Genomic DNA, 57,671 nt, shown 5'->3' with positions numbered 1-57,671 from the left:
GTGCTACCTTGATACCAATATGCAGCATTTGCCGCGTGGCCAGCCGGAAGGATCGAACCCCTATCTTTTAATGAAATACCGATTACTTTACCTTTAAAATTCGTAGCTAACCTCAACTCATCAGTAATGGTAGTAGTTAACATATTTTTTGGCGACATATTCCCTTCTGATGAAGGTGTACTGCCAACTGTAGATACAGTAGAATCTTCTGTACAGTACACGCCTTTTTTAGTTTCAGGATCGTACCAGTCGTTACCAATAATACCATGAATAGCCGGAACTGAACCTGTATATATACAAGTATGGCCACATGCAGTATAAGTTGGTGTATAGGGGATAAATGTGTTTTCAACAGAAAACCCCTCGTTGATTAATCTTTTAAAACCACCGTTGCTATAGCGATTATAGTAGCGGTATAAATAGTCCCAACGCATTTGGTCAACCACTAAACCAACCACCAATTTAGGGCGGGCCACCTCGGCAGGGAATGCTTTAGGCTGTGTTTTGGAAGGTTTTTTAGTCTGGGCTGAGGTGAGTGCGATCGAAAAAATAGAAATGGAAAAGATTAGACAGGATATTTTCTTCATTGTGTTTTAGTTAAAGGGCTAAAGTAATAACTTTTAAGTGAAGATATTTTGAAGTTTATGTAAAGATTTTATATCGCTTCGGCCACTACAAATGTGCTTCCTCCAATAAAAACCAGATCTTTTGGATCGGCAAATTGAATAGCTTTTTCTTTTGCTTCGGCTACCGATGCATAACTGTTTCCATTTAGATTAAATGTTGCCGCCTGTTCTTTAAGTTCATCTGCTGCTAAACCGCGTTCTAAATCTGGTTTGCAGAAGTAATAAGTTGCATTTTTTGGCATCAGGGATAAAACTTTCGAAATATCTTTGTCTTTAACCATGCCAAAAACAACATGTAGCTTTTGATAAGGGGTTTGTGTGATGTTTTTAATCACCTCGGAAATGCCAGCTTCATTATGGCCAGTATCACAGATCACCAAAGGGTTTCTGCTCAAGGTTTGCCAACGTCCCTGTAAACCAGTTTGTTTTTTAACCTGGCTTATTCCTTTATAAATCGCTTCCTGATCGATTTTAATTCCCGTTTTTTCGTTCATCACCGCAACAGTTTCTAATACAGTTAAAATGTTCTTGTGCTGATAAACGCCGGTAAGGTCACTTTGAAGATCCTTGTATTTAATTTCACCATTCTGATAAACAGATAGGGAAAGTTTATTGTTCCCGATTTTAAAATCCTGAGCCCTTAACACCGCATCAGCAAAAACAATTGGAGCACCTACTTCTTTTGCCTTACTGACAAAAACTGGAGCAGATTCTGCTTGTGTTTCGCCGATTACAACAGGAATATTTTTTTTAATGATACCTGCCTTTTCGCCAGCAATTTCGGCTAGCGTATTGCCCAGCATATTCATGTGATCAGGGCTGATATTAGTGATGACCGAAATTTGCGGTGTAATGATATTGGTCGAATCTAACCTTCCGCCTAAGCCTACTTCAATTACGGCCACATCAACCTCATGTTTGGCAAAATGATCGAATGCAAGGGCCACAGTAACTTCGAAAAATGAAGGCTCGGTTTTTTCGATGAGTTTTTGCTGTTCCTTTACAAATGATACCACTTCAGTTTTGCTGATCATTTTTCCATTGATGCGGATGCGTTCGCGGAAATCTTTCAAATGGGGAGAGGTGTACAATCCTGTTTTATATCCCTGATCCTGTAGTACCGAAGCCAGCATGTGTGACGTAGAGCCCTTTCCATTGGTACCTGCTACATGGATACTTTTAAATTTATCCTGTGGATTATCCAAAGCTTCACAAAGGATGATGGTATTGGTTAAATCTTTCTTGAAAGCAGACGCGCCAATGCGGGTAAACATGGGGAGTTTACTATATAAAAAATCAAGCGTTTGTTGGTAGTTCATAATATGCATCAAATATAAGTTGACTAGCGTTATTATGGAACGAAATGAGGAAGATTTCTTCAGAAGTTTTAAAGGACTTTGCGTAGGGAGACCTCTTGTGGGGATGATGTGCAGTCAGATGTTACCATCTGACTGATATCAGGTTAAATTGGTAAAATTGTTTGTCGAAAATTTTGATATAATTGCTAGATAGGAGATAAGTCTTCTGTCAGATAGTAATATTTGACAGCACAATAAATGCATCAAAAAAAAATGGTCTGTGGGATACAGACCAAGGTTATCTTTTTATTTCACTTTAAAGTTGAACATCACAATCCCTGTTTGTACATCGGGAGCTGATTCTAATTTATTTAAACTTGCACCCAATACCGCCTGTTCACATTTCCGCCAAAGTGCTAAATCAGATAAGGTAGTACCTTTTGCACCTGCACGGGCCTGAACCACTTTACCATTTTTATCTACGCGGATTTGAACGGCAATTTTTCCTGCACTTTGTCCATCATCCTGAATTCTAGGGATATCGATGAATTTTCTGCTAGCCAATGATAATTGTACATTGCCATTTCCAGAACCACCTTCTCCATAATTTGATGCCAATGGATCGCCATCTTTATCACCCTGGTTTCCTGGTGTTTTTCCGGTGCCATCTCCCTGCCCTTGGCCGGTATTCTTTTTGCCTTTGTAAAGCGCATTTTGGTTAATCACCGGTTTAGATGGCTTATCTTCAGTTACCGGAGTTGGTGCTGCAGTAGTCGGTTTTGTAGGTTTGGTATTTACGGCAATGGCATCTTCCGTATTTTGCGTTTGAATTTCCTTTTCAGTATTTTCGGTAGAGGTAGTTGGGGTTACTTTTTCTTCCGGCGTTACCTTATCAGGTGCTTTACCATTGGCATTTGGATCTGCTGATGGTTCTTCAATACTGGTATAATCATCGCCCATTCCTTCTGCTGAAGTTCCATAATTTACAACCATACCACCCATACCTACTTCTTCAGGTGGCTGAAACGAGCCAATCACGATAAAAAAGCTGATCAACAATAAAAAGCCCATAATTCCACTTGCTATGGCAATGGCCTTAGGGTAATTATTTTCCTCGTTAGGTATGTTTTGTGCTTTGTAGTTCATTATTTTTTAGGCTCAACGGCTACAACAAGTTTTAATTTCAATTTATTGGCAATATCGTTTACCACAAATCCATCCTGATAAGTCACGTTACGTGATACATATAAAAGAATAGTCATATCTGGTGCCAGTTTCTGGTATGCTTCTAATGTTGGCTGTAATTCTTCTATGCTAACTGGTTTTTTTTCAACGAAATATTTAAGGTTTTCGTCTATCGTAACCGTAACTGCTTTCTTTGCTGTAGATTGCTGTCCGCTCGATGATTGTGGCAACAATAATTTAACCACCGTAGGATTTACCACTGCAGAGGCCAATAGGAAAAACAGCATCAGGAAGAACATAATATCGTTCAACGCTGAAGTATGTACTTCTACCGATCCTTTTGTTCTTTTGCGTAAATTCATTATTTGCCTGGTTCTTCTAGTAAATCAATAAAATCAATTGCATCGGTCTCCATTTTAAGGATGATTTTTTCAACCATAATATTTAAAATGTGATAGAGGACGTAAGCAATAATACCAATAATTAATCCGGTTGCGGAAGTAATCATTTTGGTATATAAGCCGCCAGAGATGGTTCCGATTTCAATCGCACCTTTTATTGATACCTGGTGGAAAATGGTAATTACCCCCACAATTGTACCTACGAAACCAAGCATTGGTGCAATACCTGCAACAATACCCAATATACTGATGTTTTTCTCTAATTTAGAAACTTCTAATTTACCAACATTTTCAATAGCACCTTCAATATCTTTAATCGGGCGACCAATGCGTTTCAAACCTTTTTGCAACATGCGTGAAAGGGGAGAGTTATTGTTCCTTAAAAGCGACGTTGCACCCTCTAAATTTCCGGATTGGATATACGACCTGATCTGACCCATTAGGTTCGATTCGTCTTTGGTTGCTTTCTTAATGGTTAAATAACGTTCAAAGAAAATAACTAAGGCTAACAAAGCTAAAAAAGCCAATGGAACCATTACCCAGCCGCCTTTAAAAAGCAGATCGATGAAATGGAGTTCTGGCTGTGGTTGTGCTACTGCTTGGTTAACCGCATTTGCTGTGTCTTGTAATGCTTGTGTGGTGTCCTGAATTAATAAAGTTATCATTATGGTTGTGTGTTGTTAGATTTTTGTTGTACGAAATATCCTTTTCCCTTTAGTTTTTTCTGTAAAATATCTTTCTGTTCTTTAGCTTCCTTTTCAGTTGTGAAACTCGCTATACTTACCTTTTTTAAACGGCCGGGTACTTTTGCGATTTCGGCATTTAAACCGATTTTTTCCATTTGCTTAATAAACACAAGTGCTTTTTTCTCTGATTGAAAAGATGCTGCAATAACGTAAAACGTAGAAGGACCAGTGTTTGGTACAATTTTATTTTCTTTTGGTGCTTCTACAGTAGGCTTTGCATCCACTTTTTTAAACGTATCTGCTTTTTTCTGAACCTGATTGGCTTTTAAAATGCTATCTGTTTTGGCTATAGAATCCTGTTTTGCTTTTAGGGTATCAACAACAACCTTCGGTGAATCGACAATTACTTGTGCGGGCTTTACAGCTTCAGTTGTTTCACCTGTAAATAATTCTGGTTTAACCAAATAGGTTATCGCTGCAATAACAACTAAAGCTAATACTGCAATTGCAATCATCAACCAGGTAGACATACCTTGTCGTGTTTCGTCTCCATGTTCAATCGGATCGTGACCAAAACGATTAGGATGCTCTGCATGTTGCTCTTTTATAAAGGCCGGAGCCTCAATTACAGGTTCTTCTTTTTTCGCTTCGTATTCTAAATTGATGTATGTTTTAGGTTCCTCTGTTTCCGACCTAAGTGAGAAACGGCTCGAAGGCTCATTTTGTGGGACAACTGTTTCTGGTACTTCTACGGTATTGATTTCTTCAGATGCTGAGGTATTTTCTGTAGCAATTACTTCACCTTGTGCATCTTCAGATTCAGGCGTTTCAATAGCAGGTTGTTCAGTGGCGATATCTTCTATTTCCGACTCCGGCACTTCTACTACTATTTCTTGTGTTTCATCAGATTCAGGTGTTTCAATTGCCTGATGTTCGGCGGCGACATTTTCTATTTCCGACTCTGGCGTATGGCCAAAACGGTTAGGATGCTCTTCGTGCTGTTCTTTGATAAACTCAGGCGCTTCGGTAATTTCTGCTGAAGCGTTTTCAGTATGCTTTAAAGTATTTTTAAAATCGTCTTTAACTTCATCCAATTCTACATTTTCGATTACCGGAGCCTGGTACGATTTATTCTCAAATGGTGATGGTACCACTGGTGCTTCAGCAATTTCGTCGTAAACTTCTTCCTCTTGTTTAGGTGAATCAGTTTTTGTTTCCTCAATTACGCTTTCTGCCAATGATGGAAGTCCATAAAATTCAGAACCATAGTTCATATTTTTAACCGGTTCGAAACCTAATCCTTGTTCGGTAAAAAATAAGCGGCCAGTGTTTTGAAGTTCGGCCTCATGGTCTAATTCTAGTTTTTGATTTACTTCTTCAACAAACTGGGCAATGTGATTGCGGGCATCATCATTGTTGACGTTTGTTTTAGTTGAAATAAAGTTGGCTAAAGCTTCTTCTTCGGTTACTTCGGCCGAAAACTGCAGCGTATATCCAGGAGGCAAAAACGTTTGTTTTTCCTTATCGTATCTTCCTGGGTATTTCTTTTTATAAAAGGTGCCCAAGCCGGTAATACCAACTTCTTTGCGTTGCTGCAAGAGTTCTAATAGGTATGATAAGATATCCATTCGGGTAAAATTAAGCGTTTAAAATTAAAAATTATATTCTACCTTCAAATAGTGTCTATGGGTGCTATTACACATCCTATTCCAAAAAGGGGACAAAAACGAATACAGTTTTGTTATTTTAATCATGAAAAAAATCACAGTTTTCTAAACCTATATCTGTATCCGTGCAAAGATAACGGTTACAAAGATAGAAATGGTATGCTAGTAAGCAAATCGCTAAATCGATATAATATAGATTTGAAGTTAAAGCTTAAGCTATAGAAACGTTTTACTATAGAAAAGCGTATGTAGAAACGAAGTGGGAATGTTTTAAAATGGACGGTGAAGACACCGTCCATTAAGTTTTCTTAGTGGACGGTGTTTCCTACCACAAGAATTTAACTGTTATGGAGAAAACCTATGGACAAGGAACGGTGGTAGACCAATCAGTACTCTCCATGTTAAGCAAGCTTGCGGTGTGGCCATGCCCTGTTGCATCAGCAATGGTAGTTCCTGTGCCTTCGTCGAATTTCCAATAGGCCTCTAAGTTGCTACTGGTTGCACTTACACTGCATTTATTGGCTGAAATTGTCGACTGTGCCAATGCCGATTTCCAAACCCGCATTTCATCAAATTGACCGTTAAAACCCCTGTTGGCATCCCAGCTTCTCGAAATCTGAAATGTACCGTTAGCAGCGATAGTGCCGGTAGCGCTCATGCTTGCATCTAAAGTGCCATTGATGTAGATTTTCATTGTTGTGCCATCGTATGTTGCCGCAATATGATACCAGGTATTGGCGCTTAGCGCTGTAGCGGAATTTAGCTTTTTAGGTGTTGCACCACCCGTATTTAAAACGAACTGTACCTTATTGTTGGCTAGAGAAGCATCACCCAGACGGAGCAAAGCTACGTTTGCATCGCTCACTTCTATGCCCATGATGGTCGAGATATTTGGAGCAGTAGCTTTAAAAGCAGTTGGTTTAACCCATGCTTCGTAAGTTAAACTGGTACCTGCAAGATTGAAAGTATTCGAATTTAGGTATTCATTTGTGCCATCGAAAACCAATGAACGGTTTCCAGCCGGTGGTGGTGTACCTCCATTGCCATCGATACAATTTGCTTTTACAGCAGTTGCAGCGCCATAGAGTACATTAGACATAGCCGATAATTTTGTCTGCGAATTATTTGCAACATTATATACCATCGCACTGGCCAAACCATTATTTTTTACATAAGTGGCCACCGCTGCCTGATCGCTATTACCTAAATCTGTACCTAAACCCAATTTACTTTTGGGTACACCAGCATTAATGTAAGGCTGTAAACGGCCAGCATAATTTGTAGAGAAGTAAGTTTGCTCAAATACATAATCTAAAATATCACCCAGTTTTTGGTTGTTATAAGTAGACGTAAAATAATTGGCCTGATTAAATGCAGCCATAGTGATGAGCTTATCGGCACCCATACGCGCTCTAAGTGCTGCTGCTGCAAGCACCAACGAACCATCATTTGCAGTACAGGCAGAATACTCATCATCAATGTCAATTCCATCTAAACCATACTGCTGTACGGCATTGGCACATTGAATGGCAAAGGCATCGGCCTGGGCATAGGTGGTAAAACAACCCCAGCCTGCATTCTGGTGGTTTCCAAGTACATCGAGCACTACTTTTATGCCTAATGATTTAAGATAAGCTACCTTGCCAGAATTTAAAGTTTCTTGTACCTGCGGATTGAAGTACAGGGTAGGTGTGCCATTTACCGAATTAATATTAGCTGCGAAAATAACAGAAACGCCAAATAGCTGACTTGCTGAAGTTCCGTAGGTATAACAGCCTGGATTTACAAAATTGTTGCTGTTTACCTCAACGTAGGCGGTCATGAATGGAGCAGCTAAGGCTAGGGCAGAGGCATTGGTAGCTGCTCTGGCAGTGCCTTTGGTGTTTAATTGGTTGTCTTCTTTTTCAGAATTGGCTTTTTTACAAGCATACAACAGGGCGAAAGCTGTTAACAGCAGTACGCCGAAAACGGTTAGTTTTCTCATAGGTTTAAAAATTTTGGTTAGAAATTGGTTTGATATAAAAAAAGGTAGGACAACTTTCGTTATCCTACCTGGTGGTATTTGTGTGTTAGAAGTTCGCTTTATTCACGTCCCACCATAATCTGGTACCGCCATTGTCTGGTCCGCCTAAAAGGCCAACTGCTTTAACAACTTCGGCACTGTTACCGTTTCCATATTCAGTTGATGGGAATGGCAATCTTCTGATCTGGGTTTGGGTATTGATCGTTCCACCACTGTTATTATTGGCTACTGTAAATAACTTAGGGTAACCTGTACGTCTGTATTCAGACCAGGCTTCCTGTCCGTCAGGGAAAATAGCCAACCATTTTTGTGTAATAATGCGCTCTAATTTTTGTTCATTGGTAGAAGTAGGGTCCCATTTTACGGTTATTGTACTTACAGCTGCAGCATTATTCGCCGCATTTTTCGGATCTATATAAGCAGTAGATGTACTGGTTGCATCTGATAAATAACTTCCTGCAGCTACACTCCATTGCTGTAATGATGTGGTAATTCCGGTCTCATAGTTAATTTGTACATCCCCTGCACCTGTCCAGCCACGTAATGCAGCCTCAGCTTTTAAAAACCAAACTTCAGCAGCGGTCATTAAAATTTGTGGTGCTTTTTGTCCGATAGGTGATTTGACATTATCAGTAGAGTTTAAGGTAGAATAGGTTTTATAACCTGCTTTGCCCAAACCGTTAAACGAGGTATTCGCTCCAGATCTGATTCCTACATATTGGCCTGTAAATAAAGGATCGGTAGCAGGTCTGGCGTAAATAGGTAAGCGTGGATCGTTATAACCCACCAAATACGTTTGTAAAGCTGCACCTAACGCATTGTCGCCATCATAGGCAACAGTTACCACCCATAAGTCGTTGTCTCTTGTACCCGACTGTGCCACAGCCGCATTATCTGCTGCAGTTGTTAATAAACCTCCAGGTGCACTTAAAGCTTTTTCAGCCTGAAGTTTTGCTGTAGCCGCATCGGCCTTTACAATACGCGTAGCTAAACGCAAACGCAAAGAGTTGGCCAATTTTAACCATTTCACCGGATCACCTGCATAGATTAAATCGCCTTTATCATAAAAAGCCGTTTTGCCAGGATTAGCTGCAATATAAGTTTGTAAGTTATTAGCTGCTGTATCGATTTGTTTAAAAAAAGCATTATAAACCGTTTTCTGATCTTCATAAGCTGTAGATACCAAAGAAGAACCAGCTGTAGTATATGGAATAGGGCCAAATTTATCGGTTACCCTACTCATGGCCATTACCTGAACCAAAAGGGCAATTCCCCAGGCTTCCGGCGATTTAGTTTTTACTTCGCTCTGCCCAATTTTAGAAATCGGAGCCATTACATAGTTATATTGGTCGTTAAAACCACTACTGTTCCAGCCATCGTTAAGCGAATAGCTCATGTTGTTAATTCCTCCAAAAGGGTTCGGGGCCATCATGTAACCACTAAAAGCATCAGCACTTAGGTTTTGTGCAATCTGATAGTTATGGAAAATTTCCTGCTCAATTGGGCCAATTGCCGATTTCAAAAGCGCGGTAGTCTGCTCAGGTGAAAGTGCAGTTGGGTTGGTGTTAAAATCTTCAAAGTTTTTTGTACATCCAAAATTTAAGGCCATCAAAGATGCCAGCAAAACAGCAGACAATCCTTTAATCCTGTTATTCGAGGATTTATGATATATAGTTTTCATGTTGTTTTTTGAATAGAATTAAAATGATAAATTTAGATTGAAGCCTAAACTGCGCGTTGCAGGTTGGTTAAAAACATCTACACCAGATAAACCATTCCCGGTAGACATCGTGATTTCCGGATCGAAAGGAGCCTTTTTATAGAAATAAAACAGGTTTCTTCCGGTAACCGAAAATTTAACACTTTTAAATGTTTTACCGGTTAATGGAAGGGTATAACCTAAAGCAGCTTCTCTTAAACGTACTACCGTAGCGCTATAGATATATTCGCCCGATACGCCGGATCTGCCACCAACAAATGAATAGTAAGTTTGTGGGTTAACTGTTGTTGATACTGCATTACCTTTTGTATCTACACCATCAATTTTAACACCGCCTTGAGCCCTTGCATTCCCAGTTGCTTCAGATACACCTGCTTCGTCCATTAAAGCTTCGGTAAGCGATAATACCTGACCGCCAAACTTACCGTCGACCAAGAAGCTTAAGCTAAAATCTTTGTAATTGAAACTGTTGTTCCAGCCCAATTGGAATTTTGGATTAGGATTGCCTACGTAGTTAAATTCTTTACTTTTTAAAGGTGTATATGGCGAAGCTGTTGTTCCATCACCACCTAATATGATGCGGTTTTGTGCATCTCTTTGTAGGGTATAGCTATAAATATCGCCATAAGAGCCACCCACTTTTAACCTCGAAATATAAGAAGTATTGCCAGCGCCTGTTAAATCTACACTGTTAATTTTATCAGCTGAAGCAATATCGATAATTTTATTTCTGTTTAATGAACCGTTTATCGAAGTGTTCCAGTTCAGCCCGTCACCTTTTACAACATCAGCACCTAAAATAAACTGGAAACCTTTGTTCTCTACATTACCTGCATTCAGATATCCTGTAGATACCAATGAAGATGGAGGTGCAACTACAGGGATATATTGGTTTTTGGTATTGGTTTTATAATAGGTAAAGCTGAAATTGATTCTGTTTGATAGGAAACGCAAATCGGTACCTACCTCAAATGATTTTGTTCTTTCAGGTTTTAACTCTCTGAAAGCCGCATTGGTATTGAAATTTAATGCACCATCTGATTTTAAAGTGTTTTGGATAAACGTAAGATATGGCGGTACGGTATTTCCAACTTCTGCATAAGTTCCTCTCAATTTGGCATAGGTAATGGCCTCAGGAAGTTTGAACATCTGTGAAACAATAAATGATAAACCAACCGAAGGATAGAAATAAGAATCGTTTGGTGTATACGATAAGTTAGAAGACCAATCGTTTCTGCCTGTTACGGTTAAGAAAGCCCAGTCTTTATATGAAATATTGGCGTTGCCAAAAACGGCCTGTAGCTGGCTATGATTAGGAACAATAGGAACTACGTTACTTAATGTATTTCCGCTAAAGGTGCCTGGAAGGGCAACGATCGTGTTAGCTGGTGAAAAGAAATCGACCGCCGAAAGGTTGCCACCTAAAGATAAACCTGAAGTTTTCTGGTCGTTGATGCTTCCACCGATTAATCCATTTACTTTAAAATCAGAACCAGTCATTGGAACGGTAATATTGGCAATCGCATCTACATATTTCTGAACATAGGTTTGATTGCTCTGTGCAAAATAACCTGTTCCGGTAGAGTTGAAATTGGTCGCAATACCCGAGTATCTACGGTTTTCGTAATCATCCGTGGTACGGTCAATATTTCCCCTAACCTGCACATTTAACCATGGTGCAACATCATACTTAACGCTTCCGCTCAATAAGAAACGGTTACGGATTGATGTATTTGGGTTTAAATTGGTCAACCACCATGGGTTTTGGTTAATGTCGGCCGGACCACCCAACCAGTTTTGACGTGCGGCACCTGTATTGCCAGCCAATAAATACTGATCTTTATATGGGGTAATATCAACACCTCTAGGGAAAAGATACAAACCCAATAACGGATTTAAATATAAACCTAAAGATGGGCTGTTGTTGATGCGTTGATTGATGTAGTTTACACTTCCATCTACAGTTAATTTATTATCGAAAAACTTAGCAGTTTCGCGTAGGTTTAAGTTGTTCCGGTTTAACTTATTGCCTGGTTGAATACCACTGGCATAGGTGTTTGAATAGGAAAAATAGGTTTGTGCTATTTCAGAACCGCCAGAAAGATTTATCGCATTCGAGGTATTAATCCCCGTTTTGAAAAAATCTTTTAAATTATCTGTTGTATTGCTGATTCCGCCGCCCCAGCTATCTCTTATTATGGTAGATGCAGGTCCGTAACTGTTTTGGAACTTTGGCTCGTAAGCAATATTATCAATGGTTATGCCCGATGAAAAACCAATTTCGGCTTTGCCTGCTTTACCCTGTTTGGTGGTAATTAAAATTACACCATTTTGAGCCTGACTACCGTAAAGGGCAGCTGCTGATGCTCCCTCTAAAACCGTGATGCTTGCAATATCATCGGGATTAAGGTTAGAAATACCATCGCCACCATCCTGACCGCCACCAAATACACTGTTCTGCTGGCCGTTGGCATTACCGTTATTACTGATTGGTACCCCATCAATTACATATAAAGGCTGATTGTTACCGCTTACCGAACGGCTTCCTCTTAAAATTACTTTTGCCGAACCACCAACACCCGAAGCACTTGGACTAATGGTTAAACCTGCAACTTTACCGTTAAGGGAGTTCATTAAGTTAGGGCTTTTTACTTTTGACAGTTCATCGCCCGATACCTGTTGTGTATTGTACGTTAGCGATTTTTCTGATCTTTTCACCCCTAATGCCGTTACCACTACGGTTTCAAGATTTTTAGAGTCAGGGGTTAAAGTTATATCAATGGTGCTTTGCGTACCAACGGTAACTTCTTTGCTTTGGTAACCGATAAACGAGAACACCAAAACATCACCTGTTTTAGCCGTTATGCTATATTGGCCCGAAGTATTGCTTTGCGTGCCGCCCTGTGCCCCCTTTATAGTAATGGTTACACCTGGTAAGGTAGCGCCTGTTTCATCTTTTACGGTTCCTTTAATCACATCCTGATAAACAGCATGGAAAGAAACTGCACGATTAAAATGTTCGATTGGTGCAGCTGCATACAAGCCTGTGGATGCATAGAGCAATAAGCACGTTAGCTGTAAAGATTTTTTCATATTCATTATGAATAATTTTGAATAAGTATTTGGTTAATTGTTTGCCGCCTTCAGGATTTCCATCCGTCCGGTTTTATAGTTAAGAGCATTTTGCTTACACAAATTGCCTACAAGGGAATTGAATTATTTTTAAATAATTTTTTGTTAGATTTTTTCGATCGTTTTAAATGTCTGCGTGGCCCAGCAACCCGCAGCTCCAACCAAGGCCGCATCTTCATTCAATTCAGAGATATGTATTGGAGAAGTGACACCCTGCGAATGGAGATATTTAGCCACTCCAGGAATAAAACGGCTCGATGCGTTGGCAATATTACCACCGATTACAATTGCCTCGGCTTCATGATCCTGATGAAATTTTTTGAGGAAAATCCCAAGGTTATGGCTAAACTCAGCAAATATTTTCCGTACCGTTTGGTTATCGTCGTAAAGTTTGGCCAGTTCTCTAACATTTAGAATATTAAATCCTGTGAGTTCGTAATAACGTTTTAAAAACCATCGCGTAGAAAGATAATCTTCTGTTATGCCATCTAAAAAAGGAGCACACCATAAATTAACATCGTTAACTTTTCCCTCATTATAAACCGCACTTCCTAAACCTGTTCCCAATGTAATACCAATCAGGTGCTGATAGGCATGTGCCTCACCTGCGAATACTTCTCCTGCCAAAAAGCAAGCAGCATCGTTACTCATCATGATCTGCTCCCGACCGATCTGAAGTTCACTGGCCAGCATATCTTTTACGTTAAGGCCATAAAAAGCGGCATATTTATCATTACCAGCGATATAGGAGATACCTTTGTCATAATCGAAAGGACCCGGCATGGCAATTCCCAAATGGCCAATTTGGATACCTACCTTTTTGTAAGCCGCTTTAATTGCATTGCACCAGGTGTGGATAATCTGCCCTGTTGAGCCATGAGAGTCGACACGTTCGCGCGTATAGGAATTTTTAAGAATGTTCCGCTGCTGCATATCGAGTACGGCAGCCGTAATGTGCGAACCACCGATATCAATGCCCATCACATATTTGTTTTTATTCATTGTTTTCTGCTTCAATAGATCTATAAATGGCTTGCGCCTTATTATGGCACCGAATGAAGAGTCCTTTTTTTGTTAAATTGCCTACAGCGGGAAGATTTTTTTATGAAATATTTTTTATTACCTTACATTTGATTCACCAAACTAACCAAGTTGAAAGCAGCTAAGCCAGATCTAGTCGTTTTATGGAATAAGATTTGCCTCGAGGATGATATAAAATCTTTTGAGCAACTTTACCGCTTTCTGTACAGTAGGTTGATCAAATTTTCTATTTACTATGTAGTTGATAAACAGGCTGCAGAAGACCTGGTTACCGAGGTATTTGTTAAATGCTGGGAAAATCGCGCAGCAAGTACACATGTATTAAATCCCGAAAGTTACTTTTTTATCGCAGTAAAAAATCAATCACTTAAATACCTCAAAAAAAATTCTTCAATTACGTTTATCGATTTAGTAGATGCAGAAGAGGATGTTTCGGTAACAGCGCAAACGCCGGAATATATTTTTGAAACCAAAGAACTGCACCGGCAACTTGATTTTGCCATTGCAGGTTTGGCACCTCAGGCAGCCACGGTTTTTAGGTTGATCAAGGAAAGCGGCATGAAATATAAGGAGGTAGCAGAACTGTTGAACATTTCGCCCCGAACGGTGCAGACCCAATTGTTCAGGGCCATTGCTAAACTCCGCTTAATATTACAGCCTTTAAAAGATCAAGGATCTGATGAAAAAAAGCTTGGAAAAATAATCTCCCTGATTATCTTAGTGGGTACCTTATCTTTTTTTTATTTCTTGTAGGCAATTTTAACAGAAAAAGGAACATATCATAAAGGGCGGAAAAAAAATGACAGATCAAAGATTTACAGAATTGCTTGGAAAACAATTGGCCGGTGAAATTTCACCGGATGAATCTGTTGAACTGAAATCGATTTTAGCCGGTAACGAAGTGCTTAGAAAAGAATATAAACAGCTAGAAACTTATTTTGAATCTGAAACAGCTGAAGAAGAAAATATCGATCTAGTTTTTGATCGGATCAGGGCCCAGATCCAGGTTCCCGATGAACCCCGTTTAAAGGTTACCAAAAACAAAGGTTACAGTGTTTGGCTAAAAATTGCTGCTGTTGTAGCAATTGGTTTGGCTGGTGTTTTGGTGTATAACAGAGAGGCTATTTTCTTCAATAAAACAGATCAGCTGGCTTTGAAAAAGGTGCAAACCAAGGCAACCGAAATTAAAACCATTGTACTGGCCGATGGCTCTACCGTGAAAATGAATTCGGGGAGTAGTTTTAGATACCCTGACCATTTTAGTGGAGATACCAGAAACGTTTACCTATCAGGTGAGGCATTTTTTGATATTAAAAAAGATCCTAAACACCCTTTTATTGTGCACACCGAGCAATTGGCCGTAACAGTACTGGGTACTGCATTCGATGTTAAAGCTTACCAGAATGATGCTTTTACCGAAACTACATTAATAAGAGGAAAGGTATCTATCTCCCTTAAAAACAATACCAAACAAACTTTTATCTTAAAGCCAAACGATAAATTTACTTTGGTTGGTGGTAAAGCAAGCATGAGCCAGCTTACCCATTTCAGTGGAACAGGGACCGATAAAGTAATGGAAACGGCATGGACAAACCACGAACTCATTTATAAAAACAACCGTTTTGATGAAATTGCCAGGCTTTTTGAGCGATGGTACGATGTTAAAATAACCTTTAAAGAAGCTGATCTTAAAACGGTGAAATTTACGGGACATGTGGATAAAGAAACCATTGCTGAAGCTTTAAATGTGCTAAAACTGATTGAAAATTTTAATTATTCGATAAAGGGGAAAAATGTCTATATCTACCGTTAGCACAAACAGTTAAGCAATGTATATTTGTAGCCATGAATTGTGCGCAGAGAATCATATGGTTAATTGGATTGATTTTTCCGCTATGTGCCAATGCACAAACTAAAGTTACCTTAAATTTTACCAGAGCAAATTTTGAGCAGGTTGTAGAAACCATACAACAACAAACTGTTTATCATTTCGCCTACAGCGAATCTAAAATTCCTAAACATCAGGTATCAATCAAGGTAGAAGAAGAGGAGGCCATAAAGGTGATCGATCAATTGCTGCTCAACAGTGGTTATGCCTATTCTCTTTTGCCGAATAATTTAATCGTAATCAGAAAAAATGACGAAGAAAAAATGGGTTCTGATAGTGTCCGTTTTTTAAAAGAGGTTGTAATTACGGCTTTGGGTATCGAAAAAGACAATCATAAAGTTGGCTATGCCTTAACTACCATTCAGGGTTCTTCAATCACCAAGGCAAGAGAAAGTAATATGATTATGGCGCTACAGGGTAGGGTAGCGGGACTTAACATTACTGGTGTAAACGGTGGCCCAGGATCTGCGGCACGCGTACTCATCCGTGGTGTTTCCAGTATGACTGCTGCCTCTCCGTTATTTATCGTAAATGGTGTACCCATTGATAACAGCATTCGTGGAAGTGCAAATGAATATGGCGGGGCAGATTATGGCGACGGCATTAGTAACATCAATCCAGATGATATTGAAACCATTACGATATTGAAAGGTTCTGCTGCTTCGGCTTTATATGGCGCCAGGGCTGCAAATGGTGTAATCCTCATCAACCTGAAAAGCGGTGGAGAAAATACCGGACCAAGGCTGGAGTACAATGCAAACCTGGCCTTCGATGTGCCGGTTAATTCTACCGATTTTCAATATTTATACGGTCAGGGTACACAAAATAAACGTCCTGCCGATCTGTACAATGCAATTACCACGGGTTTGTTGAGCTGGGGAGAACTTATGGACGGTAAATTAAGCCCTCAGGTAGATGGCTCTATGCGCCCTTATGCTCCTGTTAAAAATAACATCCAGACTTTTTACCGTACCGCCCCGGCCTTTATTAATACGCTGTCGTTGGTTGGTGGAAATACCAATAACAACTATCGTGTTTCAGTTTCCAATTTAGATTACAATTCTGTTTTAAGCAATGGAGCTTTGAACCGGAAAACGTTAAATTTTTATGGTAAAGTAGCGCTAAGCCCTAAAATATCATTGAGCTTCACCGGTAATTACATTTACGAAAGGAACAAAAACAAAAGCTACCTCAGCGATGGCCCTTTAAATGCAAATTATGGTATTTCAGCTTTGGCCACCAGTTTAGATCAATCGATCTTAGCCCCTGGTTTTGATGCTGAAACAGGTTTTGAAACGCGTTGGAATGCGGATGAATATAAAACTAATCCTTATTTTTTAATGAACAAACAGGCTGATTATGCCAATAGAAACCGTTATATCACATCTGCTGTATTAAAATATAGGTTGGCCAGCTGGGCATCATTGCAGGGCAGAATTGGCTACGACTCGAGTAAAGATGAAGTGGTGAGTATTTTACCTACAGGGACTGCGTTTTCCATTAACAGGCAGGGCGGAATGAACGCCTATGATCAAAACCATACTTCAGAACTCAATAGCGATATTTTATTCAGTGCAACCAGAAATCTGAGCGATAAATTGAACCTCGAATTTTCAATGGGCGCAAATTATCGCGAAAGAAAGGGCAATACCGAAAAACTGAAAGGATCGCAGTTTAAAGTGCCGTATCTCTATGTTCCAGAAAATCTGATTACCAGTACCAAGACACTGGCCATCTCCAGAATTGTAACCGAATCGGCTTATTACACTGCCGATCTCAGCTATCAGCGTTATCTTAACTTCTCCATTACCGGACGTTACGATATCTATTCTACCTTGCCTGCTAACAACCGGGGCATATTTGTACCTGGCATATCGGGCAGTTTTATTTTTTCAGATCTGTTGAATTTGAAAGCCCTCGATTTTGGTAAATTGCGGTTGGATTTTGCAAAAACAAGTGGCGAACCCATCGTTCCATACACCACACAAATCTATTATACCGTAGATAATCAGGTAAACGGCGTGCCTGTAGGTGGTTTTTCCGGCGATTTACCCAATTACAATTTAAAGCCATTTACCCTGAATGAAATAGAGGCAGGCCTCGACCTTAAATTTTTCAATAGCCGTTTGGATGTCGATTTTACCTATTTCAATCGCATTACACACAACGAAATCATCAATGCAAAACAATCGGTTACCACAGGTTTTACCTCCGCCTATGTTAACCTTGGCGAAACCCGGAACACAGGGATAGAACTGGCTTTAGGCTATACGCCCTTGCTTACAACAACGGGCAAATGGCAGGTCAACTTTAACATGACCAAGGTAAAGAATACCCTGCTTTCTATCGATGGTAACAGTAATTATACCCTGACAGGTACCTATCGGCCATTAAATGCCAATACTGCGCTGGTGGTTGGTAAACCGATTACGCAGATTATGGCCTACGATTATCTGCGGGATGCTAATGGAAACATCATTATCGGATCGGATGGCATACCTAAGCGGGGTAATTTTATTCCTATGGGCGGCACCATGCCTACTTTATATGGAGGGATAACCAACAGTTTTAGCTATAAACAGTTTAGTTTTTCCTTTTTGATCGATTATCGCTTTGGCAATAAAATCCTATCAGCAACAGAATATTACAGCTATGTGCTTGGCTTAAATAAGGGAACTTTAGTGGGTAGGGAGACAGGGATTGTGGCCGATGGCGTGTTAGAAAATGGGCAAAAAAATACCATTAACATTCCCGCTTATGCCTATTATCCTGAACTGGCCACCAATATTTCTGCATTATCGGTACTCAATGGCAGTTTTATCAAGCTGAGGCAGGCCACATTAGGTTATTCTTTTAGCGAACGTTTTTTAAAAAGAACACCTTTTAGTAGTATAGGGATAGATATGGTCGCGCGGAACCTGTTTACTTTGCTTAAATACACTAAAAATATTGATCCTGAGTCGCAGTTCTCGCCAACATTGGGTTATGCCGGGATAGAAGGGGCTTCATTGCCTGCAACACGTACATTTGGGGTTAATTTTAATTTTAAATTCAAATAACATGGACATGAGAAAGTTGTGTGTTTTGGGTGCGTTTTTCCTGGCTTTAATGGGCAGTTGTTCTAAGGAAAAGCTGGATGAAATCAATACCGATCCAACCAAACTCACAGAAGACAATTATGATCCCAACAGCTTGCTTGCACAGGCACAGTTAAAATATGCCAATTTGGGCTATTACCAGCTTCTGTATCAGAGTACTATGATGCAGTTGCTTGCCTCAACTTATTATTATTACAACAATGGTGATAAATACATCAATGTAGGCAGCTTTACCGATTATCAGGGCCGGATTTTTGACGAAGGTTATGCCGATGCCTCTTACATCAGAGAGATGCAACGACTGGCCAGATTAAAAGATCCAGCGGCCTATAAAAACCTGATTGCGATTGGTGATATTATGTTTGTGTTGATTTTGCAACGGATTACCGATACCTATGGTGATGTGCCCTATACGCAGGCTGTTAAAGCCATGCAAGGGATTAAATATCCCGTTTACGACCGCCAGGAAGATATTTATGCCCAAATGCTGAACGACCTCGAAACGGCTACAGCACAACTGGACTCCGAAAAACCCGGACCAACGGCTGATCTTTTTTATAAAGGCGATATAAGCAAGTGGAAAAAGTTTGGCTACTCGCTAATGCTCAGGATTGCGATGCGCTTAATCAAAGTCGACCCGGAAAAGGCAAGGCTCTGGGTAGAGAAAGCTGCTGATAAAACTTTTACAGGCATAAACGATAATGCGATCCTGTTAACCGATGCTTCTTCTTTTAACAGCCAGAATGGAACATCGCTTGCTTTAAGAACATTTTCCGACTATTTGGAAGTGCGTTGGAGTAAAACATTAATCGATCAGTTAAAAAATACCAATGACCCCAGGTTAAGTATAATTGGCGAGGTACCAAAAGACGGGCTAGCCAAAAATGCCGATCAGAACCTAAACGGAAATACCGATGCAGCTGTTCAGTTGGGTATGCCTAATGGATTTGATCTACAGGGTGGGGCAACTGATATTAGCCTTTCGCCAAATTACCCAGGAGGCACAGGTACCGGAAGCGATTTTGCCCCGCTCGGAAAGTATTCCAGACCACGCACCGCGATGTACCTTAAACTAGGTGGTCCAATTTTTATCCTGAGTTACGCTGAAATTGAATTCTTGCTTGCAGAGGCTAAAGTGAGGGGATGGAATATAAATGGAACCGCAAACCTGCACTACACCAATGGCTTAACCGGCGCAATCCAATCGCTTGCACAGCTGGATCCATTAGCTGCGGTTGATGCCAATAAAATTACTGCATTTGTAAACCAGAACCCGCTTGATGAAAGCAGTACACAAAGCGCATTAAGCAGCATAAATGTGCAATACTGGGTAGCTACCGGTACCAATTTTAATTTTATAGAAGCCTGGCTAAACTGGAAAAGAAGCGATTTCCCTAAACTTACTCCCATCAATTATAAAGGTAACGTTACCAATGGCACCATTCCGAGGCGGATGATTTATCTTTCAACAGAGGTGCTGAACAACCCCCAAAACTATAAAGATGCTGTAGCAAGAATAGCTGGAGGCGATGTGCTTACCTCAAGGGTTTGGTGGGATAAGTAATCAATCGGAGACAGGCCTGATCAAAGATGTCTTACAAGATAAGAGCGGTTTTATAGTTGAAGCAGTGGCATTAAAACTCATACATATTGTTTGCACGTAAGTTTTCGATGGCTAATTTGGCATCGGCAATTAGAGGCTGTTGTTTTCGCGTACCCTCTTCTATTAGGATTAAGGGCTTATACCCGTATTGACTAAAAAATGATCTGGTATGCGCTTGATAATCTCTTAAAAAATCAGTTAAGGAAGCTAGATCTGCATCAAAGCCTTCATTTTCAAAGTTAAACTGACAAGAACTTTTGTAAGAGATAAATACCTCGTCGCCAATTGAAAATGAAACGTTAATGTCTCATGTGTTTGGCCCAGTGGGGCTAACAACTTCTTTATCATCTGAGATCGCGTCTACACAGTAAAGGATGTCAAAGGTGATGAACATGGTGTTTATTTCTCCAACTTTCTCTCCGGTAATTTCAAAACCTGATGAATAACCCCAATCTATTTGGCTTTCTGCAAGAAATTCATCATTATAGATGTACTCACTTATTGTGATGGGTTTTACATTAAATATTTTCATTGGAGCGTATTCTAAAAGGATTGATCTTGTTCTTTTGTGAAACTATTATCGTAAAAAGCGGTTTTTTTATAATTTATTTAACCACTAAGGCACAAGGATACATCTCCCGAATATAAAAAATGCCATCGTAAATATCCGTCCACGATGCAGAATCAGTAAAATGATACACACCCTTCATCAGAAAATGTTTTTTATTGCCTGGATTTTCTTCACGAAACTGCTTAAAGTTTACAAAAGAATAGGGAACAGTTTCAGGAATCCAGGTTTCGAAACTATTCTTCGCTGGTGGATCTGCAGGATACTTTTTGTCGATGGTAACTATACCGGAGGTTCCAACTCTAGAGTTAAAACCTAAGATATAAGTTTGTTCGTTAAGCTGTTGATCCGCTGTGAAAAAATTGCCCATCGTTTTCATCTCATCTCCATTAGGCCGTTTCGATTTTTTTATTAGTTCGGGATGTTTAAGGATATGCGCATTATGCGCCCAAACAATTATTTTTTCTTTTGGAAACTTGTATTTTAAGAGCCATTTTAAATTTTCGGCCATTTGTTTATCTCTAATTTGGTTGTAATCACTACCCTTGCTTAAAAAAGAAATCTCACTTTTCGTTAAGGCGTTTAAGCTTTTAAGTAGCATGGTTTCAAAAGTGGTCGTATCAGTTACGGAAAGTTCACGGTTAATTTGTTGTAATGCTTCCTTAAAATTTCGCTGTTTTTGAAGATTTTTATTATACGTTATTGAGTCGATAAAGGAAAGAAAATCTATTTTATATTTTTTACTGTTCGTGTAGTTTATCTTCTTACTTTTCAGATAATTATCAAGAAATGTTTTCAGCTTTTCTCTGCTATAAAGCCCATGTACTTGATTATCAAAACCAGATATGATAAGTGGCTTTTTATCGCTAAAAGTTTTTGACACATAATGGTAAAATAGGTCATCGCAGGAATTACATTTGGTCCATATACTAAAAATATTGTTTAAGAGGAAAGGATCAATTTTAGACTTTTGTTTTTCCAGTCGATCCCAGCCCTCATTCAATGCAAAAAAGTCACTCTCAAAGGCCAAAACATTGAATCCTTTCTGTTCATGAAGATATTTAACTAATCTTGTTTTCGCTAGAAAAGTTGGCGAGTCGCCATGATCCTGTTCGCCTAACATCACCACCCTGGAATTACCAATCGCTTTTCCAATGGCCTGCAATTCAGAGAAATCAGTTGAATCTGGCGATATGGTCTGGATATCAATCCGTTCTTCTGCTACAAACAGTTTTATATCTTTTTGCGCGCAAGACGAAAAAATAATTAAAATGAATACGAAGGGTAGTAATCGGTTTAGCATATTTTGTTATTTGATCAGTTTTGATAGGTGTATGGATATTGCGGATATGATTATAGAAAAGCTTTATTTATATATCAAGCTTCTCTCAAATTTTACTAATTAGAGTGAATATAGTCGAAATCATAATAATATTAATGTTGTTCAATTAAGAGAATAGCTATTAATAATTCTTTGTGAAAATAATTATCTTAAAGTTGTTTACTGATGATCGGCCATCTCTAAGCCTACAAACAAAATATGCCTTTAAGGTTAAACTTAAAGGCATATATCCAGATTAAAAAATGAATTTTACGATTTTATCGCTTAAAACGAATACGTTAATCCTCCGAAAATATTAAATCCGTTTACCTGGTAGTATAGGTACCTGCTGTAATTTGTATTTAAGATATTGTTTGCTTTAGCAAAAACAGAGAATTTTTTGTTGATGCGGTAATCAGCACCAAGGCCTAAATCTACATAACCTTTAACCGTTTTAATTTCTTCTATCAATGGATTTGGAATTAGATACTGATCAGGATTAACTGGATTGGCAATGTTTACTTTTGCTTTAATATCATCCTGGATTACAACAGCAGCATTAAAGCTTAGTTTTTTATTGTAGGTATAAACAAAGTTCGAGCTTACTTTTAAACCCGGTTTAAACCAGGAGTAGGTCTCTGAAGCAGGCTTCCAGTCGTCGATGTTTAATTTACCGGTCCATTTTAAGGCATCGCTTACCTGAACAGAAATTTCACCTTCTAAACCTGTTAATTTGGTTTTACCGAAATCGTATATTACATCAAATTTGTTAAAATCAGTAAAGTTGTTGATGAATAAAGGCATATCATCAAATTGTTTTACATATACACGTGCTTTGTAACCAAAACCCGGGCCACCGGTACCTTTAATTCCAGCGCTGAAGCTTAACTTTTCAACCGTGTTTCTAACCACGATATTGCCGTTTAACCAAGGGTTCTCGTCAGTAAAGCCTTTTAACGAATTTCTGTTTACATCACCTTTAACTTCTCCGAAAACCTGTAAATAATCAGGAATTAAAGTGAAATCGGCGGTAACGGCAGGGAAGATTCTAGAGCTGCTAACAGCACCAAATTCTTGTACGAAATTAATTCCCGCCGTAATTTTAGCGCCTTTAACCTGTAAACGGATGTATGGGTTTAAACGCAACAGATTATTGCCAACGCTGGTTAAAGCATCTTTGCTATTACCGAATTCGGTTGATGCGGCTAAACCTAAGTTTAACGAATTAATACGTTTGTTAACATAACCGTTTAAACTCAGGTAGTTTTCTTTTGCGTCGAATTTATCATTCCAGATGTAGGCATTGGCTTTTAAGGCATAACTAAAAGCATCTTCATCTTCGGTAAAGTTTTTTACCAGTTCACCTTCCAGTTCAATGGTGGTTAAGGCTTGTTTATCAGGATTAGGGTTTAGTGTAGGCCTGGCATCGTCTATGCCATAAAAATAAGTGCCGTTGCGTTCAAAATTAATCCGACCACTTACTGTATTCTGATCTAAAATGCTGCGGCCAAAAACACTTAATTGTTGGTTGCTGCTATTTTGTTTGTTCAGCTTTCCTTCCTGACTAAAATGTTTAAAGTATCCACCAACCTGTAAACCTTCATCTTTACCGGTGTTAAAATAAGCTTCGCCCAAAAGGGTAGCCAACGATCCGAATGCACCTTTTACATAGTTGTTAACCAATATGCTTTCTTTTTCTTCGGCTAAGGCTTGTGCCTGTAACTTTTGGATATCGCTGTTCAACTCCAGCTTTCTATCCAAAATGCTGTAGTTCAATTTTGCTTTGTAGGTTTTTACATCATCCAAATTCGGGCTTCTTCTCAGCTTTACAGCTTCTGCCAAAATTGGTTTATATGGACGAACCACCTCAATCTCTTCGTTTACAACTGTTTTTTCATCGGCCTTTTTATCCTGCGCTTGTGCAGTCATTAATCCAGCAGCTAAAAAAAACAGTGAACTATATATATATTTAATCGATTTCATAATGCTACTTCTTCTGGTTTAGTTTTTCTAGTTTTTCTTTGGCTGTCGGGATGATATCATCCTTGCCTTCGTAATTATCAATTATACTGAGAAGAGTACTTTTTGCTTGTAAATTATCTTTCAGGGCCACATAATTATCAGATAAAAGGATAAATGCCTTCGCTACCCAGTAATCATAAGCGGCCATATTATTAACCAGATCAAAACAGGTTTTAGATGAGGTTTTGAAATCGCCTTTGTTGTATTCTAATAAAGCTAAATTGTATTTCGCTTCGGCAGCGGCAATGGTTTTTGTTTTAGCCACCACATTTTTAAACTCTTTTATGGCGGTGGTGGTATCGCCTTTCAACAAATAAGCTTTACCCGAATATAAACTCGAACTGTTTTTTTCTTCCTCCGAAGCTTTTTCAGATTCTTTGGTCAGCTGTGCGTATTTAAGCATGTCATCAGGCATGTTTAATGCGGTGTAAGCCTTTAACAAATTATTGATGGCAAAACTATAGTGCGACTTGTAATCGGTTGTAGTTTCTAATCTTTTCAGATAAACAATCGCTTCGTTATATTTCTTCTGATTTAAGAACACTGTTGAAATACTTACCAAAGAACGTTCAGTGTAATCGCTCGTCCAATCGTTTAAGATAAATTCGTAATCAGGAATCGCTTCATCGGGCCTGCCCAGTTTCACCAACGATTCTGCCCTGATAAACTTAGCCTCTTTCTCATGTATCGCTTTAGGGAATTTGTCGAAATAAGCATTTATCGCCTGGAATGCACCATTGGCATCACCTTTTAGATAGGTATTATTGGCTGCGGCAAAAACGATATTGTCTTGCTCCGAGCCCGAGTAATTTCCAAGTGGGGTTGTAGCGGCATAAGTGATAAAACCATTTGCATCGCCACGATCTACATAAATGTTCTTGATCGATTCCATGGCCTGTTTAGCCTCGTCGGCAGTTGGATAATCGCGGATTACCTTTTTAAACGATTCTAAAGCGGCATCATCCTGATCCTGGTTGTATTGAACCAAACCAATAGTAACTAAAGCTTTTGCTACATAACTACTACGTGGGTATTTGGCCACCAATTCTACCAGATCTGATTTAGATTTATCAAAATCGCCTTTATTGAAATAGGTATAAGCGGTTTCGAAACCAGCATCATCTGCATAGTTTGAGTTTGGAAAAGCCTTTAATAAACTCTGCATGGTTACAATTTTTGCATCATACTGCGTTTCCAATCCCTGGATCATTCCTTTTTGGAAAGTGGCGTAATCTTCTGAAGTGGTATTGCGGCTGATGATCTTGTTGTAATTCGCCATTGCATCACCATAGTTTTTGTTTACGAAATATGAATCGGCTAAGCGGATGGTAGCATCATCAATCGTTTTTTGGTCTTTATCGCTACCCGCGAGGAATTTTTCGAAATAAGTAGCTGCTTTGCTGTATTTTTCATCTTCGAAAGCTGCATAGGCCAGTGCGTAGTTTGCAAAATTGTAAACACCGGTTTTATCTGCATCTGGCATTTTTAAGAATTTCTCGAAAGTGGTAACTGCTTCACCGAACTTACGCAGCTCGTACATCGATTCAGCTTTCCAGTAGGTATTTAATGCATTGATCTCGTTGTCTTCAGGGAACTTCTCAGAACGCAAAAACATCGATAATGCATTTGGGAAAGCCCTTTCGTTGTAAAACTCTAATCCGCGGAAATAGGTAACTTTCTGGTAGGCTTCTTTTGCTTCCAGGGTTTTATCCGGAATAGGTTCTAAAATATCTACAGCTGCCTGATAATTTTTAGTAGTTAATAATACCTCGCCTAATAAAGTTTTAGCTTCGTTTATTTTACGCGATTTAGGGAATGCTTTTAAGAAACCTTGTGTAGCTTCTAAAGCTTGCTGATGAAATTCGAGTTCGTAGCTTAATTTGGCATAATTTAACCAGGCCTCTTCCTGGATTGCTTTATCAAAACTTAAACGTGATGCCCTGAAGAAAGCACTCTGAGCCTTTTGTTTGTTGCCCAATTGGATAAAGGCTTTACCCAAAGTATGCATACCATTTTGAAGATAAACGTCATCGGTATTTAGTTTTTCTAAAACAGAAACCGACTCTTTATACTTTTTATTCTGAAACAAAGAGTACCCGTATTGGTATATGAAGAGGTTATTTTTTGTTTCGCTTTTATCTTTTGCATAATATTCTGCGAAGTATTTCTCCGCATTTTTGAACTCTGATTTTGCAAAGTACGATGCTGCCACCAAACTCAACATTTCTGGTTCGAACTGCTGTTTGGTTTTTTGAATAGCTGCTAAAGCATAGCTGATTACATCATCGTAACGCTCGTCAAGATAATACATCGAAGTGATGTAATATGGATAACTCGCCTCATAAGTAGGAGAGCCCTTTAACTTTTCGAAGTTGGCCAATGCCGTTTTATACTCTTTGTTTAGGTAATTGATATAAGCAAAGTAGTAGGTGGCACTTTCCTGAAAATCGCCCTCTTCTTTTTTAACTTTTTCGAATAAAGGTTCTGCTTTGTCGTAGTCTTTAAGTTCGAAATAGGCGTAACCTTGTTTAAACTGGTATTCGTTTCTTTGTTTGCCCGAAAGTGTAGAGGGATCTGTTTTTTCGAACCATTCTAAAGCTTTTTTATAGTTTTTCTGGTTGAAATAAGTTTTTCCAACGTAGAAATAAGCCAGTTTGGTGTTCGGGTTTAATGGATAATCGCGGATAAATGCCTGAAATAAACTTTCGGCATCGCTATTGGTTAACTCTAGTGCACAAACAGCAGCGTAAAATTTTGCATTCTCTTTCAGTAAAGATAATTCAGCGTTGCTCTCCGCTTGGGTAGAAGGTTTATAACGTTGCAGCTCAACAAGTTTAAACTGTTGTGCAGCTGCAGTGTATTTTTCTTTGTCTAATAACTCTAAGCCCGTTTGATAGTTTTTGTTGAGGTTTTGCACAGCGCTAACCTGAGCGTAGGTGCTAAAACTTCCTGCTAAAATTAGCGGAATTAGTAAGTATTTTTTCTGCATTGGTTTCAAATATGGTTGGTACTAAATTAGAAATAGTATCAAAGCTTATCAACAGAAGTAATTAACATCTGTTAATAACACAAATTAACGATAGGATTTTTGGTTTGGTATTAAGGGATGAACGAATGTGGAAAAATGAGTAAGTTGGTTCAGTTGATTTGGTTAACTGGTTAATCGTTTAAATCGGTTAACTGTTTGCGAGGTGTTAAATGATCAATAAACAATTATCAATAGATTATGCTTGTCTCTGCAATATTGACTAGTGACTGCGGACTTAGAACTCCCAACTCCAAACGCTCAACTCAAAACTAACCCTGACTTGCCAACAGATACAGCACGGCCATTCTTACTGCCACTCCGTTTTCTACCTGTTCCAAAATGATCGATTGTTTGCTATCGGCCACATCGCTTGTAATCTCAACCCCTCTGTTTATGGGACCAGGGTGCATTACAATGATTTCTTTGTCGAGATTATCTAAGATCTGCTTGTTTAAGCCGTACATCATGGCGTATTCCCTTAGCGATGGGAAATATTTAATGTCCTGGCGCTCCAACTGGATACGCAGCATGTTTGCTACATCGCACCAGTTCAGGGCTTTAATTAAATTATGCTCAACTTTTACTCCAAGTTGATGGATGTGTTTGGGAATTAATGTTGTAGGACCGCAAACCATTACTTCTGCGCCTAAGCGCTGCAGGCAAAGGATGTTCGATATGGCTACGCGTGAGTGCAGGATATCGCCCACTATTACTACTTTCTTGCCAGCTACATCGCCCAATTTTTGGCGGATGGAGAAAGCATCAAGTAAGGCTTGTGTTGGATGTTCGTGCGCACCATCTCCGGCATTTACAATCTGCGCTTTAACATGTTTACTTAAAAACTGACCAGCACCCGCATAAGGGTGGCGCATCACAACCATATCAACTTTCATTGATAAGATGTTGTTTACAGTATCGATCAGGGTTTCGCCTTTGCTTACTGATGAAGATGAGGCCGCAAAATTCACCACATCGGCCGAAAGCCTTTTTTCAGCAAGTTCGAACGAAAGTTTTGTGCGGGTAGAGTTTTCGAAAAAGATATTGGCAATAGTTATATCACGGAGCGAAGGAACCTTTTTTATAGGTCTGTTAATCACTTCCTTGAAATTATCTGCAGTTTCGAAAATCAATTCGATATCATTCCGGTTAATATCTTTAATGCCTAAAAGATGTCGGGTTGATAGTTTTTCTGCTGCCATTTTTATTTATTATTTTTATCTGTTTTATTATATTGTTTTAATTGTCAGATAGAGCTTCCATGCCAAAATAATCCTTTTGTAAGGTGTTTAGGCTAATTTTGGCAAGGGTGGTTCCGATATTAAAATCACTTTGTCTTCACTTCCTTCACTCGCCCAGGTTACTTTTACCTGTTGTGAATTTAAGCTATCTACTTGATGGCCAATGTAATCGGGCTCGATAGGTAAATGTCTGCTAAACCTACGGTCTATTAAAACCAAAAGTTCCACTTTCTCTGGGCGGCCATAGGCAAGCAAGGCATCAAGTGCTGCCCTAATGGTTCTGCCCGTCCAAAGTACATCATCAATTAAGATTACTTTTTTACCTTCGATGATAAAATTGATTGAGTTGCTGCTTGCGGTAACCAATCCGTCTTTACGGCGGAAATCATCCCTAAAAAAAGTAATATCAAGGTTTCCCTTCAAGATTTTCTTGTTTTTTAAAATCTGTTCAAGATCCTGATGAATGCGATCTGCCAAAAAAATACCCCTCGGCTGGATGCCAATTAAAACGGTATTTGCGAAATCGTCGTGGTTTTCAATTAATTGATGGCAGAGCCTCTTAATTGTAATCTGAATTTTTTGTCCGTCAAGAAGTGTTTTCTTTTGCATTGAAGAAGGATTGGGCAAATATATAAAAATGTTTTAAGGTAAGAAAGTTGAAGATAGATTGTTTTATAGTTACACTGTTAAATTGTTCAGTTACAACATTTAAAAATCGTTTTTTCTTTTTGCAATGTCTTTGGAAAGCAATAGCTGTTTTTCATCTCAATATTGGTCCGGCTGTACACTGTAATCCCGATTTTCAATCGCGAGCTGCCATTTCTACTCGGTTTAGCGGTCAGTTTCTGCAATTATTCCGAGTCAAAAACCTACCTGTTATATTCGTCAAATATTTCTGTCTCCACTTATCAATTAATGTTAATTCGACATTCCTAAGATATTTTTTTTATTAAAAAGCTTTATTTTTATAGCATATGATTCAGCAACCAATAATCTTTTTCGATGGTGTTTGTAATCTTTGTAATGCATCGGTTCAATTTGTTATTGCGCACGATAAAAAAGATCAGTTTAAGTTTACTGCACTACAAGGTTATTACGCCAAAGAAATTCTACCGCAATTTAATGCTGATTTAGAAAAGTTAAATACGATTTTATTGCTGGAAGATGGAAAACTCTATACTAGATCTTCAGCGGCATTGCGTGTAGCCCGAAAACTTAATGGATTAATTCCACTTCTTTATGCATTTATCATCATTCCTAAATTTATCCGCGATTGGGTTTACGATATTATTGCCAAAAACCGTTACAGATGGTGGGGCAGGCAGGAGAGTTGTTGGGTTCCAACACCCGAGTTGAAAGGTAAGTTTATAGCTTAACTTTGTTACCATTTTTCTTTCTGCCCGGCGACCAAAGCCAAAGTGTTAAAATGATTAACGGTATAGTAATGCTTAAAGCAATTACAATCATAATTGCTTTTTGCTTAACCATGTCTGCATCAGTAGAAGTAAATACATAAACCGTTTCTTTAATGGCAAATATGGTTAGGATAGTAGAAAGGACGGCAAATAGTTTACGCATGGTTAATTTTTTAATGCAAAGATTGCATTAATTTTTAAAAACAAGAAAGATGATGAACTAAATTCAGTTCGACCTAGTAGAAAACAAAAAAGTCAGTCGGATTTCTCCAAACTGACTTAATTTAACTAAATAAATGAAAATTAGTCTGCCGTTTTAACGGGCTCAAGGTTTTTTAGTTCTTCTTCAGAGAACAATCTGTAATGAATTTTGAACGTTTTTTGAAGCGGGGTTTCTAAAGAAAAACCACCTACACCAAATCCATCTAATACATCTAAAGTAAAGTGCGAGAATTTCCAATATTCGAAGAGGTCTCTATCTACCCAAAATTCGCAATCTTCAACTTCGCCCAAACAAACATCGCGCATGCGCAGGTAATAACCTCCCTTTTCAAAACATTGGGGCTGTGTACCCTCACAACATCCGCCAGCCTGGTAAAACATGAGCTCCCCATGCTTTTCTTTAAGTACCGCAATTAACTCTTTTGCTTTTTCTGTACTGTCTATTCGCTTGATCATGATCGGTTTTTTTAGGTTTGAAATGGATTTTTAGAAAGAAGCTGTAGTATAAAATTCAACTCGAATTGTCACGTTGAGCTTGTCGAAACGTTTTGCCAATGCAGATTTAATTCAGTCCTTCGACAGCCTCAGGATGACAATTCTATTTATGATGCAGCCTTTCAAACTAACTAAAAGAAACCTAATTTATTTTTATCATAAGAAATAAGCATATTTTTGGTCTGACGGTAGTGGCCCAACATCATTTTGTGGTTTTCTCTGCCCACACCCGATTGTTTATAGCCACCAAAAGGAGCACCTGCCGGATAAGTATGGTATTGGTTTACCCAAACACGACCTGCTTGAATGGCTCGCGGTACCTGATAAAGCTCATGCGCATCGCGTGTCCATACACCAGCACCTAAACCATACAAAGTATCGTTTGCAATTTCAATTGCTTCTTCTACTGTTTTGAAAGTGGTAACGGCCAATACCGGACCAAAAATTTCCTCCTGAAAAATCCTCATTTTATTGTGGCCTTTAAAGATGGTTGGTTTGATGTAGTAGCCACCACCAAGTTCGCCTGGTAATTCATTAATTTCTCCTCCAGTTAAAACTTCAGCACCTTCTTCCCTACCTAGCTTAATGTAAGCAGCAATTTTTTCGAACTGTATTTTAGAGGCCTGGGCACCCATCATCACTGTTCTATCTAACGGACTACCTATTTTTATTGCTTTGGTTCGCTCGATTACCTTTGCAATAAATTTTTCATAAATATCCTCCTGGATCAATAAACGAGATGGGCAGGTACAAATTTCGCCTTGGTTTAAAGCAAACATTACAGCCCCTTCTACAGCTTTATCTAGAAAAGCATCATCTTCGGCCATCACCGAACTGAAAAATATATTTGGTGATTTCCCACCAAGTTCGAGTGTAACCGGGATAATATTTTCGGTTGCATATTGCATTACCAATCTGCCCGTAGGGGTAGAGCCCGTAAATGCTGCTTTTGAAATTTTAGGATTGGTTACTAAGGCACGTCCAAGTTCAGCACCAAAACCGTTTACCACATTTACCACGCCCGGAGGCAATAAATCGCCGATTAATTCCATTAAAACCATAATCGAAACAGGTGTGCTTTCTGCCGGTTTTAAAACCACACAGTTTCCTGCGGCGAGGGCAGGCGCTAGTTTCCAGATGCCCATTAACAATGGGAAATTCCAGGGAATAATCTGCGCCACTACACCAATCGGCTCGTGTACGATCAATGAAACTGTATTTTGATCGAGTTCTGATAATGAACCTTCTTCGGCACGGATTACACCAGCAAAATATCTGAAATGGTCTATACCCAAGGGTAAATCGGCCGCTAAGGTTTCTCTAACCGCTTTTCCATTATCTATGGTTTCAACCGTTGCCAGGTATTCGAGGTTGTCTTCCATCCGTTGTGCAATTTTGTTCAAAATGATGCTTCTTTCGGTAGAAGAGGTTTTGCTCCAGGTTTTAAATGCTTCATGTGCGGCATTTACGGCTAATTCTAAATCTTCTTTGGTGGAGTGTGCTGCTTTTGTAAATACTTTTCCATCAATCGGTGAAATATTATCGAAGTAAGCACCTTTAACGGGCGCTACAAATTTCCCTCCGATATAGTTATCGTAATGGGTTTTGAATGACGGTTTTTCAATTAAATTTTCCATAATTATTATTGATTATTAAATTTTTAAAAGCCATCATGAGCAGTTTAGGTATAGGATTTTAAAGAGATTGCTCATCATGATTTTTGCAGTTATAAGATTTGGTTAATACAAACCTAATGGCAAAGCGGATGGAGCAGATAGTATAATCGGATCAACTGATAGCACTATCGTTTCAGGTTGTGTAACCATATTGTGTTATGCAGCCGATAAATGGGGATTGAGTCGTGTATCAGCTATAATAGGTTTTTGCCGTTACAATATAACTAGATGAAATAATTATATTTGATTTATAGCAAATATTTCTAACCAGATTATTTCGGTTTATGCAACATACATTAGATCAGGTAAAGCTCAGTGCTTCGGAAACGTTGCAAACTTTGGTAGAGAATAGAACCTCTTATACCTTAGAGCGCTGCGAATTAAATGTTTTCGAAACTTACACCGAATCGTATAGAGTGCCGCTTACTTTTAACGATTTTGTAATTACGAGTATGCTGAGGGGCAAAAAAATAATGCATTTGTTTGATAAGAAAGGCTTTGATTATTTTCCTGGTCAAACCGTTATTGTTCCGCCGGCCGTTACCATGGAAATTGATTTTCCTGAAGCTTCTAATCTTAATCCTACGCAGTGTATTGCTTTGGCCATTGATCACGAGCAGATCCAAAAAACAATTGCTTACTTAAACGAGTTTTTCCCAAAAGCAGGTAGCAATGAAAAATGGCTGCTAAATTATGATGAATACCATTTTTATAACAATGAAGAGATTGCCTATCTCATTAATAAAGTTATCAGGATCTGCTCAGAACGAACAAAAGAAAAAGATGTTTTGGCCGATTTAACTTTGAAAGAATTGCTGGTGCGCATTATGCAGACCCAGAACCTAAAAACGATTAGCGATGACGGCTATAACCTGAACCAAAACCCCTTAGCTTTTGTACTAAACTATATTAAAACAAACCTGAACGAGAAGATCAGTATCAATAGCCTGAGTGATAAGGCCTGTATGAGCAAAGCCACATTTTACCGATTGTTTAAACGTGAGCTCGGCATCAGCCCTAACGATTTTATTCTAACCGAAAAGATAAACAAAGCCAAGCTTTTACTCGCCCAACCTGGGGCTAAGGTAGCCTCAATAAGTTACGAGCTAGGTTTTAGTGATGCCAATTACTTTATCAGGGCATTTAAAAAGATGGTTGGGATTACGCCGGGTGCATATCAATTGCAGGTGGCAAATCAGCTAATCCACTAATTTTCTAAATACCTTTTGGAGTAGGTTATTCCCATTAAATCGTAGCGTTTAAACTGTGTTTTTAACCTTTTTTGAAAATCTGGATAATTCCGCTTTTCTTTGGGACTCCACAAAATTTCGCTCAAAGCATCTAATCTTGGAAAAAGCAGGTATTGTACTTTTGCCGGATTGGTAATATACTCGCTCCATAAACAGCCCTGTGCACCCCAAATGTATTTAGCCTGCTCAGCAGTGAGTTCGGCTGGTATGGGTTCATAATTGTAAACATCTATTAAGGGCGAGAACTTATTTGCAGCCAGGCTATCTTCTTTTACGAACTGCCCATGGTTAAAGTACATATTATTTTCGGGCGTCATAATGGCTTTGTGGTTTTGTTTTGCAGCGTCGATACCACCTTTTTCGCCTTGCCAGCTCATTACAACTGCGTTAGGGGCTAAACCGCCCTGTAAAATTTCGTTCCAGCCGATAATGGTTTTGCCTTTGCTGTTCACAAATTTTTCCATCCTGCGGATGAAATAACTCTGTAGCTCACTTTCATTTTTCAAACCATTGGCTCTCATAATCTGTTGCGAAACAGCAGATTGCTTCCACCATATTTTTGAGGCTTCATCGCCACCAATGTGGATGTATTGCGAGGGGAACAAAGCCATTACCTCAGTTAATACATTTTCCAGAAACTTAAAAGTTGTATCAGAAGCTTGGAGTACATTGTTATATTTGTTCATCATTCCCCAGGTTTCTGCAACCTCGTATTTTTTATCTGGCGTTGTTCCCAGCTCTGGGTAAGCAGCCAATAAGGCCATGCTGTGTGCAGGCATTTCTATTTCTGGAATGATGGTGATGTAACGTCTAGCCGCATAATCTACCACATCTTTAATTTGTTCTTGTGTGTAATAACCACCGTGACGGATACCATCAGTTTTAATAACGGCATTTTTTGGCGTAATTTTTACTTCCGTTGGTAGAACCTGATATTTTATATGCTCATTTCCTTGTCCGGGCCATAAGCCAATAATGCTTCCATTTCTCCATGCTCCAATTTCAGTGAGCTTTGGGTATTTTTTGATTTCAATCCGCCAGCCATGATCATCTGTTAAATGCCAGTGAAAATAATTCATTTTGTGAAGCGCTAAATAATCGATGTACTGTTTTACAAATGCTACATCGAAAAAATGGCGGCTTACATCCAGATGCATGCCCCGGTACGCGAAGCGGGGGTAATCGGTGATCGAAAGGGCTGGAATATTTAAAACAGTATTTTTTTCTGGTGGCAATAATTGAATTAGCGTTTGGATCGCCTGAAAAATAGCAGTATCTGAGCTTGCTCCTATGATAATAGATTTATCAGTTACGTTAAGTAGATATTCTTTATGGGTTGATATTTTTTTATCAACGATTAATTTGATAACGTTACCTCGATTAATATCGGGATTGTTATATTGCTTGAGTTTAATTTGATAATTTTTCTCAAGGTAATCCTGCAGAAATTCTATTGATGAATAAGTTAAAGGATCATTTGAATATATAGCCGTTGTGCTATCTATTTTAAATGGAACAGCTTGTTGTTTTATCTCAAGTTTAACAGGTAATGGAATTAAGTTTACTTCCTGAGCAGAAAGCTTAAAAGCAATTAAGGTTAAAAATAAAAAGATAAATTTATTCATTATAAGGGGAATTTTCTTTTCAAAAGTAATAATAATAGACGTTTGAAAGGAAAAGGTTTGGTAAAGCGAAGTACTTTGTTACATAAACCCGATGGGAGGGAAATCCTTTTTGATTAAGTGCTTCGACAAGCTCAGCATGACAGAACACCAAAAAGATTGAATGAACAGCGGGGCAAGAATTACCGATGAGCGGTTACCCGCGTTTTCAAATTATGGGCCATATAAGACATTTTAGGAAATATAAGCTCATGTCGTTTTTCTTAAATGTTCTTACATTCCTTATATGGTAAAAATTTGTTTGTGTCTTCGCGGATTTTTAGACAAAAAAATCCCGATAACTTTCGCTATCGGGATTAATATGTTCAGTTAAAAAGAACTAGCCTTTTTTAGCTTTGCTTTCTTCGCCTTCTAATTGCGATTTCAATTGAGCCAATACGTCTAAGTCTCCCAAAGTAGATTTCTCTACAGAATCTTTAACTTTTTTAACAGCAGTTACAGCAGCTTTAGCTTCTTTTTTCTTAGCATTTCTTTCTTCTGCTACAGCTTCAGCTTTAACTTCTTCCCAAATACGAGCGTGAGAAACAACGATGCGTTTAGCTTCTTTGTTAAACTCGATGATTTTGAAGTCGTTAGTTTCTTCTGCTTTTACTGAAGTACCATCTTCTTTAACCATGTGTTTAGTTGGTACGAAACCTTCTACACCATATGGTAAAGCAATAACAGCACCTTTATCAGTTACTTTAACAACAGTACCTTGGTGAACCGAATCTAAAGTGAAGATCGTTTCAAAAGTATCCCAAGGGTTTTCTTCTAATTGTTTGTGACCTAAGCTTAATTTACGGTTATCAACATCAAGTTCTAAAACAACAACGTCTAATACATCACCAACTTTAGTGAATTCGTTAGGGTGGTTTACTTTTTTAGACCATGATAAATCAGAGATGTGGATTAAACCATCAATACCTTCTTCGATTTCAACAAAAACACCGAAGTTAGTCATGTTTTTAACAGTTGCTTTATGCTTGCTTCCAACAGGGAATTTAGCAGCAACTTCTTGCCATGGATCGTTAGATAATTGTTTAATACCTAAGCTCATTTTGCGCTCGTCTCTGTCTAAAGTTAAAACTTCAGCTTCGATCTCATCACCAACTTTTAAGAATTCTTGTGGATTTCTTAAGTTTTGTGACCAGCTCATTTCAGAAACGTGGATTAAACCTTCAACACCTGGGATGATTTCTAAGAAAGCACCGTAATCTGCAACAGTTACGATTTTTCCTTTTACTTTAGAACCAACCTGAATGTCGGTGCTTAAGTTCTCCCAAGGGTGTGGAGTTAATTGTTTTAAGCCTAAAGCGATACGTTTTTTCTCATCATCGAAATCTAAAACAACCACGTTGATTTTTTCATCTAATGATAATACTTCTTTTGGATGCTCTATGCGGCCCCAAGAAATATCAGTAATGTGAAGTAAACCATCAACACCACCTAAATCGATGAACACACCGAAATCAGTAATGTTTTTAACAGTACCTTCCAATACCTGACCTTTTTCTAATTTAGAAACGATCTCTACTTTTTGGCTTTCTAAATCATCTTCAATTAACACTTTATGAGAAACGACTACGTTTTTAAACTCATGGTTAATTTTAACAACTTTGAATTCCATTGTTTTACCCACGTATACATCGTAATCGCGGATAGGTTTAATATCAATTTGAGACCCTGGTAAGAAAGCTTCAACACCCATGATATCAACAATTAAACCACCTTTAGTACGGCTCTTAACGAAACCGTTGATGATTCTATCATTTTCAAGAGCCTCGTTAATTGCTTCCCATGATCTTTGGGTTTTTGCTCTTTTGCGAGAAAGGATCAATTGACCGTTAGCATCTTCTGGTGCTTCAACGAAAACGTCAACTGAATCGCCGATTTTAAGATCTGGTGTATCACGGAATTCGGAAGTAGAAACTAAACCGTCTGATTTGAAACCTACGTTTAATACTACGTCTTTGTTGTTAATTGAAACAACGATACCGCTGATGATTTCACCTTTAGTGATCTGATTGAATGTTCCAGCATACATATCTTCAAACTTTTTACGGTCTGCATCATTGTAATTACCGAAAACTTTTTCATCTGCATCCCAATCGAAATCTTCCGATGGTGTAGCCAATGATGATTTGATCGATTCGATCGAAACTGAATCAGCTTCTGATTCAATAGTTTCTTTTTCAGTTAGGCGTCCGCCTTCTCCCTGAAGTTCAGCTGTTTTAGCTGCTAATTCTTTTTCTGCTACTTGTTTTTTAGCCATTAATTAATTATCTCCTTTTTCCCCTATTTAGGGACTGCAAAGGTAAAACTTTTTTTAATTATAGAAAAGATTTTTTTAATAAATCTTGCTGATTTTTAGCTCTTTATAATTCCCCTCCCTCGGAGGGGTGCCTGAAAGGAGGGGTGGTTATTTCAATTTACCATATGTTTTTCTAAAATGTAGCTGTTTTATTTTAGAATTTAATCGCTTTGTTATTCCTAATAATTTGAAAATGAGCGTTCAGTAATGCTTCTGGAACAGCAGTCCCGCTATCGCTTATAGTCCTCACTACGTTGCGGGCTATTCCGCTCTATCAAGTTTAAAAACAAGGGCTGTGCACAAATACCTATCAAACGTTCCTACGGAACGATTTATAAGTTAAAAGTTAAAAAATATTGTCATCCTGAGCCTGTCGAAGGACAATTTTTTACCTTTTAAAAAGATTCTGAAACAAGTTCAGAATGACGAATAAAAATAAAGAGTTCTAAAATGATAAACTTCTATCTTTTAGTAAAAGTCCCTCTTGTAAAACCTTCGCCAATTAATGTTTGATCATCTCTGATTAACAACATAATCGTGTTCTGCTGATCGTAAAGTTTGATCATGTCGCCCTCAATAACGTATTTCGAGGTGAAAACAGAATCTATATAGGCATCAGTAACAGTTACCGAATCTTTCGATTTAAAATTGAAGGTTTTGTACTGTATATCTTCGTTGCTTGCAAAGGTGCCTGTTACCACTTTTGCCTGTATAAAAGTAATATAGCAGAAATACCCGGTTACCAGAATTACAATGACCGAAAAACCGATCAAAAATTTATTGCCACTGGCGTATTTGATCGAAAAGTATAATATGGTAATCAGTATTAAGGCCACAACCGTAAAAAAGATGATGTTCGTATAATCTTTGTTTTCCTGAGGTACTGATGCGGCAATGCTTGTTTTTTCGGCTGCAGCTTTTACAGGAGAAATCCTTACCAAAAATTCTTTACTTACCCATCCTTCACCATTGGTAACCTTAATTTTATAGAAGCTTGTATTTGATGAATCGATCACAGCAACATTTTCATCTTTAGGAAGGTATCCCACAATTTTACTTTTTGGGTCAGCTTGTTGCCTAACCCGCAAATCGTCTACAGTTACACGATACATGTCGGTGCTTGCTGCCGTTTGTGGGGTGGCGCTGGGTTGTGCAGTATTTGCCTGAGGAGTAGCTGGTTTAGCGGCAGAAGCAATTTTTTCGATGAAATCTTTGCTTACCCAACCTTCGCGGTTTTTAAACTTTACTTTGTAAAACTTGGCATTGTTGGCATCTAAAACCGTAATGTTTTCATTTTGAGCAATATTTCCAATAACCTTACTTTTCGGATCGCCGCTTTCTCTTACGCGCAACCTGTCGGCCTTAACCCTATAAGTTTCTTGTGCACTTAAATCGTTAGTGAAAATAAAAAGAGCGATGATGAGGAAGAAAATTCTAGTCATAAGTATAGGATTCTGCGAAACAGTTTTAATAGGTAATTGCAAACACGCTATAAGCAAACACCGTGCTAAGTGTTTCAAAATTAGAAAATACTTTTAATAGGTGGGGATAAGATTGAAAAAAGACATCAACCGCCTCCATTTATAGTATTACGCCCAGTAGCTCACTTTTTTTGATAAAACCAATATATCTAGAGTCTCGGGCGTTGTTTCTATTGTCTCCAAGTACAAAAAAACTGTCTTTTGGAACTAAGGCAGGACCGAAATTATCCACATTCCACTTATTTGACCATTGTTGCTCAATTTGCTCATCGCGATATACAGGCATTTTTACTTCTTTATATTGGTAGATGCCAGCTTTTTTAGCCTGAGTATCAATAATCTCCATATGTATTTTTTCCCCAATAGCATACATAGTTTCTTCAGCCTTTATTTTGCCTGAACCAACTAAGTCGTTATATATTTCATTACTGAAATTATAGCTGTGTTTGGTGTTGTAATTTTGGACCATCAACTTGCCGTTTAAATATACTTCTCCCATTTTTACTTCAATTTTATCTCCAGCTAGTGCACAAAGTCTGTAAATGGAACGCTCACCGCTCGTTTTTACCACAATAAGGTCACCTCTTTTGGCTTCTTTTAAATTGGATGCCATTACAATCTGATCAACGGCAATATTGGGTTCGTTTGCAGCGGAAACATTCTTGTAGGTATTGAAAATTCCCAAAAACCTGATGCTAATCCACAAGCATATAAGGAGGATGAAAAATCCTGCAAAAATGAAGATGATCTTTTTCATACTATATATTTTTAATCAATTACCAGCTTCCGCCACTACCACCACCGCTGCTACTGCCACCGCCCCAGCTACTGCTTGATGATGAAGAAGATGAGCTACTGCTCGATGAAGAGGAACTTGATGACGAACTAGATTCAACCAGCATGGCCAATGTGATCCACTTTATAAATTCTGTTTTTTTACAAAAGCTACATTCGTTTATCAGCTTTGCTTGCCCTTCGTGACTATATGTGGCTTGTTTAACTGTAACGCGTTCATTCAGTTTGTATGTCCTAAAAGCGCATTCGGGGCATTCGGTATAACTGTTGTATTTTTCCGCAGGCCATGCCTTAATAATATGTTCTTTATGGTCTGTGCTTTCCCAGATATCATAATCATAAGCTAAAACAACTTCCTCTTTACGTTGCCCTGCAGTTAAAAATGGTTTTCCTTCTATATTGATATCGCGATCTACTCGGATCATCGGGTTGTTTTTACTATCCAAAACTGGCTTGAAACGATCAATCGTTTTAACGCGCTTGATGAGGTGGAGTATAATTGCAATTAAAATTATCGGAGAGAAAAGAACTAGCCACCAGTTCTTTTTGTGGAAAGCCACAACGGCATCAAAGAAGTTTTTGTCGTCCTGGTGTGCTTTTCTTAATGCCGACAAATAGAAAAGGTAACGAAAGAAAAGCAACAGGGCCAGTATGGTAAAAAGAATGTAAGGGATATGTGCTAATTTTATCTTTTCGAACAGCTCAAAAGCACCAGTAAAAACGAAAATAAAAATAGAAACAAATACAATAAAGAAAGCCACCCCACATCCTTTGGCTATAGTAGCATCATAACTACTTTTGTTCTTGTCAAAGCCTTTTGGATTTAAACGATTTTTGGCTTGCCTGTTCACAATTTTGAACACCCCCCAAAATACCAGTAGAATAATTCCCGTAGGAAGCCAAAAGTTTTCGAGTGAACTGTTGCTTTCATGTTGGGTGAAAAACTGATTGAGCTCTGATTTATGTTCAGGGTTTAAAATAATTACACCAATGGCATTAATGGTATTCGTTATCCCAGTACTAAAATCATTTTGCCTGAAAGCAGGTAAGAGGTTTTGCTCGGCAATATGTTTAAGCTTTACATCTGGCAATACACCTTCAATTCCTGTTCCGGTAATGAACCGGTACTTTCGCCGATCTTTTGAAATAAATAGCAATAAGCCATTATTGCTGGTTTTTGAACCAATTCCCCAGGTGTTAAAAAGCTCAAATGCAAAATGGAAATCTTCTTTATCATGATCGAAATCGTTAACAATCACCACTGCTACCTGAACATTGGTTTCATGCTCAAACTGGGCAATGGTGTTATTTAAATCCGAAACCGCACCGCTCTCCAAAATACCGTCAGGATCACTTACATAACCTCCACCATTGTTTTTGGGGTCTGGTATATCTTTTACTTTGTAAGCAGTTTGCCCAAAAGTAATGTTGGCAACCAAAAGAAAGAATAGGAGGGCAATGGGTTTAAACAACCGGGTATTGAGCATCGTATAAATTTAGGTACTAGGTTTTTACATCATGATCTAACAACTAGGTAGCAATATGGTTTAATCTTTTAATATTTTAGCCAATACCTTATCCAGTTTTGCTTTATCTTTCATATATGCTTCCAAATCGTAAAGTTGCACGGTTTTAAATTCTATCGGGTGGCTTTCGCTCTGTAATGAAATGTAACCAGAAGTTAAAGCCTTTCCATCTATTTTAACTTTCGGGTCGAAATTAGAAACATTGCCACCACCAATTTGAGGCTTAGTATATTCTAACACTACTTCACCAGCTATAATGTGTTTGATAACCGAATCGCCCAATACTAAAAACTCTGCCGTTACCCATTGGTCGCCTGCATAGGTTTTCGATTTTGAATCTAAGCAGTGTCCGGTAAATAGTTTTCCATTATAATCAATTAATGTTCCAGGAGTGCATACATTACTGGTATGGCGTTCGTGTTGACCATCCCCACCCAGAATTTGAGCCTCAACGGAAATCGGGAAATCCTGATCTTTCAACATCGTTGCCGGATCCTGACAATGTAGCATGGCGCCACTATTTCTGGTTGCCCAGCCTTCACCACCTTTAGCCTGATCGCCAACAAAACGGTAGGTTACTTTTAAAAGATAGGCCGAAAAAGATTTTTTGTAGAAAATATGTCCGTATTGTTGGTCAAATTCTTTGTATCCATCATAACTCACCTTCATTACTCCATTTTCTACGCGAAAAGTATTGGCATAATTTTCTTTGTAGTCGTGTTTGGCGATTTTAATGTTCCAATCTTTTAAATCTTTTCCATTAAAGAGATTGATCCAGCCTTTCTGGGCATTTGCGTTGAGGATAGTAAGCGATAAAAATAATACCGCAAGATAAATTGATTTTAATTTCATAGTAACATTTGGGTTGGGTGCTAAAAATATAAAATTTTTTCTGTCTCAGGAAACGGTAGGGAAGTCGGGAGTCCGAAGTCTATGGGTAATAGTCGGATAGTTCATGGTTGATAGTCTAATGGCTCAAGGTCTGGAGCCAGTTAATCAGTTTAGCAATTAACCAAGCTTTCGTTTTAAGATTGCTTCGTGCCTCGCAATTGACGAATAAAGCCATTACCATCAACTACTAAACCATTGACTAATGACTAGTGAACCGATGGACTAATGAACCAAAAACGGTTGCACTCTTTCCAATGCAAAATCTAATTGTTCTTCCTGTGTAAGATCGGTATTATCTAAAATAATGGCATCATCAGCCCTAACCAACGGACTTTCCTTACGGGTGGTATCGGCATAATCGCGATGGGCAAGGTTTTCAAAAACCTCTTCCAGAGTAGTTTCGTTATTGCCTTTGCTCTCCAGTTCCTTAAATCTACGTTCAGCCCTGATTTTCGGATCGGCCGTCATAAAAAATTTCACAGGGGCATCAGGGAAAACGGTAGTGCCAATATCACGGCCATCCATGACGATGTTTTTCGATTTACCCATGCGCTGCTGCTGCTTTACCATTTCATGCCGCACAATTTTATGTGCCGAAACCTCGCTTACATTTTCAGAAACCGGCATTAAGCGGATTTCATCAGAAACCTCTTCACCATTAAGGGTAATATGGGACTCGTAATCACGGGAGTGGAAATTCAGTTCGATATGCTGTAAAGCATCAACAACTTTAGCATCATCAGTAATATCGATGTTATTTCTTAAGAAGTATAATGTAACGGCACGGTACATCGCTCCGCTGTCTACATAAATGAAACCTAATTTTTTAGCCAGTGCTTTTGCTAAAGTACTTTTTCCGCAAGATGAATAGCCATCTATTGCTATTACCAGGTTTTTCTTCATTGTAGCGCAAAGGTAAAAAATAGAAACAGAATGCTGAATTTTTTGAGAATATAAAGATAAACTCTAAACAAGATAATGCTAAAGCTTTGATTTATTGAATGTGTTTTTTATTAAATTCCAAATTATTACTTTAGCGGCATGTTACCTACAAGAGAAGAAATTTTACGGTCTGTTACTTTCAAAACTTCCAGAAGTGGGGGTAAGGGTGGGCAAAATGTAAATAAAGTTTCGAGTAAGGTAGAATTAATTTTCGACCTGGAAACAGCTTTTTATTTAGACGAAGACGAAAAGACACGCTTAAAAGAAAAACTGGAAAATCGACTAGATGCTGAAGGACTGTTACATATTGTTTCGCAAGAGGATAGGAGCCAGCTACTCAACAAAGAGAAAACAGTTGCCAAGTTGATTGAATTGTTAAAGCGATTGTTACACATTCAGAAAAAGCGAAAAGCAACTAAAATCCCTAAAGCAGTTATTCAAAAAAGATTAAAGAATAAGGCCGTAAATGCCGATAAAAAGGAGAGTCGCAAAAGACCATCAATTGATTAAAGCCTACGGCCTGATTTCTATTTTAGTTCCAATATTTACAGCATAAAACAATTCGTCTACTTCGTTATTAGTTAGTGCCATACAGCCATTTGTCCAATCGAAAAATCGTTGAAACTTACCGATAAATCCTAAATTGTTCCTGATCCCATGTATTTTAATATCACCACCTGGATCTTTACTAAGTAGTTTTGCCTTTGCAATATCTTTTTTATTTGGATAAGACACTCCAAGGTTTTTATGGTAACCACTATTTGGATTTTTGGCATTGACGACGTAAACTCCCTCAGGTGTTTTCTCATCACCTTCGAATTCCTTATGTCCAACTGGGCTATCGCCTAAGGAAATCTGATAAGTTTTAATCAATTTCTGCTTTGAATAAGCCAGTAATTGTCTATTTGACTTTTTAACAATGATATAATCGATTTCGGTATTTGATGGAAGTTTTTGTTCGGGATACAAATTGTAAATACTAGCAGCTATTACCAACAGCAAAATGGTAAAAAGGATTACTTTTTTCATATTCTTTTGTTATGTACAATAGAAATATAGATGCCTTATTTTAAAGATTAATAGTGTCAGATAGGAATATCCGACACCACTTAAGGAATACTATAAAAATGAACATTGCAACTTTACAGCGTTCAAGAATTAACAGATTAAATAATTACCTAACTTTTTCCAAACCTATAATACAAACTCAAACCGCCATAATTCTGTGCTTTAGCCACACTTTTAACCTCTTTGGTTTTAAAAATGATATTGAAATCGGCAGTAAATCGTTTTGAACTATAATTTACACCAAACTGTTGTTCAAAAACAATCGGTTTTACACCAAAAGTTAATGGACTGTTATCATTAAAAAGACTTCCCTGTATGGTGGCATCGTAGGCAACAAAGTTTAGCTGTGGTTTTACATAAAAGAAAAATTCCGAACTGTTTAAGCTTTTTGTTTTCGAGTTTCCGATCACCGCGTTGTGATAAGCACTGTTGAACAATTGATTTAGTTTACCGACCCTAAAAAGCACTGATGCACCCAAACCCGAAAAAGTTGTTCCTAAGTTGGCATAACCATGGGCACTGATATCCACAATGGGATCTTCTGGCCTAAAAAGTAACTTGCTATAATTTGTAGCGAGGTTTAGGGCCAGTTCATTTTTAATCTGGTAATCCCACCCTGCAGGGGTATAAAAACCTACGGTTTTATGTAGGAAACGTTGTGCTGTTTGAGCAAGCGAATTAGGACCAACCGTTCCCAATTCTACACTGGTTTTTAAAACGCTCTCATTTTTATAAAAAACTGAATATGCACCACCAGCATAAAGATAACCTGCAAAAGGCCTGTCCTGGTCTTCTCTGTTAGGAACTTGGCCCCAATAAGGCGTATACATTTTCTGTCCGGCAGAAATTTCATAGGTCTTTTTCTCTATTCTATCTGATAGTTTTTCGGTGTTGATGGCATGGCGGAAGTAGATAAATAATCCGTTGGTATAATATCGATCGTTTAACGTGGCCAAATAAGCATCGTTTTCAGTTTTAAAACCGAATTCGGTTTTAAAAGATTGAGCAAAACTGGTTGAAACACCCAAACAAAAAACTATGGTGAATAAAAATGATCTCATAAAAAAGCCCAGGCAATTTACCTAGGCTATAAAAGTATTTATTGTAATTGGATTTTTGATTGTTAATCTAAAAGAATTGGCAATTAGTTTACAATCGGCGCAATTTTAACGCTTAAATCTAAAGGTTTTTTAACCTTGTTTTTGGTTAAAGCCAACTCAATTACTTCACTCATTTCGGTTACATAATGGAATTTTAAATCCTTGATGTAACTCTCTTTAATCTCTAAAATATCCTTACGGTTGCTTTTGCAAAGGATAATTTCTTTAATGTTTGCCCTTTTTGCTGCTAGGATCTTTTCTTTAATACCACCAACCGGAAGTACTTTTCCGCGTAAAGTAATCTCACCAGTCATTGCTAAATGCTGTTTTACCTTACGTTGTGTAAATGCCGATGTTAGGGCGGTAAGCATCGTTACCCCAGCCGAAGGTCCGTCTTTTGGCGTAGCGCCTGCAGGCACGTGAACGTGAACATCCCAGTTGTCAAATAAACTGTAGTCTATATCAAATTCGGCTGCGTGGGCGCGTAAATATGCTAGCGCGATAACCGCCGATTCTTTCATTACATCGCCAAGGTTACCCGTTAAGGTTAATTTTCCTTTTCCTGGGCTTAAACTCGATTCGATGAATAAAATATCGCCTCCTACGCTTGTCCAGGCTAAACCTGTTACCACTCCAGCCACTTCATTGCCTTCGTATAAGTCTTTATCGTAAATTGGGGCACCTAAAATGCGCTCTACATCATCATTGCTTAAATTTGGATCGTAGGTTTCTTCCATCGCAATTTTTGTAGCCACGCCACGTACCAAAGAGCCTATTTTTTTCTCCAAACCACGTACACCTGATTCTCTGGTATAATCTTCAATTACTTTTTCGATCAGTGGAGTTTTTAAGTTAATATCCTTGGTTTGTAAACCATGGTTTTCTTTCTGTTTAGGCAGCAGGTATTTTTTAGCGATTTCTATTTTCTCTTCAATCGTATATCCGTTTACTTCAATAATTTCCATACGATCTAACAACGCAGGTTGTATGGTGCTTAAAGAGTTTGCTGTTGCAATAAATAGGATGTTGGATAAATCGTAATCCATTTCTACATAATGATCATAGAAGGCGCTGTTTTGTTCAGGATCTAATACTTCAAGCAAGGCTGATGATGGATCGCCTCGGTGGTCGGTTCCTACTTTATCAATCTCATCCAAAACAAAAACAGGATTATCTGCGCCCGCTTTTTTAATAGACGAAATGATACGACCTGGCATTGCACCTATGTAAGTTTTACGGTGGCCACGGATTTCTGCTTCATCGCGGATACCGCCTAAAGCCATACGTACATACTTACGGCCTAATGCTTTTGCAATCGATTTCCCTAAAGATGTTTTACCAACTCCCGGAGGGCCAACCAAACATAAAATTGGCGCTTTCATATTACGCTTTAATTTTAAAACGGCTAAGTATTCTATAATACGCTGCTTAACTTTTTCTAAACCAAAGTGATCTTTATCTAAGATACGCTGTGCTCTTTTTAGGTCGAAATTATCTTTCGTAAACTCGCTCCAGGGTAAATCTAAAAGAAGTTCCAAATAATTTAACTGAACAGAGTAATCTGGCGCAGCAGGGTTCATTCTGCCTAATTTATCCAGCTCTTTATCAAAATGTTCTGCAACTGCTTTTGCCCATTTTTTCTTTTTAGCTTTTTCTTGTAAAGCATCAAATTCTAAATCGGCAGAGCTGCCTCCCAACTCTTCCTGAATGGTTTTTAGCTGTTGATTTAAAAAATAATCACGTTGTTGTTTATCTAAATCGGTACGTACTTTCGATTGGATCTGATTTCTCAGCTCCAGCATCTGCAATTCGACCATTAAAAGTTCCATTACCTTTTGCGCTCTTTCCTGCAATTTATCCATTTCAAGGATTTTTTGCTTATCGGCCATTTCGGCATTCATATTTGATGAAATGAAATTGATCAAAAATGAATTGCTCTCGATGTTTTTAAGTGCAATGCTCGCTTCGCTTGGGATATTTGGTGAAAGCTGGATGATCTGAGCAGACATTTCGCGGATAGAAGCGATTAATGTTTTAAACTCTTTATCTGCTTTGTGCTTTTGTTCTTCGAATTTTTTAACAACTGCTTTAATATAAGGTTCGTTCTGCACCTCTTCAATTAAGCTGAAACGTTGTTTGCCCTGGATAATTACAGTGGTATTTCCATCAGGCATCTGCAGCAACTTAATGATGTTCGCAACCGTGCCAACCGTGTTAAGTTGCTCAAACGTAGGGTCTTCAATGGAAACGTCTTTTTGAGAAACAACCCCAATGATCTTATTTCCTTTGTAAGCTTCCTTAATTAACTTAATTGATTTATCTCTTCCAACTGTAATAGGAATAACTACTCCTGGAAATAAAACTGTGTTTCGCAAAGGCAATATGGCCAACGTTTCGGGCGTTTCCTCATTGTTCATTTCCTCTTCGTCTTGTTGAGACATTAAGGGAAAAAATTCGGTATCCTCATTTATGATTGGCATTGCTGTATGGAAATCAAATATATCTTGTTTACTCATTATCACATTTTCCGCTAACGACAAACTGGCAGTTTAATCGTATTCACTTTGTTTAATTTTGGTATTAAGTTAATAAATTCAACTCTTGTGCCAAAGTGAAAATAATATTAATCTTATGTTAAAAAGGCAGAGTAATATAAATGTTTTCGCCAATATCATATAACCCATATTTTAGCGTTTAAGCTAATGTTTAGGACATTCAGTTTTGAATGAAAGAAAATTAAAAACTTTTAAATTATCAGAATAGGATTATATTGCAAAAAATTTCTCCTATAAATTTGGTTAGGCGTTAGATTTGTTAAACTTATTACTCATACATGAACTATTTTAAGAAGGCGATTTTAGGATTAATTATTTTTACATCAACTAGTAGTTTCGCACAAAGCAATTACGAAAGAAGCATGCAGGCTATGATGAAAGGTGATTTTAAAACTGCCGCGATACAATTAGAAAAAGCTGATGCCAAAACTCCTGATAATGCAACCGTGCTCCAGATGCTTGGATATTCTTATTTTCAAAACCGCGAATACGAAAAATGTATTGCTACTTATAGCCGTTTATTAACCATCAAGCCGTCTGAAGTTTCTGCATATTATTACCGTGGGATAGCAAGGTTAAAAATCGCTAACGATCCTAAAGAATCGTTAAATACCATGCGCGAGAACTTTTATTTGGCATCTCTCAAAGATTTTACAAAAGCCATTGAAATTAATGGTGATGAAGATGCCCAGATGTTTCAGAACCGTGGCTTAGCTTACAAAGATTATGCAATTTTCAAGTCTTTTAAAGCAAAGAAAAAGGAAGAAAAAGCAGCTTGTATTGCTTTGTTCAATAACTCAATAGTTGATTTTCAGAAGGTATTAACCTTGCAACCATTAAGAAAAGATATTATTGATTGGGTAACCTACGATAAGGCACAGATAGCAAGTCTTAAATAAAATACAACCTTTAAAGAAAATGGGACTTGAATATTTTCGAGTCCCATTTTTTATTTTAGCTTTCCAATAACTGAATACATCTTTTCCTTTAACAATCTAATTTTCTGTTGCTTTTTGATCGTGTAAAGGCTATCCGGACAGTAGGTTAAAGTATCCTGAGATTGGTATAAGATATTTTTATTATTGATAATGATCTCTATTTTACCTGCTTTCTGGCCGTTCCAGGTTATAGAAACCTTCTTAATAGGGATTTTTTTATTATCGGAAGTATAAATATCTACTCCATCTTTTTCTTTTGTTTTAAAACTTCCTTTCCATGATGTTTTATTGATGTCGGCGTTAACGAAAATGGCTAATTCTTTTTTCCAATCGGCAATTTTAGTTGTTTTGCTTTCAGCTGCGCCATTTACATTAACGGTTTTATTTACAATGGGGGTTAGTCTTTGTAAGCGGGAAATTTCTTTTCCAAAATATCCTTTTATATCAAAATATAATAAATCGGTATTTGCTTCAGCTTCTTTTCGCTGATTGCAGGAAAACAATGCCAAAGCAAATACCAGGATATAAAGTTTTTTAACCATTATACTAAAACATTTCCTGTCATTTCTGCTGGAATAGCCACACCTAATATTTTCAGAATAGTAGGGGCAATGTCGCCTAATTTACCATCAGCAATGGTTTTATAATCCTTATCAATTAAAATACAAGGAACCAAGTTGGTGGTATGCGCAGTATTGGCAGACCCATCACCATTCACCATAAATTCAGAGTTTCCATGATCGGCCAAAAGAATAAACGAATAACCATGCTCCAAACCTTTATTAACCACCGTTTCTGCGCATTTGTCTGCAGTTTCCACTGCTTTTACCACAGCCTCAAAAACGCCTGTGTGGCCAACCATATCTGGATTGGCAAAGTTTAAGCAAATAAAATCAGCCCATCCGGTTTCCATTTCTTTGGTAATGGCATCTGTAATCCCTGCGGCACTCATTTCCGGTTGAAGATCGTAGGTGGCTACTTTGGGTGAAGGAATTAAAAGACGTTTTTCGTTTTTAAATTCAGCTTCCCGTCCGCCTGAAAAGAAGAAGGTTACGTGTGGGTATTTTTCAGTTTCTGCAATGCGGATCTGATTTTTATTGTTATAGGCCAGTACTTCGCCAATGGTTTGGGTTAAATCATCTTTGGTGAAAATTACATTTACCTTTGCAAAACTCTCATCGTAGGTAGTCATGGTAACATAATACAATGGCAGTTTATGCATCTGCTGTTCCGGGAAATCTTTTTGCGTTAATGCAGTGGTAATTTCACGACCTCTATCGGTACGGAAATTAAAACAGATTACTACATCATCATTTTGAATCGTAGCAACTGGTGCACCATTATCCTGCGTTAAAACGATTGGTTTTAAAAACTCATCAGTTACGCCATCGGCATACGATTTTTTGATTGCTGCTAAAGCATCCTGGGTTTTTTCGCCAATGCCATTTACCATTACATCGTAAGCTTGTTTAACACGCTCCCAACGGTTATCGCGGTCCATTGCATAATAACGGCCAATCATGGTAGCCAATTTAGCATTGGTGTTTTGGATATGGTTTTCCAGGTCAGCAATAAAGCCCAAGCCAGAGTTTGGATCAGTATCGCGGCCATCTAAAAAAGCATGAACAAAAGTGTTTGGTACGTTTGCTTCATTTGCGGCATCGCATAAAGCTTTTAAATGTTCGATATGCGCATGTACGCCGCCGTTTGAAACGAGACCGATGAAGTGAACCGCTTTATTGTTCTGCTTAGCATAATCGAATGCACTTAACAAAACCGGGTTGCTGTGCAATTCTCTGTCTGTAATAGATTTGTTGATTCTTCCAAGCTCCTGGTAAACTACCCTACCCGCGCCTAAGTTCATGTGCCCAACTTCAGAGTTTCCCATCTGTCCGGCGGGCAAACCTACAGCTTCACCTGATGCTTCAAGTTTAGAATTTGGGTATTTCTGTAATAACGAATCAAAAAAAGGAGTGTTGGCGGCATATGCAGCATCAGAGTTATCTTGTTTTCCGTAGCCCCAACCATCTAGAATTATAAGCGCGAGTTTTTTATCGTTTACCATTTTTATTGTAAAATTTATTGATCCATATTAAAACATTTTCATGTATAACATGTTTTAGTGTTTTGTTTAATATGGCAAATATAACTTTATTGAAGCTTATACAAATGAAGAAATCCTTTTTTTGATACGCTAATGGCATAATTTTAGCTATAGGGTTCTGTATAAAATACAGAAATGATCCGGAGCTTATTTTTACTCATTATTAGTTTGTCGTCATTATATCACCCTACAGCTCTTCAGGCAGATATTATTGATGATTTATCCTCGTATTTTAAGGCTGGCAACTCAAAAGAAATTGCTAAAAGTTTCGCCTCAACTATCGAACTTATTATTGTTGATGAAGAAGATGTATACTCAAAAGCACAGGGTGAACAGATTTTAAGAGATTTTTTTATTAAACATCCACCAGTAAAAACAAGTATTTTTCATAAAATTAATACGAATCCAAACTATCGTTTTGGTGTAATTATTCTAAGTACCGCGAAAGAAACCTTTAGGGTTTCTATCACGATGAAAAAATTCAATACCAGCTTTTCGATTACTGAATTAAGGATCGAACCGGCAAAAGATTAATTGGCTAGACAGGACTTACGAAGTTTTGCCACCGCTATGCCTGTGCCAACTTCGTAAATCGCGAAGGCTAGAAAATTCTGAAGTCAACAAATCACTTTAACGCTTAAGTAAATTGTCTGCTAATAAATATTTCTTATTTTTGCGGCATAAAATCTACATTTTGGATACTCAATTTATACATCAATTCATAAAAAATGCCCTTGCCGAAGATGTTGGTGACGGTGATCATACTTCACTTTCAACAATTCCACCTGGAACGCGGGGAAAAGCAAAACTGATTATCAAAGAAGATGGTATTTTGGCTGGAATTGAACTGGCTCTTGAGATTTTTAAGGAAGTTGATGATACTTTAAAAGTTGAGGTACTGTTGCAGGATGGTGTAGCTGTAAAAGTAGGTGATATTGCCTTAACCGTTTCTGGGAGTACACACGCTATTTTAATTGCGGAGCGTTTGGTTTTAAACTGTATGCAACGCATGAGTGGTATTGCAACTAAAACCCATAGGATTGTTTCTTTATTGAAAACAACTAAAACCAAAATTTTAGATACCCGTAAAACCACTCCGGGACTTCGCTATTTAGAAAAATGGGCAGTAAGGATTGGGGGAGGTGTAAATCACCGCATCGGTTTATATGATATGATCTTAATTAAGGATAATCATGTAGATTATGCAGGAGGAATTTCAAACGCCATTACAGCCGCTAAAAAATATCTAATAGATCAAAATAAATCACTTCAGATCGAAATCGAGGTGCGGAACCTGGAAGAGTTATCTCAAGTTTTGGCTATTGGTGGCGTAGACCGGATAATGCTTGATAATTTCAGTTTCGAAAAGTTAAGAGCTGCGGTTAAATTAATCGATGGTAAATTCATTACGGAGGCTTCTGGAGGGATTACTGAAGAGAATGTTGCCGAATATGCTGCTTGCGGAGTAAATTTTATTTCTATGGGTGCGCTTACACACTCTGTGAAAAGCCTGGACATGAGTTTAAAAGCATACTAAAGTGATTTGCTATAAAATTAAAAGCTTATTTTTTGTATCATTGTAGGCTATGGTTACGGTTTATTCTCTCAGCGCGTTATTAATTGCCTACCTTTTTGGATCTATACCAACAGCTGTATGGCTTGGTCAGGCCTTTTATGGGGTTGATGTAAGGGAGTATGGAAGTGGCAACGCTGGCGCAACCAATACCTTTAGGGTATTGGGCAAAAAAGCCGGAATTGCTGTAATGATCATCGATATTGCAAAAGGTTATACCGCAACTAATCTGGCCTATCTAATTGGCATGTCGGTAACCGGCCCACAAAATTCAGTTGTTTTTGTGAATTATCAACTTGCACTGGGTGTAACCGCAGTAATGGGACATTTATTTCCTGTTTTTGCAGGTTTTAGAGGTGGAAAAGGTGTTGCTACACTTTTTGGAATGATTTTGGCAGTTAACTTCGAAGCATCTATGCTTTGTGTTCTGGTTTTTGTGGTTGTGTTGTTGTTAACTAAATATGTTTCATTAAGCTCCATTTGTGCAGGATTTACTTTTCCGCTCAGTGTGGTGTTTTTGTTTCAGGTTTCCATCAAATCAGAAGTGCTTTATGGCATGGTGGTTTGTATTTTAATCTTAGTTACGCACCAAAAAAACCTCGAAAGATTGCTAAAAGGCAAAGAATCTAAAGTGTATTTGTTTAAGAAGAAAACTAATTAATTAACAAAACACATTTCATTAAAACTTATTTATAGGCTTACTGTTTAATCTTCGGTTTTGCCTATCAGTATTTACTAATCATTTAAAATCGCATTATGAAAAAGTTATTTTTAACAGCAAGCGTTGCTGGAGTATTATTATTTAACTCCTGTTCTACCGTTCCTTTAACAGGCCGTAGTCGATTTGATTTAGTGAGTAACGACCAGGTTTTGCCAATGGCTTTCCAGGCTTATAGCACCTTTTTAACGGAGAATAAAACTACAGTTTTACCAGCCTCGAATGCGCAGGCTTTGAAAGTTAAAACCATTGGTAGCAGATTAATTACGGCTGTAAAATCGTATATGAACAGCAATAATTATGGTAACCTAATTGCAGATTACCAGTGGGAAGTTAATGTGGTGCAGAACAACGAGAAAAATGCCTGGTGTATGCCAGGAGGGAAGATTGTAGTTTATACTGGTATTTTACCTGTAACACAAGATGATGCTGGTTTAGCCACCGTAATGGGCCACGAGATTGCCCACGCCATTGCCGGTCATTCAGCCGAACGGATGTCGCAAGAAATGGTTGCTCAGGGTATTGGTGCAGCAGCAGGTGTGGCATTATCTAAAAACCCAAAAACACAATCTATTTTTAATACCCTTTATGGTGTAGGTACACCAGTGGCGATGTTAAAATTCAGTCGCAATCAAGAATTAGAAGCCGACCGTTTAGGCTTGATTTTTATGGCTATGGCCGGATATAATCCACAAAATGCCACCAGTTTCTGGAACAGGATGTCTGCTGCATCGGCAGGTACACAAAAACCAGCAGAGTTTTTAAGTACCCACCCAAGCGATGCTACACGTATTGCACAAATCCAAAAATATTTACCTGAAGCACAACAGTATTATAAGAAATAGGCTTAGGGTTTAAGGTGGAGGGTTTTTGCATAAGGCAGGATCTTCCACTTTATCTGGTCTTAGCGTCTCTACAACTAGAAAAGTTAAGGTCCAAGGTTATTGATTAAGTCTTAGCGTCTTCAATGCTATTAAGTTAAGGGTTTTGGGATTTTCAGATAGTTTTTTTGTATATTTATATACAATCAAAAAGATACATGAGTTTAATTTCCAACAATATTTCCAAGGAGAAACATATCGTTTCTCCTAAAAAAAACATGTGATTTTATTCAAAAAAATCCGACCCCTGAGAAGTATATTACCAAAGCAAAGTTTTTCATCAGAAAGCGCTCACTTACCTTTCCTATCCTAGTTACCTCAATTTTGAATCTATTCAAGGAATCTGTTGAATACAATATTTCAACTCTATTGCCCAAATTCAAAGTCAAAACAGTTACTGGGGCAGCTTTCTCACTGGCTCGTTATAAGGTCGAAATTTCATTTTTTAAGGACCTGAACAGCATAACTTGTGGATTTTCATCAACGACACTATGTTAGACGTTGGAAAGGCTTTCAGTTGATCGCCGGCGATGGCTCAACGGTCTCGCTGCCTGCATCACCGGGTATAAAAAAACACTTTGGCGTTTATTCTGAAAATGAAAATGGTGCCAAAAGTTGTCTTGCCCAATTGTTTATGCTTTTTGACATCAACACAAAGACAGTATTGGCGAGTCGGATAAGCGAGATGAAGAACTCAGAGAGAACTCTTTTCAAGGATTGCCTAAACAACCTGGCGGTCGATAAGGCTATTTTTATCTTAGACAGGGGATTTGGTTACTTCAATATATTCAAGAGGCTTATCGAACAGAAAAGTGACTTTTGTATCAGGGTTAGCTCATCGAATTCTACCTTTGCCAAACAGGTAATGAATAATCCATCTGAGGATTTTATTACGGAGTGGCAACCAAGTTTAAGGGAAAAAAGGACCTGTGCCGAGCATGGGCAAGATTGCGAACCCATAAAAGTAAGAGTTTCGAAAATCAAACTAACAACAGGTGAGATCGAACTATTGATATCCTCACTTGAGCCTAAGCATATCAGCTTAGCAGATATTAACCAGCTTTATACGCTCAGGTGGGGGATTGAAGAGGGTTTTAAAAAGCTCAAGCCCAAAATGAAACTCGAGCAGTTTGGTAGCCGTAAGCCAGAAGGCATAAACCAGGAATTTGAGGCCCATATTTTCATGATGAATCTCGTTGCTTTACTGGGGATTACCGCACAGGACACGATTGAAAAAAACATGGATAAAAGAAGATACGATTATATTTTCAACTGGCAAAATGCATTCAGATTTGTTAGGAACAGCCTAATTGAGTTAGTAATGGGATCAAAACTGAAAACAATAATTAAACGGCTAATAGAGCAAATTTCTAAAACTGTAGTTGCGGTAAAGCCAACAAGAAGCTTTCCCAGAATTAAAGTTCGGCAAAATAAAAGCAGGTTGCACCAGGCATATAAATAGCTTAACTTAATAGCATTGGAGACGCTAAGACTAGTAAGTGACGCTACGACTAGAAAGAGATTGATTATATCTTAGCGAGATGCTAAGACTAGAAAGTTTTGATTTAAAGATTCTTCACTGCGTTCAGAATGACATATTATACAAAAACCGATGACAATTGAACCAATTAACTACCCAGCACCTTCAAAATCGCACTGGCTTTTAATAAACACTCTTCATATTCTAAAACGGCATTGCTTTGGTAGGTAATGGCTCCTCCAACCTGAAAGGATAAATAGCTAGATTCAGCATTGTACAAAATACTCCGGATAACCACATTGAAATCGAAATCACCATCTGGACTGATGCAGCCAAATGAACCAGAATAAATACCTCTTTTGGTTACTTCGTATTCTTCAATCAATTTCATAGCCCTAACCTTTGGTGCACCTGTCATGGAGCCCATTGGAAATGCATTTTTAATTGCATCTATAAAGTGAATCTCTGGATTTAATTGACAGCTAATGGTAGAAATCATCTGGTGTACTTGTGGGAAGCTGTAGATGCCAAATAATTCATCAACAGTGACAGAGCCCTTAACGGCCGATTTAGTGAGGTCGTGGCGTACCAGATCAACAATCATTACGTTTTCAGCCTGTTCTTTAATATCGTTCCTGAGCTGAGATTTTATAGCTTCATCTTCCGAAGGGTTTAAACTTCTTTTTGCAGTGCCCTTTATAGGTTGCGAGGTAAGTTTCGATCCACGTTTGCACAAAAAACGTTCTGGTGTAGCAGATAAAATATATTTGCCCTGAACTTTAAAATAGCCAGCAAATGGGGTAGGAGAAACCTGGTTTAGCGCCTCGAAAGTTTGAACGGGATCTATTTCTATATTTTCGGCAAAAAACTCCTGACAGAAATTAACTTCATAAATATCGCCACGAATAATATGATCTCTTAAAGTTTCTACTTTTTGAACATATTGATCTTTCGACAACCGTTGTGTTATCGTTACTTTTTTAGATTGGATTTCTATTTGATGCTGAAAGGAATCGATCTCTGCTAAAATTGATTTAGAACCAATCAGAACCTCGGCATTGCCATTTTTGAAGGCAATTAGGTGCTTTGGAACAAAAAAGTATAGATCTGGGAAATTTAAATGGTCCGAATTATTAGAGTGAAGGTCTTCTACTTCGTTTTTTAAATCGTAGCCGAAGAAGCCAAAAACCCACCGTTTATGTGCAGCATAAAAGCTTTTTAGTTGATCAAAAGCATTGCCTGCTGTGCATTTTAGTTCATGATGTGCATCAGCAGCGATAATGAAATCGTAAGCTGAATAAGCATCTTTGTAATCGTTTGAATCTAAAAAACAACATACCTCGAACTGGTTGGCCCAGTGCAATGCTTTTTGTTTAAAATGGGATATGTTTTGTGAGGTTTTCAAGCTGCGGCAAAGGTAAAAATAGAGATGGTAATTGTAAGAAATTAATTTTTATCTTTTGGAACGGCTTATTGATTTTCTAACAGCACTTTCATTCATATAAATCGTCATTTCGAGCGGACCCGATAGCTAGCTATCGGGTGCAACGCAGAGAACCCGAAGGCTCAGCGCAGCTAAATCTGTTTAGATCTCTCTCCCGAAAGTTCGCATTAGCGTCAAGTTAATGATATTGACAAAGGTTGAAAAGTCTGTGATTATTATTTAAAATGGAAAAAGCAACTTGTAGTTCTAAACACATTTGACAATGTCTACAAGCCTCTTTTTCAACTCTAAAATAAAGAAAAGATTTGATATTTTTTTTAATGGATCAACCATTGATACTATAGCTCGGAGCAGTGGTTTTCTTCAGCGCAGTGCAAAGAAGATTTCTCCGATGGATTTTGTTATGGGCTTTGTGTTAAGCTGTTCTCAAATGCAAAACACATTCAGTCAATGGGCTTTCCAGATTAGCCAGCTTAGCGGAACCCCTGTAAGCAAACAAGCAGTATTTGATCGTTTGGGGCCATCATCTGTAGCTTTTGCCAAAGCACTTCTGGAGCATGTGCTGCTGCAGGGTCTCTGCTACAGATACAGACGTCC

The 57,671-nt window shown here is 38.2% G+C and carries 46 protein-coding genes (1 of these 46 running past the window's edge); 14 read left to right on the top strand and 32 right to left on the bottom strand.

Annotated features, from left to right (window positions below; genetic code table 11):
- The 10 genes from pafA to EYS08_RS21420 form a co-directional block, all read right to left on the bottom strand.
- Positions 1-587, bottom strand: the beginning of a protein-coding gene (pafA, locus tag EYS08_RS21465; RefSeq protein ID WP_131032037.1) for an alkaline phosphatase PafA. It extends 1,072 nt beyond the left edge of the window; only the first 587 of its 1,659 coding nucleotides appear in the window; the start codon lies at positions 585-587; the stop codon falls past the left edge of the window.
- A 68-nt stretch (positions 588-655) separates the two neighbouring features.
- On the bottom strand, positions 656-1,945 hold the full coding sequence (locus EYS08_RS21460; protein ID WP_131032036.1) for a bifunctional folylpolyglutamate synthase/dihydrofolate synthase: 1,290 nt from the start codon (positions 1,943-1,945) through the stop codon (positions 656-658).
- A 285-nt stretch (positions 1,946-2,230) separates the two neighbouring features.
- The gene (locus tag EYS08_RS21455; RefSeq protein WP_131032035.1) at positions 2,231-3,070 is read right to left on the bottom strand and encodes an energy transducer TonB; all 840 of its coding nucleotides are present in this window, start codon (positions 3,068-3,070) and stop codon (positions 2,231-2,233) included.
- A complete protein-coding gene (locus EYS08_RS21450; RefSeq protein WP_131032034.1) occupies positions 3,070-3,471 on the bottom strand; it encodes an ExbD/TolR family protein in 402 nt (133 codons plus the stop codon). The genes EYS08_RS21455 and EYS08_RS21450 overlap by 1 nt, the downstream gene beginning before the upstream one ends.
- Positions 3,471-4,175, bottom strand: a complete 705-nt coding sequence (locus EYS08_RS21445; protein WP_131032033.1) for a MotA/TolQ/ExbB proton channel family protein — start codon at positions 4,173-4,175, stop codon at positions 3,471-3,473. Before EYS08_RS21445 ends, EYS08_RS21450 begins: the two co-directional genes overlap by 1 nt.
- Positions 4,175-5,824 (bottom strand): HU domain-containing protein, encoded by a 1,650-nt coding sequence (locus EYS08_RS21440; RefSeq protein ID WP_131032032.1) that lies wholly within the window; start codon positions 5,822-5,824, stop codon positions 4,175-4,177. The genes EYS08_RS21445 and EYS08_RS21440 overlap by 1 nt, the downstream gene beginning before the upstream one ends.
- A gap of 397 nt (positions 5,825-6,221) precedes the next feature.
- Positions 6,222-7,847: a LamG-like jellyroll fold domain-containing protein gene (locus EYS08_RS21435; RefSeq protein ID WP_131032031.1), complete on the bottom strand. Its 1,626-nt coding sequence runs from the start codon at positions 7,845-7,847 to the stop codon at positions 6,222-6,224.
- Between the two features lie 85 nt (positions 7,848-7,932).
- Complete coding sequence (locus EYS08_RS21430; protein WP_131032030.1) at positions 7,933-9,567, bottom strand: SusD/RagB family nutrient-binding outer membrane lipoprotein; 1,635 nt, start codon at positions 9,565-9,567, stop codon at positions 7,933-7,935.
- A gap of 18 nt (positions 9,568-9,585) precedes the next feature.
- A complete protein-coding gene (locus EYS08_RS21425; RefSeq protein ID WP_131032029.1) occupies positions 9,586-12,699 on the bottom strand; it encodes a SusC/RagA family TonB-linked outer membrane protein in 3,114 nt (1,037 codons plus the stop codon).
- A gap of 144 nt (positions 12,700-12,843) precedes the next feature.
- A complete protein-coding gene (locus tag EYS08_RS21420) occupies positions 12,844-13,740 on the bottom strand; it encodes an ROK family protein (RefSeq protein WP_131032028.1) in 897 nt (298 codons plus the stop codon).
- 150 nt (positions 13,741-13,890) lie between these two features.
- Between EYS08_RS21420 and EYS08_RS21415 the strand changes: the two genes are divergently transcribed.
- The 4 genes from EYS08_RS21415 to EYS08_RS21400 are packed head-to-tail and all read left to right on the top strand — an operon-like array spanning position 13,891 to position 20,329.
- Positions 13,891-14,532, top strand: a complete 642-nt coding sequence (locus EYS08_RS21415) for an RNA polymerase sigma-70 factor (RefSeq protein WP_131032027.1) — start codon at positions 13,891-13,893, stop codon at positions 14,530-14,532.
- Between the two features lie 46 nt (positions 14,533-14,578).
- Complete coding sequence (locus EYS08_RS21410) at positions 14,579-15,592, top strand: FecR family protein (protein ID WP_131032026.1); 1,014 nt, start codon at positions 14,579-14,581, stop codon at positions 15,590-15,592.
- Between the two features lie 32 nt (positions 15,593-15,624).
- Entirely contained in the window at positions 15,625-18,726 is a 3,102-nt protein-coding gene (locus EYS08_RS21405) for a SusC/RagA family TonB-linked outer membrane protein (protein WP_131032025.1), read from the top strand.
- Between the two features lie 7 nt (positions 18,727-18,733).
- On the top strand, positions 18,734-20,329 hold the full coding sequence (locus EYS08_RS21400) for a SusD/RagB family nutrient-binding outer membrane lipoprotein (RefSeq protein ID WP_131032024.1): 1,596 nt from the start codon (positions 18,734-18,736) through the stop codon (positions 20,327-20,329).
- A gap of 346 nt (positions 20,330-20,675) precedes the next feature.
- Here the strand turns inward: EYS08_RS21400 and EYS08_RS21395 are convergent, their stop codons facing one another.
- The 6 genes from EYS08_RS21395 to pyrR all read right to left on the bottom strand — a co-directional run bounded on the left by EYS08_RS21395 (position 20,676) and on the right by pyrR (position 29,154).
- On the bottom strand, positions 20,676-20,900 hold the full coding sequence (locus tag EYS08_RS21395) for a hypothetical protein (protein ID WP_131032023.1): 225 nt from the start codon (positions 20,898-20,900) through the stop codon (positions 20,676-20,678).
- A 73-nt stretch (positions 20,901-20,973) separates the two neighbouring features.
- On the bottom strand, positions 20,974-22,239 hold the full coding sequence (locus EYS08_RS21390; protein WP_131032022.1) for an erythromycin esterase family protein: 1,266 nt from the start codon (positions 22,237-22,239) through the stop codon (positions 20,974-20,976).
- A gap of 303 nt (positions 22,240-22,542) precedes the next feature.
- Complete coding sequence (locus EYS08_RS21385; protein WP_131032021.1) at positions 22,543-24,240, bottom strand: porin family protein; 1,698 nt, start codon at positions 24,238-24,240, stop codon at positions 22,543-22,545.
- 4 nt (positions 24,241-24,244) lie between these two features.
- Positions 24,245-27,268 (bottom strand): tetratricopeptide repeat protein, encoded by a 3,024-nt coding sequence (locus EYS08_RS21380; protein WP_131032020.1) that lies wholly within the window; start codon positions 27,266-27,268, stop codon positions 24,245-24,247.
- Positions 27,269-27,576: 308 nt separating this feature from the next.
- Positions 27,577-28,506 carry an aspartate carbamoyltransferase catalytic subunit gene (locus EYS08_RS21375; protein ID WP_029279355.1) on the bottom strand — a complete coding sequence of 310 codons (930 nt, stop codon included), beginning with the start codon at positions 28,504-28,506 and terminating at the stop codon, positions 27,577-27,579.
- Positions 28,507-28,593: 87 nt separating this feature from the next.
- Positions 28,594-29,154, bottom strand: coding sequence for a bifunctional pyr operon transcriptional regulator/uracil phosphoribosyltransferase PyrR (gene pyrR, locus EYS08_RS21370; RefSeq protein WP_131032019.1), 561 nt, complete (start codon positions 29,152-29,154; stop codon positions 28,594-28,596).
- 365 nt (positions 29,155-29,519) lie between these two features.
- Between pyrR and EYS08_RS21365 the strand changes: the two genes are divergently transcribed.
- Positions 29,520-29,921: a thiol-disulfide oxidoreductase DCC family protein gene (locus EYS08_RS21365; protein WP_131032018.1), complete on the top strand. Its 402-nt coding sequence runs from the start codon at positions 29,520-29,522 to the stop codon at positions 29,919-29,921.
- Here the strand turns inward: EYS08_RS21365 and EYS08_RS21360 are convergent.
- The 3 genes from EYS08_RS21360 to EYS08_RS21350 form a co-directional block, all read right to left on the bottom strand.
- Entirely contained in the window at positions 29,911-30,123 is a 213-nt protein-coding gene (locus tag EYS08_RS21360; RefSeq protein ID WP_131032017.1) for a hypothetical protein, read from the bottom strand. The two genes, EYS08_RS21365 and EYS08_RS21360, sit on opposite strands and share 11 nt — an antisense overlap.
- Positions 30,124-30,263: 140 nt before the next feature.
- Complete coding sequence (locus EYS08_RS21355; protein WP_131032016.1) at positions 30,264-30,638, bottom strand: DUF779 domain-containing protein; 375 nt, start codon at positions 30,636-30,638, stop codon at positions 30,264-30,266.
- 170 nt (positions 30,639-30,808) lie between these two features.
- Positions 30,809-32,314, bottom strand: a complete 1,506-nt coding sequence (locus tag EYS08_RS21350) for an aldehyde dehydrogenase family protein (protein WP_131032015.1) — start codon at positions 32,312-32,314, stop codon at positions 30,809-30,811.
- 323 nt (positions 32,315-32,637) lie between these two features.
- On the opposite strand from EYS08_RS21350, the gene EYS08_RS21345 reads away from it, so the two are divergent.
- Positions 32,638-33,564, top strand: a complete 927-nt coding sequence (locus EYS08_RS21345) for a helix-turn-helix transcriptional regulator (RefSeq protein ID WP_131032014.1) — start codon at positions 32,638-32,640, stop codon at positions 33,562-33,564.
- On the opposite strand, the gene EYS08_RS21340 is transcribed toward EYS08_RS21345, so the two are convergent.
- The 7 genes from EYS08_RS21340 to cmk form a co-directional block, all read right to left on the bottom strand.
- Entirely contained in the window at positions 33,561-35,228 is a 1,668-nt protein-coding gene (locus EYS08_RS21340) for a beta-N-acetylhexosaminidase (RefSeq protein WP_131032013.1), read from the bottom strand. The two genes, EYS08_RS21345 and EYS08_RS21340, sit on opposite strands and share 4 nt — an antisense overlap.
- A gap of 376 nt (positions 35,229-35,604) precedes the next feature.
- Positions 35,605-37,539 carry a 30S ribosomal protein S1 gene (gene rpsA / locus EYS08_RS21335; RefSeq protein WP_055906480.1) on the bottom strand — a complete coding sequence of 645 codons (1,935 nt, stop codon included), beginning with the start codon at positions 37,537-37,539 and terminating at the stop codon, positions 35,605-35,607.
- Positions 37,540-38,039: 500 nt separating this feature from the next.
- Positions 38,040-39,020: an SH3 domain-containing protein gene (locus tag EYS08_RS21330; RefSeq protein WP_131032012.1), complete on the bottom strand. Its 981-nt coding sequence runs from the start codon at positions 39,018-39,020 to the stop codon at positions 38,040-38,042.
- A gap of 139 nt (positions 39,021-39,159) precedes the next feature.
- The gene (gene lepB, locus EYS08_RS21325; RefSeq protein WP_131032011.1) at positions 39,160-39,816 is read right to left on the bottom strand and encodes a signal peptidase I; all 657 of its coding nucleotides are present in this window, start codon (positions 39,814-39,816) and stop codon (positions 39,160-39,162) included.
- 19 nt (positions 39,817-39,835) lie between these two features.
- Positions 39,836-41,341 (bottom strand): TPM domain-containing protein, encoded by a 1,506-nt coding sequence (locus EYS08_RS21320; RefSeq protein ID WP_131032010.1) that lies wholly within the window; start codon positions 41,339-41,341, stop codon positions 39,836-39,838.
- 60 nt (positions 41,342-41,401) lie between these two features.
- Positions 41,402-42,232: a 3-keto-disaccharide hydrolase gene (locus tag EYS08_RS21315; protein ID WP_131032009.1), complete on the bottom strand. Its 831-nt coding sequence runs from the start codon at positions 42,230-42,232 to the stop codon at positions 41,402-41,404.
- A 261-nt stretch (positions 42,233-42,493) separates the two neighbouring features.
- Positions 42,494-43,174: a (d)CMP kinase gene (cmk, locus tag EYS08_RS21310; RefSeq protein WP_131032008.1), complete on the bottom strand. Its 681-nt coding sequence runs from the start codon at positions 43,172-43,174 to the stop codon at positions 42,494-42,496.
- Between the two features lie 138 nt (positions 43,175-43,312).
- On the opposite strand from cmk, the gene arfB reads away from it, so the two are divergent.
- On the top strand, positions 43,313-43,723 hold the full coding sequence (gene arfB / locus EYS08_RS21305) for an alternative ribosome rescue aminoacyl-tRNA hydrolase ArfB (protein WP_131032007.1): 411 nt from the start codon (positions 43,313-43,315) through the stop codon (positions 43,721-43,723).
- A 3-nt stretch (positions 43,724-43,726) separates the two neighbouring features.
- On the opposite strand, the gene EYS08_RS21300 is transcribed toward arfB, so the two are convergent.
- From EYS08_RS21300 to lon, 3 genes are all read right to left on the bottom strand, one after another.
- Complete coding sequence (locus EYS08_RS21300) at positions 43,727-44,242, bottom strand: L,D-transpeptidase family protein (protein ID WP_131032006.1); 516 nt, start codon at positions 44,240-44,242, stop codon at positions 43,727-43,729.
- 149 nt (positions 44,243-44,391) lie between these two features.
- Positions 44,392-45,342, bottom strand: a complete 951-nt coding sequence (locus tag EYS08_RS21295) for a lipid A deacylase LpxR family protein (protein WP_131032005.1) — start codon at positions 45,340-45,342, stop codon at positions 44,392-44,394.
- A gap of 83 nt (positions 45,343-45,425) precedes the next feature.
- Positions 45,426-47,897, bottom strand: coding sequence for an endopeptidase La (lon, locus tag EYS08_RS21290; protein WP_131032004.1), 2,472 nt, complete (start codon positions 47,895-47,897; stop codon positions 45,426-45,428).
- Between the two features lie 317 nt (positions 47,898-48,214).
- Here lon and EYS08_RS21285 point away from each other — a divergent pair, with 317 nt between their 5' ends.
- Positions 48,215-48,835 carry a tetratricopeptide repeat protein gene (locus EYS08_RS21285; protein WP_131032003.1) on the top strand — a complete coding sequence of 207 codons (621 nt, stop codon included), beginning with the start codon at positions 48,215-48,217 and terminating at the stop codon, positions 48,833-48,835.
- Between the two features lie 50 nt (positions 48,836-48,885).
- Here EYS08_RS21285 and EYS08_RS21280 read toward each other — a convergent pair whose 3' ends face one another.
- Positions 48,886-49,416: a hypothetical protein gene (locus EYS08_RS21280; protein ID WP_131032002.1), complete on the bottom strand. Its 531-nt coding sequence runs from the start codon at positions 49,414-49,416 to the stop codon at positions 48,886-48,888.
- Positions 49,416-50,939 carry a 2,3-bisphosphoglycerate-independent phosphoglycerate mutase gene (gene gpmI, locus EYS08_RS21275; RefSeq protein ID WP_131032001.1) on the bottom strand — a complete coding sequence of 508 codons (1,524 nt, stop codon included), beginning with the start codon at positions 50,937-50,939 and terminating at the stop codon, positions 49,416-49,418. The genes EYS08_RS21280 and gpmI overlap by 1 nt, the downstream gene beginning before the upstream one ends.
- A gap of 174 nt (positions 50,940-51,113) precedes the next feature.
- On the opposite strand from gpmI, the gene EYS08_RS21270 reads away from it, so the two are divergent.
- The 5 genes from EYS08_RS21270 to EYS08_RS21250 all read left to right on the top strand — a co-directional run bounded on the left by EYS08_RS21270 (position 51,114) and on the right by EYS08_RS21250 (position 55,612).
- The gene (locus tag EYS08_RS21270) at positions 51,114-51,512 is read left to right on the top strand and encodes a DUF4783 domain-containing protein (protein ID WP_131032000.1); all 399 of its coding nucleotides are present in this window, start codon (positions 51,114-51,116) and stop codon (positions 51,510-51,512) included.
- Between the two features lie 160 nt (positions 51,513-51,672).
- Positions 51,673-52,515 carry a carboxylating nicotinate-nucleotide diphosphorylase gene (gene nadC, locus EYS08_RS21265; RefSeq protein ID WP_131031999.1) on the top strand — a complete coding sequence of 281 codons (843 nt, stop codon included), beginning with the start codon at positions 51,673-51,675 and terminating at the stop codon, positions 52,513-52,515.
- Positions 52,516-52,564: 49 nt separating this feature from the next.
- The gene (plsY, locus tag EYS08_RS21260) at positions 52,565-53,212 is read left to right on the top strand and encodes a glycerol-3-phosphate 1-O-acyltransferase PlsY (protein ID WP_131031998.1); all 648 of its coding nucleotides are present in this window, start codon (positions 52,565-52,567) and stop codon (positions 53,210-53,212) included.
- A 95-nt stretch (positions 53,213-53,307) separates the two neighbouring features.
- Positions 53,308-54,114 (top strand): M48 family metallopeptidase, encoded by an 807-nt coding sequence (locus EYS08_RS21255; RefSeq protein ID WP_131031997.1) that lies wholly within the window; start codon positions 53,308-53,310, stop codon positions 54,112-54,114.
- A gap of 505 nt (positions 54,115-54,619) precedes the next feature.
- On the top strand, positions 54,620-55,612 hold the full coding sequence (locus EYS08_RS21250; RefSeq protein ID WP_131031996.1) for an IS4 family transposase: 993 nt from the start codon (positions 54,620-54,622) through the stop codon (positions 55,610-55,612).
- Between the two features lie 166 nt (positions 55,613-55,778).
- On the opposite strand, the gene EYS08_RS21245 is transcribed toward EYS08_RS21250, so the two are convergent.
- Positions 55,779-57,035: an anthranilate synthase component I family protein gene (locus tag EYS08_RS21245; protein ID WP_131031995.1), complete on the bottom strand. Its 1,257-nt coding sequence runs from the start codon at positions 57,033-57,035 to the stop codon at positions 55,779-55,781.
- Between the two features lie 301 nt (positions 57,036-57,336).
- Here EYS08_RS21245 and EYS08_RS21240 point away from each other — a divergent pair.
- Positions 57,337-57,671 (top strand): hypothetical protein (locus EYS08_RS21240; RefSeq protein WP_131031994.1); only part of this gene is annotated, 335 nt, incomplete at its 3' end.

The sequence above is a fragment of the Pedobacter kyonggii genome, assembly GCF_004310665.1.
In the GTDB taxonomy this organism is placed as follows: domain Bacteria; phylum Bacteroidota; class Bacteroidia; order Sphingobacteriales; family Sphingobacteriaceae; genus Pedobacter; species Pedobacter kyonggii.
The sequence above is the reverse complement of the archived record's forward strand: the minus strand, read 5'-3'. Positions and strand labels throughout refer to the sequence as shown.

What these genes read in the sequence shown, in the direction of transcription:
- EYS08_RS21435 (WP_131032031.1), bottom strand. Translation starts at nt 7,847, where the DNA reads ATGAGAAAACTAACCGTTTTCGGCGTACTGCTGTTAACAGCTTTCGCC.
- arfB (WP_131032007.1), top strand. Translation starts at nt 43,313, where the DNA reads ATGTTACCTACAAGAGAAGAAATTTTACGGTCTGTTACTTTCAAAACT.
- lon (WP_131032004.1), bottom strand. Translation starts at nt 47,897, where the DNA reads ATGAGTAAACAAGATATATTTGATTTCCATACAGCAATGCCAATCATA.
- EYS08_RS21295 (WP_131032005.1), bottom strand. Translation starts at nt 45,342, where the DNA reads ATGAGATCATTTTTATTCACCATAGTTTTTTGTTTGGGTGTTTCAACC.
- EYS08_RS21340 (WP_131032013.1), bottom strand. Translation starts at nt 35,228, where the DNA reads ATGAATAAATTTATCTTTTTATTTTTAACCTTAATTGCTTTTAAGCTT.
- gpmI (WP_131032001.1), bottom strand. Translation starts at nt 50,939, where the DNA reads ATGGTAAACGATAAAAAACTCGCGCTTATAATTCTAGATGGTTGGGGC.
- EYS08_RS21430 (WP_131032030.1), bottom strand. Translation starts at nt 9,567, where the DNA reads ATGAAAACTATATATCATAAATCCTCGAATAACAGGATTAAAGGATTG.
- EYS08_RS21380 (WP_131032020.1), bottom strand. Translation starts at nt 27,268, where the DNA reads ATGCAGAAAAAATACTTACTAATTCCGCTAATTTTAGCAGGAAGTTTT.
- EYS08_RS21285 (WP_131032003.1), top strand. Translation starts at nt 48,215, where the DNA reads ATGAACTATTTTAAGAAGGCGATTTTAGGATTAATTATTTTTACATCA.
- EYS08_RS21360 (WP_131032017.1), bottom strand. Translation starts at nt 30,123, where the DNA reads ATGCGTAAACTATTTGCCGTCCTTTCTACTATCCTAACCATATTTGCC.
- EYS08_RS21400 (WP_131032024.1), top strand. Translation starts at nt 18,734, where the DNA reads ATGAGAAAGTTGTGTGTTTTGGGTGCGTTTTTCCTGGCTTTAATGGGC.
- EYS08_RS21425 (WP_131032029.1), bottom strand. Translation starts at nt 12,699, where the DNA reads ATGAAAAAATCTTTACAGCTAACGTGCTTATTGCTCTATGCATCCACA.
- EYS08_RS21385 (WP_131032021.1), bottom strand. Translation starts at nt 24,240, where the DNA reads ATGAAATCGATTAAATATATATATAGTTCACTGTTTTTTTTAGCTGCT.
- EYS08_RS21405 (WP_131032025.1), top strand. Translation starts at nt 15,625, where the DNA reads ATGAATTGTGCGCAGAGAATCATATGGTTAATTGGATTGATTTTTCCG.
- EYS08_RS21270 (WP_131032000.1), top strand. Translation starts at nt 51,114, where the DNA reads ATGATCCGGAGCTTATTTTTACTCATTATTAGTTTGTCGTCATTATAT.
- EYS08_RS21330 (WP_131032012.1), bottom strand. Translation starts at nt 39,020, where the DNA reads ATGACTAGAATTTTCTTCCTCATCATCGCTCTTTTTATTTTCACTAAC.
- EYS08_RS21345 (WP_131032014.1), top strand. Translation starts at nt 32,638, where the DNA reads ATGCAACATACATTAGATCAGGTAAAGCTCAGTGCTTCGGAAACGTTG.
- EYS08_RS21445 (WP_131032033.1), bottom strand. Translation starts at nt 4,175, where the DNA reads ATGATAACTTTATTAATTCAGGACACCACACAAGCATTACAAGACACA.
- EYS08_RS21440 (WP_131032032.1), bottom strand. Translation starts at nt 5,824, where the DNA reads ATGGATATCTTATCATACCTATTAGAACTCTTGCAGCAACGCAAAGAA.
- EYS08_RS21460 (WP_131032036.1), bottom strand. Translation starts at nt 1,945, where the DNA reads ATGAACTACCAACAAACGCTTGATTTTTTATATAGTAAACTCCCCATG.
- EYS08_RS21300 (WP_131032006.1), bottom strand. Translation starts at nt 44,242, where the DNA reads ATGAAAAAAGTAATCCTTTTTACCATTTTGCTGTTGGTAATAGCTGCT.
- lepB (WP_131032011.1), bottom strand. Translation starts at nt 39,816, where the DNA reads ATGAAAAAGATCATCTTCATTTTTGCAGGATTTTTCATCCTCCTTATA.
- EYS08_RS21355 (WP_131032016.1), bottom strand. Translation starts at nt 30,638, where the DNA reads ATGATCAAGCGAATAGACAGTACAGAAAAAGCAAAAGAGTTAATTGCG.
- EYS08_RS21390 (WP_131032022.1), bottom strand. Translation starts at nt 22,239, where the DNA reads ATGCTAAACCGATTACTACCCTTCGTATTCATTTTAATTATTTTTTCG.
- EYS08_RS21320 (WP_131032010.1), bottom strand. Translation starts at nt 41,341, where the DNA reads ATGCTCAATACCCGGTTGTTTAAACCCATTGCCCTCCTATTCTTTCTT.
- EYS08_RS21420 (WP_131032028.1), bottom strand. Translation starts at nt 13,740, where the DNA reads ATGAATAAAAACAAATATGTGATGGGCATTGATATCGGTGGTTCGCAC.
- cmk (WP_131032008.1), bottom strand. Translation starts at nt 43,174, where the DNA reads ATGAAGAAAAACCTGGTAATAGCAATAGATGGCTATTCATCTTGCGGA.
- pyrR (WP_131032019.1), bottom strand. Translation starts at nt 29,154, where the DNA reads ATGCAAAAGAAAACACTTCTTGACGGACAAAAAATTCAGATTACAATT.
- EYS08_RS21395 (WP_131032023.1), bottom strand. Translation starts at nt 20,900, where the DNA reads ATGAAAATATTTAATGTAAAACCCATCACAATAAGTGAGTACATCTAT.
- rpsA (WP_055906480.1), bottom strand. Translation starts at nt 37,539, where the DNA reads ATGGCTAAAAAACAAGTAGCAGAAAAAGAATTAGCAGCTAAAACAGCT.
- EYS08_RS21450 (WP_131032034.1), bottom strand. Translation starts at nt 3,471, where the DNA reads ATGAATTTACGCAAAAGAACAAAAGGATCGGTAGAAGTACATACTTCA.
- EYS08_RS21455 (WP_131032035.1), bottom strand. Translation starts at nt 3,070, where the DNA reads ATGAACTACAAAGCACAAAACATACCTAACGAGGAAAATAATTACCCT.
- EYS08_RS21315 (WP_131032009.1), bottom strand. Translation starts at nt 42,232, where the DNA reads ATGAAATTAAAATCAATTTATCTTGCGGTATTATTTTTATCGCTTACT.
- EYS08_RS21365 (WP_131032018.1), top strand. Translation starts at nt 29,520, where the DNA reads ATGATTCAGCAACCAATAATCTTTTTCGATGGTGTTTGTAATCTTTGT.
- EYS08_RS21255 (WP_131031997.1), top strand. Translation starts at nt 53,308, where the DNA reads ATGAAAAAGTTATTTTTAACAGCAAGCGTTGCTGGAGTATTATTATTT.
- EYS08_RS21350 (WP_131032015.1), bottom strand. Translation starts at nt 32,314, where the DNA reads ATGGAAAATTTAATTGAAAAACCGTCATTCAAAACCCATTACGATAAC.
- EYS08_RS21410 (WP_131032026.1), top strand. Translation starts at nt 14,579, where the DNA reads ATGACAGATCAAAGATTTACAGAATTGCTTGGAAAACAATTGGCCGGT.
- EYS08_RS21280 (WP_131032002.1), bottom strand. Translation starts at nt 49,416, where the DNA reads ATGGTTAAAAAACTTTATATCCTGGTATTTGCTTTGGCATTGTTTTCC.
- EYS08_RS21375 (WP_029279355.1), bottom strand. Translation starts at nt 28,506, where the DNA reads ATGGCAGCAGAAAAACTATCAACCCGACATCTTTTAGGCATTAAAGAT.
- plsY (WP_131031998.1), top strand. Translation starts at nt 52,565, where the DNA reads ATGGTTACGGTTTATTCTCTCAGCGCGTTATTAATTGCCTACCTTTTT.